The following is a 57,671-nucleotide window of genomic DNA, read 5'->3' as shown; positions in this document are numbered from 1 at the left end:
TTTTTATGCAAAAAACCACCTCAAATTCACATCATGTTCACTTCCTTTTTCTACAATAGTAATAACGATTTTTTGATGAGGTGTTTACATGAAACGAAGACAATTATTTATCGCTGCAGCGACGCTCGGCACATTAATGTTATCTGCATGCGAACCGAAAGATAGTTCTGATCCAATTGCAACTTCAACTGCTGGTACGGTAACAAAAGGAGAATTTGATCAAGCATTAAAAGAACGTTTCGGAAAAGATATGCTCTATGAAATGATGGCACAAGATATTATGATTAAAAAATACAAAGTATCCGATGAAGAAGTTGATAAAGAATTTAACAAAGTGAAAGATCAAGCAGGGGATAATTTCAAAACATTTCTTGAAAGTAATCGGATGAAAGACGAAGAAGACTTAAAAAAACAAATTCGTTCTAGCTTAGCCATCGACAAAGCAGTCAAGCAAACTGTAACAGAAAAAGATATAAAAGCACGGTATAAACCAGACATTAGAGCTAGCCAGATTTTAGTAAATGATGAAGAAACGGCCAATAATATAAAAAGACAACTGAACAGCGGAGCATCATTTGAGGAATTAGCAAAAAAATATTCCGAAGATACGGTTTCAAAAGACAACGGCGGAGATTTAGGTTACTTCGGCCCTGGAAAAATGGTACCCGAATTTGAAGAAGCTGCTTATAAATTAAATGTCGGTGAAATAAGTGAACCTGTAAAATCACCAAAGGGCTATCATATTATTAAATTAACAGATAAAAAGGAATTAAAGCCATACGATGAAGTAAAAGATTCGATTCGTAAAACGATTGAAAATGAACGTATACAAGATAATACGTGGCGCCAAAAAGTATTATCAGACGAATTAAAGAAAGCAAATATTAAAGTAAAAGATAGTGACTTAAAAGATACATTTACACATGCTCTACAATCATAAAAACAGCCGAACAAATTAGATTTGTTCGGCTGTTTCGTCATTATTTCTTAAAATATGTCCAACCTTCTTCTTGATAAACCTTTTCTTCTTTCATCAATTTACCAAGAGCACGTTTGAAAGCTGCTTTGCTCATGTTAAAGCGCTCTTGAATATCTTCTGGATGACTCTTATCCCAAAATGGCATTGCACCGCCGCGACTTTCCATATACTCATAAATAACCGCTGCATCATCTTCCATTCCTTCTTGTTTACGAGGAAGAAGTGAAATGTTGATTGTTCCATCTTCTTTTACATCAACAATACGGCCTGTTACGCGCTCTCCGATACGTACTTGCTCTTTACGCTCAGAATGGTGCAAGAATGCACGAAAATGTTCATCCGTTAATACAAACGATCCTACTTGCAAAGAACGGTACACACGACCGTTTACATTTTTATTGCGCATAGATGGCGTTGCATCAACGATGATTTCTTGCATATCTGAATCCCTTGCCGGAAGAGCAATAAGACGACCACGATTCGTTAATTTTAATGTGCAGTATAATTCATCGCCCTCTTCCGGCCAAACCGGCGTATAAATCGGAAACTCATCAGCTGGAATTAATATATCTTTTGAAACACCAATATCAACAAACACACCTAGACCAGGCTTTACTTCCACAACTTTAACCCAGTTCCAATCATTTGTTGTAATAGCCGGCGTCTTCATTGTTGCAGCAATTCGTTCTTGGTGATCAAGATATAAAAACACATCAATTGTGTCGCCTTCTTCAATCTCTCCAGCTACTTCATTTTTATGTAAAAACACTTCATCTTCTTCGTAACCGACCATATACCCAATCTCTGTTTCGCGTAAAACTGTTACTTGTTCAATCGCTCCTGGTTGTAGCTTCATATTTTTAATTCCCTTCTCTATATAAAATTTATCTTATTCTAACGGGTGGTATCCTTATTGTTTCTTAATGTAAAAACAGCTCATAAAACTAAATTAACATAACTGACTATCAATGGGGATACCCCCACTGATGGAAGTTTCACTTTATTTTTTTATCATTCCAAACAAAGTTTCATTATACACGTTTTTTCCTTTATTTGTCCAACTCGCCAAAATTAACTATAATAAGAGTTGGAATTTAATTTGGAGGTGCTTACTATGGCAAAAGATAGTTCTTTTGATATCGTTTCAAAAGTAGAATTTCCAGAAGTAACAAACGCTATTAACATCGCGTTAAAAGAAATTCAAAATCGTTATGACTTTAAAGGAAGCAAAAGTGATATTAAATTAGAAAAAGAGGAAATCGTTTTAACTTCTGATGATGAGTATAAACTTGATCAAGTAAAAGACGTTCTTATTTCAAAATTAATTAAGCGTGAAGTTCCTATTAAAAACTTAGATTACGGAAAAGTCGAAAGTGCTTCTGGCGGTACAGTTCGTCAACGTGCAAAGTTACAACAAGGCATTGACAAAGAAAACGCTAAAAAAATCAATAACATTATTAAAGACTTAAAATTAAAAGTAAAAACGCAAGTACAAGACGATCAAGTTCGCGTAACAGGTAAAAGTCGAGATGACTTACAAGCAGTTATCACAGCTGTGCGCGGTGCTGATTTATCAATCGATGTACAATTTATAAACTATCGTTAATTGTACATGAAAAAAATCCTCTAATTAAGAGGATTTTTTTCGTTTCTTCACTAATACAATAAAAATCATGAACAACAAATAAACGCAAACTAGTGCCAAAATAAACGACCAGTTCCACCCCGTTTTTTCTGCAAGCGCATATACGTTAGCCGTTTCTCTTTTCATCACAAGATAATATTCCCCGTTTTCTTCTCGTACCATATCATCTTCTAATAACCCGCGCAGCTCACGATTTTCTCCAACTTCACTTGCGGCAAGCGTCACCTTTTGCGTTTCTGTTGTATTATTAATAGCAATAAACGTTGTTTCGTCTTTATACATGCGTTTTATAATGCTCATGCCATCTTTATCATACAATAGTTCAAACGTTCCGTACCGAAGAGATGGTAATGTTTTTCGAAGTTCTCCTAATCTCTCTATATACTGCACAAACTTCTCATCCGTTTTAAAATCCATTAAACGACGATTATCCGGTGTCTTCCCTCCATCTAGCGCAATTTCAGTACCGTAGTATATAAACGGAACACCCGGTGATGTATATAAATAGGCAAGTGCTAATTTCAAACGGGCCGGTGGATAATATTTATTTTCTTTTGCGATTCTAACAAAACGCTCCGTTTGACTATTATCTACAAACGTCCCTTCCATACGATCGCCGTCCATTTTCGTCACATCATACAATGGCTTTACAGAAATATTCGGCTTTGCAAATACCTCCGTAATACGCTGCTGATAAGCCTGATTAAATCCTCCTTCACTTTGCATATCCTCTATTACAAAGAAATTTTGTTTCACACTCTGCACAGCTGCAATCACTTCATTCAAAAATGACCTCGTGACATTCTCATTATGTATCAAATGGTAACCGTCTATATCTGTTTCCTTAATCCATTGTTTAGCACCTTCAATAGTGCCCGTTTCATCTTCATTATCCACTACAAATTCAAGCATAACTTTCATCTCTCGCTTGTGTGCTTCTTGGACAAGTTGCTGCATGTCCTTCATCGTTCCAAAATGTTCATTCATTTTTGTTAAATCAGTAGGATGATAACCGTCATAACTACTACTTTCAGTAGGCGGTGACAACAAAATAGAAGTAAAGCCCATCCCTTTTATATAATCAAGTCGTTTTATAATCCCTTGTATATCTCCCCCTTGATATGCTTCTAAATTATTCGTATCAATCCCTTTATCATTTTTAGAATCACCATTATTAAAACGATCGATCATAATAGAATACACAATTTCATCTTGCCACTGACTCGTTTCCTTCGCTGACACATGAATCGGTAATTGAAATAAAAATAATAGACACATGAAACATAGAAAATACTTCCCAAAATCCCTCTTCACATTGCTTCCCCCAAATTATTTTTCTAATTATAGGAAAAGTATAACAATTTATCCTTATCTCGTATACTCATGCATTTCGATTACACAAAAGCAATATTTTTCCTTACCTAAAGTGAAACTTCCATCAGTGGGGATCTTACTGCCCGTTAATGTGGAATAAAAATTTATCATGTTACATTTCCTTACATAACAAATTAAATTTTCTGAAAAATCTGTTGATTTATTTTCAATTATTGAATATGATACTAAATATAACTTTCAATGTTAATTTTTATAACATTATAGGAGGGGAAAAGATGAATATGGAGGATACAGTATTTCTTTTTTTATCTACCGTGATGGTGATGATTATGACACCTGGGCTTGCCTTGTTTTACGGAGGAATGGTTCGCAGTAAAAACGTACTTAGTACAACGATGCACAGTTATAGTGCAATGGCCATCGTGTCCATTCAATGGATTTTTATCGGTTACTCTTTAGCATTCGGACCGGATTGGAATGGACTTATTGGTAGTTTCGATTGGTTCGGCCTACAAAATGTTACTTTCACACCAAATGAAGCCTACAGTGCTACAATTCCACACAACTTATTCATGATGTTTCAACTCATGTTTGCAATTTTAACTCCCGCTTTAATTTCTGGTGCATTCGCAGAAAGAATGCGATTTTCCGCTTTTCTCATTTTCATCTTACTTTGGACGACACTTGTATACGATCCCGTTGCTCATTGGGTTTGGGGGCTAGGCGGATGGCTTCGAGAACTCGGAGCACTCGATTTTGCAGGGGGAAACGTTGTTCACATTACATCCGGCGTGGCAGGTCTTGTATTAGCCATTTTCCTCGGAAAACGTAAAGATGCCCACGACTCTTCACCCCATCACTTACCATTCACAATCTTAGGAGCAGGATTATTATGGTTTGGTTGGTTCGGCTTTAACGTCGGTAGCACATTAACATTAAATGACGTTGCACTCACAGCTTTTATTAATACAAATACAGCTGCTGCAGCTGCTGCACTTACATGGATGCTTACGGAATGGTTCTTCCAAACAAAACCAACTGTACTAGGTGCTGCTTGCGGAGCCATTTCTGGTCTCGTCGCGATCACACCAGCTTGTGGTTTTGTGACACCATTATCTGCCCTTATTATAGGTTCAATCGGCGGTGCACTTTGCTTCATGGCAGTCTATTTCTTAAAACATAAACTCGGTTACGACGATGCACTTGATGCCTTCGGTTGCCACGGTATTGGCGGAACTTGGGGCGGCATTGCAACAGGACTATTCGCTACAAAATCCGTTAACAGTGCAGGGGCAGACGGATTATTTTACGGAAATGCAGCACTTCTATGGAAACAGCTGCTCGCAGTCGGAGCAACCTATGCCTTCACAGCCATAGCCACGTATGCAATTATTAAAGGAATTAGTTTATTCCTACCAGTTCGCGCCCATGAACATGAAGAGAAAATGGGGCTCGATCTTTCCCTTCACGGAGAAAGGGCGTATGAACAAGTCGAAACTCCTCTTATTGGAGATATTTTAGACGGAAAGTTAAATCACCAAAGTGTTTACAACTCTCCCAAATAGGTCGTGTTTAAACGAAATGACGAAAAGAGGATTTCATAACGAAATCCTCTTTCTTCTATTATTAAAGTTAGATGAAAAAAATGTACTGATATCAACAAGAATAAAACTACTTAATAAGTAATCTACCTAATTTGATCAAAGATACGCTCTTTCCCTAGATATAGGGCATAACATGTAAAAAGAATCCAACTACTATAAAGGAGCGCTATGAATTATTATGATAAATCCATTCTTTAACAATACAAGACAAGTAGGCGTGGGCGCAGGTGTGGGTGCAGGTGCTGTCACATTTAGTTCTGCCCAACAAACACTTCATGCAATTCATCAAACGATGGCAACAGATCCTCTTTTTACACATGTCGTATATCATTATGCTACGCCCCATTATATTGTACATCACCCTGTTATCTCCCATCATGTTATGTATCCAGCTGCTCTCTCGACAATTCCCTTTGGCTCAATATATTATCTCTAAGGAAAGCTTTCGGCTTTCCTTTTTTCTTTACACAAATGAAGTGAAACTTCCATAAATGGTCTCCCAATGTTGGAAAGCTCTCACCAATCGGGCGCATGCCAGCAGTTATCCCCCACCTATCTTCTTCGCTTCTCTCTCAATCTGGAGGTGGAGGTCTTACCGCCCCAAAATAGCGGGATAAAACTACTTAATAGGGCATCTACCTAATTTGATTAAAGGTACGCTCTTTCCCTAGATATGGAACATAACATGTATAGAGAATCCACCTACTACAAAGGAGCGCTATAAATTATTATGATAACTCCAGTCTTTAACAATGCAAGGCAAGCGGGCGTGGGTGCCGGCACATATGCTGCTGCACAAGAGACACTTCATGCAATTCATCAAGTGATGGCAACAGATCCTCTTTTTACACATGTCGTATATCATCATGTTATACCCCATCACATGGCATATCATCATGTTATACATCATGTCATGTATCCAACCGATCTCTCGACAATTCCGTTTGGTTCAATGTACTATCTCTAAGGAAGGCTTTCGGCTTTCCTTTTTTCTTTATACAAATGAACTGGATATCCTATACATCTCATTATCAAAATCAATATGTCTAATACACTATCAAAACTGACACAAAAGATATTTCATTTATCCATTAGTCGGTTCGCCCTACTTGTCTCATCAGATAGGCTGTTTCCTACAATACGAAAATTATTCCTTACAATTAGTACAATATTTTCATATGACAGCGTCAGTATATAGTATGTACTTGTGACTATATACTTGCTATAATCTAAATCGAAACAATTTCGTTTTATACAAGCAGAGTATTTTTTCATTTAAATCTGTTCGTAATGTACTTAAGAATCAAATTACAGGTGCCACTGTAATTGCACTAAATAAAGTAGACTTAGTAAATGAAAAGCAATATATCACAATAGAATTAAAACTATTACAATCCAGGATATTCCTCCAATATCTAGGGGACAATTTAAAAAATGGTTAACATCTTTACTAGCAGGTATAGTGAAAGGAAAAGGATATATGGCATTAAAAGATGGAGATATTACTCACATTCAAAATGCCTATATGTCCCAGTTTTCTTTACAATAAGTGAATTTTCGGATTGATAAAAGATGAAAAAAGGAGCCCCCATCTATCTTCTTCGATTCTCTCTCAGACTTGAGGTGGGAGTCTTACTGTCCCAAAATTGCGGGAGTGGTAGTATTCTTTTTGTAAATCGTAATTACTATTATTTATATTAAGTTTCATATTTGTAATAAGGAGAATGAGTACATCATGAAAAAATGGAAATATGGTGCATTAGTAACTGCTTTGGCCCTTTCAACTGCTATTGCGGGCTGTTCTAAACAAGATGAGTCAAAAAGCAATACAAAACAAGACAAGTCTCTTAAGGTCGTAACAACATTTTACCCTATGTACGACTTTACTAAAAATGTGGTTGGATCCAATGGAAATGTAGATGTGTTAATTCCTGCTGGGACAGAACCACACGATTTTGAACCCACTCCAAAAGATATTGCTAAAATTGAAAATGCCGATGTGTTTGTATACAACAGTGACTCTATGGAAACATGGGTACCTAAAGTACTAAAAAGCCTTGATAATAAAAATATAAAAGTGGTAGATGCAAGTAAGGGTATTTCACTTATAGAAGGAACAGCTGAGGTTGAAAAAGATAAGCATACTAATAAGGAACAAGGACATCCAATGGATCCTCATGTATGGTTAGATCCAGTGTTAGCCCAAAAAGAAGTAGAAAATATTAAGCAAGCAGTTATAGAAGCAGATCCAACCCATAAACAAGATTATGAAAAAAACACAGATCAATTTACTGCAAAGCTAAAAGATTTGGATAACCAATTTAGAACAACTCTCGGTAATGCAAAACATAAAGAATTCGTGACGCAACATGCGGCATTTGGGTACTTAGCAAAAGAATATGGTCTTACCCAAATTCCAATTGCTGGTCTTTCTCCTGATCAGGAACCAAGTCCAGCCAAATTAGCGGAACTTCAAAAGTATGTAAAGGACAACAATATTAAAGTCATTTATTTTGAGGAAGTAACTTCTCCAAAAATAGCAAAAACCCTTGCGGATGAAACGGGAGCAAAAACAGTTGTATTAAGTCCAATTGAAGGAATTACAAAAGAAGAACAAGCCAAGGGAAGCGACTATATTAGCTATATGAAAAAGAACTTGGATGCACTAAAACAATCTATTATGTAATAGCAATAGTAGTGCGTTTTACAATCATGTAAAACGCACTTTTCTACTTACACCTAAAGAAAGGAAAAGGCGGATTTCATGAAAATCATATCTATGAATCAGGTTCAATTTAAGTATGGAAACGAAACCATTTTAGAAGATATTTCTCTCGATATAAATAGTGGTGAGTTTGTTACACTGACTGGGCCGAACGGAGCGGCAAAATCTACTCTGTTACGAATTATGTTAGGCTTATTAAAACCCTGGAGAGGAACCGTAAACATCAGTAAAAAAAATGATCAAGGACAGAAACTTATCATTGGTTACGTCCCTCAACAAGTTTCTTCCTTTAATGTAGGATTTCCAAGTACCGTGTTAGAGCTTGTACAATCTGGTCGTTTTCCTCGTGGAAAATGGTTTCGTTCACTTTCTAAAGAAGATCATGAGCATGTTAAGCAAGCGCTACTTGGAGTCGATATGTGGAAATTTCGTAATAGCAAGATTGGAGAGTTATCAGGAGGACAAAAGCAACGCATTTGTATCGCTCGTGTCCTAGCTTCCGAACCAGACATTCTAGTTTTAGACGAACCCACTACCGGCATGGATTTTGAAAGTCGCAATCATTTTTATCAATTGATGAGACATCATGTCACAGAACATGGACGAACGGTCATCATGGTTACACATGACTTGGATGATGTAAAACCGTATGCAGATCGAAACATTTATTTAGAAAGAAAGGAGAACACACAATGGAGATGCTTCACTTTGGGTTCATGCAGCGAGCATTTTGGGCAGGTGGATTAATTGCCCTCATAGCTCCTATATTAGGAATGTTTTTGATTTTAAGACGCCAGTCTTTAATGGCGGATACCCTTTCTCATATTTCGTTAGCTGGGGTAGCACTTGGTCTAACTCTTCATTCCAATGTTAATTTAGTTACGATTATCGTTATTATTATTGGTGCATTAGGAATTGAATATATGAGAAATACCTATCGTACGTATTCAGAAGTATCCGTAGCTATCCTTATGGCAGCGGGATTATCCTTTGCTCTCGTCCTAATGAGTTTAAATCAGGGCGGTGTTTCAACTAGTGTAGAACAATATCTGTTTGGATCTATTATCACAATTAGCAAAGAACAGCTTCGTTTCTTAGTAGTAGTTTGTATCTTGGTGGGAATCTATTATCTAGTGTTTCAACGCCCTCTGTACGTATTGACGTTTGATGAAGATACAGCCTTTACAAGCGGACTACCTACAAAATGGCTATCCTTGTCCTTTAGCGTATTAACAGGTCTAACCATTTCCGTTATGATGCCTATTATAGGTGCATTGCTTGTATCAGCGCTTATGATATTACCAGCTGCAATTGCGATGCGTATGGTAAAAGGATTCAAAGTAGCTATTTTATTTAGTATGGCAATAGGCGTCATTAGTATGTTTTTAGGACTCACTTCTTCATATAAATTAGGGACACCGCCTGGGGCAACTATTACACTTGTTCTTGTATTATTTTTAATTTGCGGCCTGTGCATCCAATGGGTTTGGAAATCTATTCGCTCTAATCGCGCATAAAGTGAAAGATATTACAATCTGTCACGTATTGTCTTAACAACAAAAGAAGCAGAGCAGCTTTCAAAATACGCTTATTAAAACTGAGGGTCATAGCTTACACGCTATGACCCTCAGTTTTATTCTTTAATATTTATATTGTACTCCTTAAACCAGACATGAATTTGCCCTAAATGAGCTAACAGCTGCGGCCCCGTCATCAATTGCCCGAACCACGGTGTTTGAAATGCACTGCCCCCTGATTCAATTAACCCATGCAGCTGCTCTTTATCAAATAATTCATGAAGAACGGATTGTTTATCCGTTAATAACTCTTGTAGCCATGAAGTAACTGCCTTCGTATAATACGGATTATGCGTTTTCGGATATGGGCTTTTCTTTCTATACAATACATCATCTGGCAATACACCTTCTAGTGCCTTGCGTAATAGACCTTTTTCGCGGTTTTTATACATTTTCATTTCCCAAGGAATATTCCACGCATATTCGACAAGACGATGATCAGCAAATGGCACACGTACTTCTAAGCTAGCGCCCATACTCATCCGATCTTTTCGATCAAGAAGGGTCGTCATAAACCAAATCATATTTAAATAAAATAATTGTCTTCTTTTTGCATCAAGTACGCTCTCCCCTTCTAAAGCGGGTGTTTCGCGCACTGATTCTTCATAACGATACTGTACATACTCTTGCAATTTGAGTTTTTTACGCCATTCTTTTTTTAACAATTGTTCACGCGCTTCTGTTGATCGCATCCATGGAAACGCACTTGATTGTAAGTCATCTTCGCGGTAAAACCACGGATAACCACCAAAAATTTCATCGGCACATTCACCTGACAAGCTTACGACAAAATCTTGTTTAATTTCTCGGCAAAACCACAACAGTGAGGAATCAATATCCGCCATTCCTGGCAAGTCACGAACAAGAACAGCTTCTGTTAAATGTTCCGCTAAACTTTCGTTAGAAATAACGCAGCGATGATGAATCGTATTAAATGTATTTGTCATTAATGTAATAAACGGAGCGTCTGAATTCGGCTGAAATGCATTCGATTTAAAATATTTTTCATTATCCTCATAATCAATTGAATACGTATGAAGCTTCCCTTTTTCTTCCCGTTCATACGCCATCGCCGCAAATGCAGTAATCGCACTAGAATCGACGCCTCCTGATAAAAATGTACATAACGGAACATCCGATACTAGCTGTCTTGTAATCGCATCTTGCAATAGAAAACGAACTTGTTCCACCGTTTCTTCAAAGCTATGTGTGTGCTCTTCACTCGCGACATTCCAATAACGCCAAACTTTTAGACCGTCTTTTGAAAACGTAAGTGCATGACCTGGACGTAATTCTTCAATTCCAGCAAATATACCATGCCCAGGAGTTCGGGAAGGCCCCAATCCAAGTACTTCCGCTAACCCTTCCGTCGTAACCTCCGTCTTGATATCTCGATGAGCTAAAATAGCTTTTAATTCTGAGCCAAACAACAACCTTCCTGCATCACATTTGTAAAATAATGGTTTAACCCCTAATCGATCGCGCGCAATAAAAATCTTTTCTTCTTCCTCATCCCATACAGCAAATGCATAAATGCCATTCAAATGCTCAACGCATTGCTCTTTCCACTCTATATAGGCTGTTAATAAGACTTCTGTATCGGAATGTCCTTGAAACGTGTATCCTCTATTCCGTAATTCTTTTCGAATATCTTCTGTATTATATAACTCTCCATTATAGGAAATTGTATAACGTTCTTCTTTTTTCATCCGCGTCATCGGTTGTTTTCCGCCTTCTGGATCAACAACAATTAACCGCTTATGCCCAAATGCAACATGATTCCTAAGCCAAACATTCGTATCATCCGGTCCCCTCTTCGCGAGCGTTTCTGCCATCTTCGTTATTGTTTCTTTTTCTTCCAATAACACTTTTGTATAATCAACCCACCCTGTAATGCCACACATTGCTATCACCCTTTCTCATCTCATATCCGCAGTCTGTTTTTATTTTATGCCCAATTTCAATTCTATGTGCCTTGGTTATAAAGAAAGACCGAACTGTCTATAACAAGAATAGAAACTTCTATAAAAAAGGAGGGCACAGGAATGAAACAGCGTAAACATATTTTGTATAGCCAACCGCGTGCTCATACAATCGGAAATGTTGAATATATAAACGAGGAATGGATATTTTTCGATGAAGAAAGCGATGAAGCTTCTTTATTAGAAGATATGATTGAAGATGGATTTGAAGTTTTATATAACAATAATTGGTTACCTGCTCGTTTTTATGAACATAATACTTTGCAAGTAGCAGATGAGCATCATCCGTTGCAAAACGGCGAAACAATTCGGATTCGAAAAAAGTTAATGACAAGCTATCATGAGTGGATAGAAGAACTTCCAGATTCCTCATTTTCACTCGTAACCGAAACATTACAATCGTTAGGCTACTCTTTATACGACTGTATATATTCTCATAATTCTCTATCCTTCCAACCAAAAGACCAGCCATGCGAAGGAGTTAATTTTCTTTTATTTGATAATGAAGAAATGATTTGTTCCCTTCATCACCATTATGTACGCTATTCTACACAAAATAAGGATATATTTAAAATTACAAAAGCAGATGGCGATGAATTGCATATTAACAATTAAAAATAAAGTGAAACTTCCTTCAGTGAGGGGTTTCCACTGAAGGTTAGTTGAACCAATCGGGCTTCTTCGCTTTTCTCTCAATCTTAAGGTGGAGGTCTTACTGCCCGTTAATGCGGGATAAAAACGAGGATGTCTCAAAAGTAATTAAATACTTACTTTTGAAAACATCCTCATTTTTGTATTAAGCAAATGGTGAAAACCCTAGTGGTAATCGTAAACCAAGATATAACACAACTAACAACACAATAACAAATTGAATCCAAAACGCTCTTGTTAATTTCTGTTTGCTTGCTTTCACAAGAATCATTTCCATCGCAGCAATTACCCAAATACCACCGAGCATTTTGATTCCATATAACATAGGCATCCAGTGGACGTCTTTGTAAATTAATAATCCTGATACAATGATCAAAATATACAGCAAACGAACCACCATGTGCATTGCTTTTGCTTGCTTTCCACTCTTATACATCGAATATGTTACAAAAAACAAAATAATCCCGAGCGACCATGCAGTAATATGCATATGTATCATATAAATCTCTCCTCCTCTTTTGCACATTTTTTCACTTTATATGATACCACGTCTATTTCTTTTCAGGAAACATTTAGCTTTTTTCACGTTTAAATGATATAATATTTAGAGTATTTACAAACTTCTTGTAAAAACAAAAGGGGGAACTAGCATGATTCAAACAAAAGACATTATCGAATTAACAGAAACTTACGGAGCAAATAACTATCATCCACTACCGATTGTAATTGCGAAAGCAGAGGGTGTTTGGGTAGAAGACCCAGAAGGCAACCGTTATATGGACATGCTTAGTGCATATTCTGCTGTAAACCAAGGTCATCGCCATCCAAAAATTATTCAAGCGCTTATCGACCAAGCACAACGTGTAACATTAACATCACGTGCATTCCACAGCGATCAATTAGGTCCTTGGTATGAAAAAGTCGCGAAATTAACTAATAAAGAAATGATTTTACCAATGAATACAGGTGCAGAAGCTGTTGAAACCGCTATCAAAGCAGCAAGACGCTGGGCATACGATGTGAAAAAAGTAGAAGAAAACAAAGCAGAGATCATTGTATGTGTTGATAACTTCCATGGCCGTACAATGGGCGCAGTATCCATGTCATCCAACGAAGAATATAAACGCGGATTCGGACCAATGCTTCCAGGTATTGTTGTCATTCCTTACGGCGACATCGAAGCATTAAAAGAAGCGATTACACCAAATACAGCTGCATTTATTTTAGAGCCAATCCAAGGCGAAGCTGGTATTAACATTCCACCGGCAGGTTTCTTAAAAGAAGCACACAATGTATGTAAAGAAGAAAATGTATTATTTATCGCAGATGAAATTCAAACAGGCTTAGGCCGTACTGGAAAATTATTTGCATGCGATTGGGACAATGTTATTCCTGATATGTACATCCTTGGAAAAGCGCTAGGCGGCGGTGTATTCCCAATTTCTTGCGTTGCTGCAAACCGCGAAATTTTAGGAGTATTTGAGCCAGGCTCTCACGGTTCTACGTTCGGTGGTAATCCGCTAGCTTGTGCAGTTTCACTTGCTTCTCTAGATGTACTATTAGAAGAGAATTTAACAGAACGCTCTTTACAATTAGGAGAAAAGCTGTTAAATCAATTACGTGAAATTGACAATCCAATGATCACAGAAGTACGCGGAAGAGGATTGTTTATCGGAATCGAGTTAAATGAATCAGCACGTCCTTACTGTGAACAATTAAAAGCAGCTGGCTTACTATGTAAAGAAACACATGAAAATGTAATCCGCATCGCTCCGCCTCTTGTTATCTCTGAAGACGATTTACAATGGGCGTTCGAAAAAATTAAAGCGGTATTGTCTTAATAAAAAAGAAGGTTGTCTCTTAGGAGACAACCTTCTTTTATTATGCAATGATCCTAACTATATACAACAGACCAGCTATAACAGGAAACATTAGTAATATACCGATGATACATGATATCCACACATGCTTCCATTTCCACCAACCAATTATCTTTCCTCTCCAAAACAAAAACAATGAAAAAGGAATTATTAAAAAGAAAGCTGTACCAAGCCCAGGCACATATCCTCTCTTCAAGATTGCCCCCACAAGATGAATAATCCCATTCATAAAAATCATTGACTGCGTGAACAGTACAGCATATAACGTCATCTGCGTCAAAAACATATTGTGTATAAACACAATCAAACATACAAAAACAGTTAATATAAGTAATGCTATTAAAAAATGCTTCTGTTGTAATGCATTCTCTTCCATCTGAATAGGCTGTAAATACTTTATTTCTGGAAAAAAATAATACTCTTCTGCATTATGCAAAGCGAAAAAAATAGGAATGATCCAGAAATAAGAAGAGCGCGGTATATTATTTGACATTATTACGGAGCGTTCCAACATGTTCAACCGTTATAACAACTTCATCACCAGCATGTAAAAAACGAGGTGGTTTAAATCCCTTTCCAACTCCCGCTGGTGTTCCAGTCGCAATAATATCTCCTGGCTCTAACGTCATTCCTTTACTTACAATTGATATAATTTCTTCAATTGAAAACATCATGTTTGCCGTTGTAGAAGATTGACGTACTTCTCCGTTCACCTTCGTTTCAATATGAAGCGCATTCGGATTAGCAATCATTGAGTGATGCACAATAGCTGGTCCCATTGGACAAAACGTGTCAAAGCTTTTTCCAAGAAAAAATTGCTTATGCTTCTTTTGGATATCCCGAGCTGTAACATCATTTATAACCGTATAACCAAACACATGATTAAGAGCTTTTTCTTTCGAGATTTCCTTTCCACGCTTTCCAATCACAATGGCGAGCTCGCCTTCATAATCAAGTTCACTCGTAGCATGCGGATGACTATAAATTTTATCACCATCACCAATTACAGTTGTTGGTGCCTTTGTAAAAATAATGATATTTTCTGGAACTGCTTCCGCTCCGTCCATTTCGATTGCATGCTCACGATAATTTTTTCCAACACAAAGAATATTTTTTCTTGGCCTTGGAATAGGAGCCAATAACTTAACTTCCGATAATGGATAATAAGCATCTTTGCAATTTTCTTTCGCCCATTCGACAATCTCAATTATTTTTGTAATAAAGGGTTCTCCCTGGTCGATACACTCTAGCATTGTAATGGGAATCGTAACTTTTTCTCCTTTTTTCCTCTGTGCTTCTCTTACATGCAACACTGTTTGTGATGTCTCATCTACAACACCAACAAACACTTTTTCATCTGCTTTTACTGTCACAAACCGCATATTTCCACACCCCATCTTCAAAATCATACTGTAATTGTATTCGTACCTACTAATGAAAATCCTCCTAAAAATATTTTTAATTTACAATATTCTTTCTATTTTTTATGCAATTAAAATGCTTTTTTGCCAAAATATGTAGAATACCTTCTTCTTTTAGCGAATGTGTTTCTTTTTTATGGAAAGTTTGTATAATATGTACTAAAGATACTCTTAAAATCTATAAGGAGACGGAGCCGATTCTATGTTTGAGCAAGCAATTGAAAAAAAACGAGAAAAAATGAAATACTTAGCCAAACGTTATGGAATGACATCTCAAAAAACGGTTAGTTGTAGTCAAGAGCTGGACAGGCTCTTAAATGTTATATTACTCATACAAATAGATGATGTGTCAACTCAAAATATAGACGTGCACTCCCACTGAGTGTACGTCTTTTATTTTTAAAATAACAGACACATATTTACACAAACGCCCATACAATAATAAAGTAAAACTCCTATCATAGAAACTCGTATTAAAAAGGGACAGATACAAAAATTCTTAACATGAAAGGTGTTTTCTATGCCTGCAATGGTTGGACATATTAATATTGTTAATATCGGATCGAGCGGTGTATTTCATATTGGAGATGTATTTGCCATTCGTCCCATTAGCTATTCTCGTGCATTTGCAGGAGCGGGTTCTTTTAATGTTGGAGAAAGTGTATCAATATACAATTACGAAAACACAACAAATGTAAATGATAATGATGTAATCGATCAGCCAGTCACTGCTACTTATTAAAGGGGGGAATAAAAATTGAAACTGTATGTACATCAAAGTATTATTATTAACAATGTACGAATAAATAACCTTACAACTTCAGCCGTCTTTCAAATTGGAAGTGCAGGGAGTATTAAAACATTGTCAAAGTTTTCTAATACAGGCGGATTTACACAACCAACTCCGCCACTAACAGCTCCGGGACAAATTATTTCAATTTCCCCTCCTCCTAGTTCTTCTTAACGTACCAATATCATAGACATATACCAATACACCCTCCAGATTGAAAAGGAGGCTTCTAGCAGTGAGTCAAGATCTATATACTTATTTACAGCAACTACAACAATTCATTCAAAAACAACAGGAAAAAATAAATGCTTTAGAAACACAACTAGCGCAGCTAACAGAGCAAATAGAAGAACTGAAACAGCGACCATCCTCTTCAATTGGGAAAGTCGAATACAAGTTCGATCAGCTAAAAGTCGAAAATTTGAATGGTACATTAAATATCGGTTTAAATCCATTTACGAGCAAAGGAGAAATAATTGAAGACTTTAATGTTGAAACTGAAACATTAAAAGTAAACCCTGAAACCCAAGTAAATCCTGATTTTTATCAAGACATCATTCAAGAAATGCACCGCTATTTAGACGAAGAAGCGTATAGCCGCATTCTTCATTTCGAACAGGAAGAACGGACACCTCTCGATGATATGTACCGTCAAATGATGATCGATGATATAAAACAACAAATGGAACACCGTCTTCCATACTATTTATCTCAAGTACAGCCACATCCAGAAATTACATCTAATCCACAATATATGAAAGATGTCATTATTCGAGCAATGAAACAAGATATTGATAAGGCATTTCTTTCCTTTATTCAGCATATACCGCGTAACTTCGGAAAGGAGTAAATGCATATGAATTTTACTGTTATTAATCACGAAATCAAAGTAGGAACCGTTAACTCCCTTGGGGTATCTTCGTCTGCTTTATTCTTAGTCGGCGATGCAAACCTCATTATTTCATCTTCTATTTTAGATACACCATTTGAATCTGTTACAGGTGGTCCGTTTGTACCACTCGTAACTGCTGGACCTACCACTCCTAGATAAGGAGGACTGATTATGTTTCGACATATTTCCGTTGTCCATCAGCCCTCTGTTATCACGCTAGGACTTGCTTCTATTATTCAAGTTGGCGATACGAACCATATAGAATTAAAAAATAGAACACTTGTTGTTCAGCGCGAAATCCCTTACTTTTTGGCCCAAGAAGGAAGATGGGAAGAATATTCAATATTTACTGATGACGAAATCACAATTCCAACTCGTATAAACGAGGTAAAAATGAATGTCATTAACAAGAACCCTTTTATCGAAGTAAACTGCGTTAACATTCTAAGTATGCTAAACTCTGCTTGTTTTCACATTGGATCTGTTGATTACGTATTTGTAAACTCACGCATTTTACAAATTCGCCACTTTGTTACAGAAGAACCTTTTAGCAAATAAATCATATAGTATCGTAAAAGCAAAATGAAGTAGGTGAAAATATGCCGTCCGTTGTTGGGAACTTAGTCGTTCAAAATAGTAACGGCTCTTTCAACTTAGGAGATTTCTATAATGTGTCTCCAAAAGAAAATACGAAAGCTTATAATGGATCCGGTTCATCAAATGTTGCTTTTGTCCTTAATACATTTAACGGTGTAAGTGGTACAAATACATTTGATTCAGATGTAGCTGATCAAGATCAAATCGGAACAGCATAATGTGAAACTTCCTTTAGTAGGGGGTTTCCACTGAAGGTTAGTTGAACCAATCGGGCTTTTACGGGCAGTTATCCCCCACCTCCCCTCTTGGCTTTTCTCTCAATCTTGAGGTGGGGGGCTTACTGTCCGCGAATAGCGGGATAAAATGAAACCTCCATCAGTGGAGGTTTTCTTCATCCCCACTGATGGAAAGTCCGCCCAATCGGGCACATGCCAGCAGTTATCCCCCACCTCTTCGCTTCTCTCTGAATCTTGAGGTGGGGGCCTACTGCCCGCGAATAGCGAGACTGTTGATTGACAATAAAGTCGTTTTTGATATATATATCCTTAACTGTTTACAATACCCAAAAATAAAATATTATTATCATTTTATAAAATGATAATAGCTAGGGAGAACAATACAATGACAAAAAAAGCTGATTTACTTCTTCATCCTATTCGAATGCGGATTATACAACAATTGCTACTAGGTAAACCACTAACGATTGCACAACTTTTAGATGCGCTTGGCGATGTTCCTCAAGCTACTTTATATCGTCATATGAATCTTTTAATTGCGGCAAATTTTATTGAGATCATTAATACGAAAAAAGTTAAAGGAACGGAAGAACGAGTATTTGCGGTCAAAAAGGAGAACTTACAAGTTCCCGAAAAAGAAATCGAAACGACTCCACAGGAAGACCATATTCGCCATTTTTCAGTATTCCACGGTAATTTACTTCAGTTAGTGACATCGTATCTGACAGAGACTCCCCCAAAACAGTATAAAGAAGATGGATTCGCTTATTGGTATGCACCTATTCATTTGACGGATGGCGAATTCCAGGAACTCGTCCAGTCTATTAATACGTCTATTGAAAAAGTGATAAATAACAAGTCGACGCCTGAAAGAACCACTCGAATTTTTGCAGGCATGTTTATTCCGCAAAAATCACAAGAAAAATAAGGAGGAATCGCAAATGCATTATGGTTATGAAATTGGGATAGAGGAACTTGGGGATTGGTTGCCACTGCTTCTTCCCCTCCTAATTTTACAATTCATTTTAATTTCTGTAGCATTATGGGATTTGTTAAAAAGAGATTTTAGCAATGAATACAAATGGCTTTGGGTCGCGATTATTGTTTTTGTTAGTATTTTCGGTCCGATTTTATATTTTATCCTAGGAAGGAGAGAACGATAATATGGGCATAATCCAGGTGAACCATCTTCAAAAAAATTATGGGAATCATGAAGTCATTAAAGACATTGATTTTCAGATCGATTACGGTGAATGTGTCGCTCTCCTTGGTCCAAATGGAGCTGGTAAAACTACGATTATCAAAATGCTTTTAGATATAACAAAACCTACAAGTGGTCAAATTCTATTCCAAGGGGAGCGTCATGACCAAATGCGTCAGTTTATTGGATACTTGCCGCAACATCCCACTTTCTATCCGTGGATGACAGGAAAGGAATTGCTCGAATTCATGGGTGGACTTTCAGGTATAGATAAGAAAAGTTTAAAACAACGAATGCACGAATTACTAGACTTAGTGGGGCTGAGTAAGGAGAAAGATAAGCAGCTCGGAACCTATTCGGGAGGAATGAAGCAAAGGTTGGGCATCGCCCAGGCACTCATCCATCAACCTAAGTTACTAATTATGGATGAACCAGTTTCCGCGCTGGATCCACTAGGGCGAAGAGATATGTTGGAATTGCTTAAAGTGATCAAACAGAAATCGACCATTCTTTTTTCCACTCATATCCTGCACGATGCAGAAGAGCTTTGCGATAAGATACTTATCTTAAACCAAGGTAAATTGCTTTTCAACAGCTCTATTAATCAAATAATCAAGCAAAATCAACAACCTGTTTTTATTATTCAAGCACCTCGAGTTAACGAGTGGGCTCCACAACTTGAGAACGAAGATATCGTTGAATCCATTGTACAAACAGGTAGTTCCGCAAAAGTGCGTGTTAAAAGCATTGAACAGGGCAGAATCTGGCTATTAGACAATATTAATCGTTTACAACTGCCAGTTCAAAAGTTCGAACTAGTACAGGAAAGTCTAGAAGAAATCTTTTTAAGGATGGTGAAGTAAACATGAACCACTTATCTGTCCTATTAAACAAAGAATGGCTTGAAGCTAGAAGAAGTTATAAGTTACTGTGGTTTCCTATCGTATTTATGCTTTTAGGAATCATTCAGCCTCTTTCATCCTATTATTTACCTCAAATTTTGCAAATTGCTGGTGGATTGCCTGAAGGTATGAATATTACATTACCCAAGTTTACTGCGGAAGATGTGTTGGCTTCAACCTTAACCAATCAATTTGACCAATTGGGCTTAATGGTTCTCGTAATTGGTATGATGAGTATCGTTGTATCGGATAAAAATAGCGGAATGCTGACGTTTATTTTGACACGCAACACAACACTAGGCGAGTATTTGCTGAGCAAGTGGATTGGGCAGGCTGCTATTGTCGCAGGGGCAGTTACAACTGGAATGATTATGGCAACATTTTACACATTCTATTTGTATAACTCTGTACCATTAGCTAGAATCGCAGCAGGGCTTGGCGTTTATTACATTTGGTGCCTGTTTATGTTAACACTAGCATTAATGATGGGTGTTTTACTATCTAGATCCTCGGCAGTTGCTGTGTTATCAATCTTTGTTCTGATTCTTTTGAAAGCCATAACCGCACTTGGATCTGGCTTTCAAATTTTAAATCCCGCGCATTTGACGAATCATGCAGTCAACATCATGATGACCGGTAATGCTTTACCTCACCTTTTACCAACATTAGCTGTAACGTTATTACTCATAGTATTTTTCCTGTTTTTATCAAAATTCTATTTATCTCGAAAAGAGTTGCCTTCTATGTAACTAAATATATATAACAGTAACCTTGATGGAGCGTACGTACGAAGAGAGATTAAAAGATAATAAAGTGAAACTTCCATCAGTGGGGGTTTTCCTTCATCCGCCACCTATCTTCTTCGCTTCTCTCTCAATCTTGAGGTGGGGGTCTTACTGCCCGCGAATAGTGGGATAAATGAATCATGACATTGTAAAGAGGAGTAGATAAAAGATGAGTGTTCAAATTGTATTAGATGATAGTGATTTAATATTGAATATTTCAGGATGGACAGCGGTTACTACTTTGAGAAAGATGATAAAAATTCCTTACACTTCGGTCGAAGAAGTACAAGTGGGAAATTTCAAGTTTCCCTGGACAGCTATAAAAAGAACAGGCATTACTACATTTGGTTATAAAGCTGGGCTTTTCGTTATTGATGAAAAGAAATATTTCTTATCCTATCATGACGCCAATAAAGTAATCATTCTTAGTTTGAAAGGAAATGAGTTTGACAAAATAGTAATTGAAAGCGAAGCTCCAGAACAACTAGCAAACACTATTTTGATGCGTTGCTCCTCACATAAATAATACTCTTAGAGGGCTTCATGATTCAGATGTTTGGTCTATCACGAGCAATCCCGCTGATTATTCGCAGGATTGCATAGGTTGTAACAGTCATTGATAATCCATTGGTGAATAACTTTATTGTCATTTTACAGGGATAACAAAAAAAAACGGAGGAAATCCCCTCCGTTTTTTCGTTCTTTGTCCAATCAAACTTTAATCAAGTCCATGCTTATCTACTTGCGACACACTTATTGAATTTCACCTTATTTTACTTGTAATACGTGACTGCCATCAAAGAAGTATAAATATGTTTCTTTTACTGGTTGATGCAAACTTTTCTCAAGTGCTTTACGATAAAGTTCCAGCTGTATTTTGTAGCGTTCTTCTAATGTTGATTTCGCTTGTTCAAATCCACCTGGGAACCTGCCTTCAATTGTATCTGTTTTAAAATCAATTAAAACGATGCCATCCTCTTCTTCAATCATACAATCAATAACACCTTGAACAAGGATCGATTCATCTTGCTCATCTTTCCAATCTTGGTATGCTTCCTCTGCTGATAACATCATCGTAAACGGCACTTCGCGCTCTACATGTTTTGCAGCTAGCATCCGTTTCCCTAATTCTGCTTCAAAAAATGCAACAATCTTTTCTGGTGCTATTTCTTCTGCTTGTTCAAATGTTAAGAGCTCTTTATTTACCATTTCAGCAATTTGTTCTTGAATAGCTTCAATTGTTATTGCTTTTGCTAAGTTTACATGCTGCATAACAGTATGAACAGCCGTCCCGCGCTCTGCATACGTCAGCCCTTTTTTCTCCATGAAACGCGGACGTGTTTCAATCGGTGCACGAACTCGTTTTATAAACGTTGTATCACTGCCTTCTTCCACTTGATAGTTTCGTTTAATTTCCGTAACAGATTGCTTTGCTCGGTGCGTTGCTGCATCTTGGAATCCATACTGCCATGTTAATCTTTCATACACTTCGTCTTTTTGTTCACTGCACACAGAAACCGACTTTTGTTCTCGAAGCGCTTCTAATAGCTCTTGCTTTTCTTCTTTTACTGGCTCCGGTGCTTGCAATCCCGCTCCGTCAATTGCTTCTACTTTCCAGTTCGCATCATACTCATATATATCAGTTGAAATATTTCCTTGTCCCATCTCAAAAAGCATATCACTATCTTTATGTCTGCATAATGACGGTGCAATCCAATCTAAATAACAAGTTGCTCCGGCACGTACATAATCCGGCAATAACCAGTTTGTATGATCACGTGAATCCAACCATTTTTGTATTTCTTTACCTTTTACTGTACCAATTAAAATGAGCTTTTCTTTCGCACGTGTTAAAGCTACATATAAGACGCGCATTTCCTCCGCAATAAGCTCCATTTTCAACTTCCGCTTAATCGCTAACTGTGATAATGTCGTATATTTAATACGCTTCTTCGGATCAATAAACTGCGAGCCAAATCCGAAATCTTTATGCAGCAAGAAACGCTTCATTAAATCTTGTGTGTTAAAACGTCGTCCAAGCCCTGCGACAAATACAACCGGAAATTCCAGCCCCTTACTTTTATGAATTGTCATGATACGAACAACATCCTCTTGTTCTCCGAGAGCACGCGCTGTCCCCATATCATCACCGCGTTCTAAAATACGTTCAATAAAACGCAAGAAGCGGAATAAACCGCGAAATGAAGTCGCTTCATATTGGCGAGCACGATCATATAACACGCGAAGGTTTGCTTGACGCTGTTTACCAGCAGGAAGACCGCCCACAAAGTCATAATAGCCTGTTTCCCGGTACACTTTCCAAATTAAATCAGAGAGCGACTGCTGACGCGCAAATTCACGCCACTCTTGTAAATGCTCGTAAAACCATGATAGTTTCTCATGCAATTCTTTCTCTTCCTCTAACGGTGCCCCTTGCAAGAATGAGCGCATTACTTCATAAAAGGAGCCCTTTTTCCCGTGAGTACGCAGCATCGCCAAATCTTCGTCTGTTAATCCAACAATTGGCGAACGAAGCACAGCTGCTAACGGAATATCTTGCGCTGGATTATCAATGACGCGAAATAGGTTCATCATAATATTCACTTCTGTCGCTTCAAAATAGCCAGTAGAAAGCTCTGCATAAACCGGAATTCCTTGTTGTTTTAATTCTTCCATAATTTGCGGCGCCCATGGCATAGAGCGCAGTAAAATAACAAAATCACGGTAAGTAACTGGGCGCATACCATTTGTTTTACGATCATACACTTCATAACCAGAATCGACCATTGCCTTTATTCTTTGCGCAATGAGGCGTGCTTCTAATTGTGCTTTTTCTAATCCCACGCCTTCCTCTTCATCCACTGCTGCGCTACTATCAGACTGATGAATAAATAACAGCTCTGCTGATGTATCTGCTCCGTCTGGATAACTTGCTCCAAGTTTCAACTCAGCGTCTTCATCATAATCAATTTCCCCGACAGCTTCGCCCATAATTTGTTTAAAAATAAAATTTGTCCCTGCTAGTACTTCATGACGGCTGCGGAAGTTTTTTGCTAAATCAATTTTCATACCGCCATCTATACCTTCAGATGTAAAGCGTCTATACTTCCCTAAAAACAGTCCTGGTTCTGCTAAACGAAAACGATATATGGACTGTTTTACATCGCCCACCATAAATAAATTTCCGTCTTGCTCAGAGTCTTTTGTTACTAGTTTAATAATGGATTCTTGTACAAAGTTTGTATCTTGATATTCATCGACAAGCACTTCTGTAAATTTATTACGATATTGCCACGCAACTGGTGATGGGCGAATGTCTCCTTCGCTCGAACATTCACTTAAAATTTGCAAGCAAAAATGCTCTAAATCTGTAAAATCAACCATTCCTTTATCACGCTTAATTACTTGAAACTGTTCGGTAAATATTTTCACGAGATCAACAAGCTTTTGCAGTACGGGATGCATATCTTGAAAATCACGTAAAAAGCTCTCTGGACTGCGACTAAATAATTCTTCGTGCAATTTCTTTACTACATCCTTCGCTTTATTACGTAAAGAATCAACTTGTTCCACAATCACTTCATTATAATCACTCTTTTTAATGCGCTTTAACGTTTGCCAAGAAGCCGTTTGCATCGCTTCGTATGTGCTTGGCCAAGATTTATTCGCTGCCCCGGACAAGTTCTGAAGTAACAGGAGATCAGCTTGCAGCGTTTCAACGCGCGGTGCTGGTCCATCTGGTAACATCGCAAGTTCGATTGCTTTTTCTACATATTGTTTTGCCGTTTGAAGCTGAACCTTTACATCTTCCAATAAATACGAGGCATATATAAGATCTTCAATTGTTTTTCCTTCCACGTCATATGCTTCAACCAATTTATCAAGCCAACCGTTTGGATCTGGATGTGCTCTTGATTCTGTATGGAGTGCTAAAATCATGCGCTGCAGGTCATCATCACTACGGTCGCTCGTATAGCGATCAACTAGTTCAAAAAACACCTGATTCTCCTGCATACCGTACTCTGCTTCTAATATGTCATCCAGTACTTCTTCTTTTAATAGTTCATTTTCGGTCGCATTCGCAATGCGAAAACGCGGATCAATATCGAGCATATAATAATACGTACGAATCACTTGTAAACAGAAAGAATGGATTGTCGAAATGGATGCCCGGTTAAGCAGACTTAACTGTTTTCGAATATGCGGCGAGGCCGGATCATCAATTAATACTTTTTCTAAGGCCTCACCAATTCGGTTTTTCATCTCTTGTGCCGCTGCATTTGTAAATGTCACAACAAGTAAACGATCGACATCAACTGGATTGTCCTCCCGAATCATTTTACGAATAATTCGTTCAACAAGTACCGCTGTTTTCCCCGACCCAGCTGCAGCTGCTACTAAAATATCACGTCCATCAGCAACGATCGCTTTCCACTGATCATCGGTCCACTGACTTCCTTCTGGTTTTGCTGGCCAAGTTTGTATCGTCATGACTTGTTCTCCTCTCTCATTTTCTCTAACGCTTCACTATCTTTCATCTCTTGTAACGCTCTATATTTGTTATCTTCTAGAGACTCATCAAATTGACAAACAGAGCGGAAATTACAAAACGTACATGCCGTTTTATTTCCCATTTTATACGGTGCAATATCAATTACACCTTCTGTAATATCTGTCCCAATGTTTTCAAATGTACGATGTACATATTGCTGCAGCACATTAAACTCTTGTTCACTCGCAATATCAGAACGTGCGCTAAAGCTGCCATCTTTTTTGAGGCCCGCTGAAATAATATTAGAGCTTCCTGTCGTTAACGTGTTATCCATTAACCGAACAACATCAGCATCTCCAAGGACAAGCCCTTTCATTTTAAATTTCTTTAAAATCTCTTGTTCAATTTCAATCTCTGATACGTCACCTTTCATTTCAACAATTGGGTTATGAATATGGAAATAAAGGACTCCCGCAGGATTTGCAGTTCCGCCTTGTTTCATCCATTTGCTTGCGTTTGTTGTAACAACATCTAAATACGTAAGCATCTGCAGAGCTAAGCCGTAATATACTTCCGTTAAATCTAATTTTTTAGCGCTTGATTTATAATCAATAATACGTAAAAACGTTCCCGTTTCATCTTCTGCTTTATCAACGCGGTCAATTCGGCCGACTACTTCCATTTTCACACCATTTGATAGTTCAAAATTCATAGCTGGCAATGAATTTGTTCCGCCCATACCGAATCCTACTTCTAAATCAACAGGTACAAATCCGCTCGACTTCGCATGCTCTCTTAAGACAAGTGAAGTACGGAAAATGATTTGCTGCAATTTATGTTTTAAATAATGATGACGGTTCGAACTTAATAAAATTTGACGCTGCAAAAGCGGTGCTAATTCTTCAATGACTGTGACTGAAAGATATTCACACTCTTTTACTGATAAATCAGCCCAAGTACGCTTTTCTTTCAACAACTTATCAGCAATCTTTTTCAAAGCTGCATGGAACAGTTCCCCGATATCTGGTGCATCTAATTTAAAAATATCACGTTCTTTTAAAGATAATCCATGCTGCGCAAAATGTGCATACGCACAGCGATTAAAGAGTTCCATGCGTGATACGCTGCCTCTAATTTTGTCACCGTATAACTCTTGGCTTACAGCATTACTTAATTTACGCGCCCGGTTTCGATAAAATAAACTTGATAACACACGGCTGCTCTTCTGCTTCCATTCTGGCGACGTGACATAAAAGTTATATACATCCCACCAAAAGGAGAGATTCCCTTCAAAACCGTATCGTTTCCAGTTTTGCAGTTGCTGCGTTAAATACGAAAGTGTTACTTCTGGCGTTGCAACATATGAAATTTGCTCGCGAGATGACAGATCATTTACATCATTCGTTAAAAATATTTCGGCTGCAGAAGGAAACATTCTTTTAATCTTCTTTATGAAGCTAGATGCTAATAACGTTTTCCCTTCTTCATCTGCTAGTGGACAAGAAATATATAACTTCTCTGATGCTCTAGTAACCGCTTGATAAATGACAAATTGCTCATCTAATAACTTTTGCCGCGCTGTTGGTGCAAGTTCTATTCCCGCTGAAACAAGTACTTCTCGTTCTTCATCAGATAACACACCATCATCTGATGGCGCCGCTGGAATGACCCCTTCATTTGCTCCAATCACAAATGCTGCCCGAATGTTAGAAAGACGAGAACGATCAATATTTGCAATTAAAACTTGATCTAAAGACGGCGGAATATTAGCAAACTGCAGTGATTCTAATCCTGTCGTCATAACATTTACAAACATAGAAAGAGACATTTTCTCTTCTCCAAGCATTTCAACGCACGTATCCAACAGCGTAATCACTTGTTCCCATACTTGATCATGATCATTCGCAAATAAGAAGTTCCCTTCTTCTTCTGCTCGCAAACGTAAATCTTCTAATTTTTTCGGAACGTCTAGCTCTTCTAAAAATAAATAGACCGCTTCACACATGCTCATCGTTGTTGCTGCTCGTTTTAATCGCTTTTGCAAGCGAATAATAGGTGTGCGAACAATCTCACGAAGGCGGTTAATCTTTTCTTCCATTTCTCGTTCGCTATCTGTTTGGCCGCCATGTACACCATCTAATGAGCGGTAACGACGATATGTCCACGGTTCTTCCGACGTCCACCGTTTCCCTTGTACCCCATACGCTAAACAGTAATTTTCAAATTCATCCATTTCATCACGTATTCTCGCTTTATTCACATCTAACGGGTACAACAGTTCGGTTTTCGCGCAGCGAAATACCGCATCGTAACGCCAATTCCCACTAATGACTTCTAAGGCTGAGCGAATTAACTCAATTAATGGATGATGAAGCATCGGACGTTTTTCATCAATAAAGAATGGTATATTATAATCAACGAACAACGTCTTGATCATATCGTAATAGCTTTCACCATTGCGAAGAAGAACAGCTATATCGCGATAACGACAGTCTTCTTCTGCTACTAACCTACGAATTTCGCGCGCAACACCTTCCACCTCTGCCCGCAAATTAGCCGCAGAATATAGTGTAATCTGTGATTCTCCTTGAAATTCTGCATACGGACGAGAATCATAATGCGCCTCTAAATGCGCAAGTGCTCTTGAAATAAAGCGCGGTTGTTCTCTCATTATAATTGTATCTTCAATAATGATTTTCTCTTCCCTTGCTACTTGCTTTACTTTTTCATATGTTATAAGCGTCTGGTAAAACAAATCTAGCTCATTCGCCTTGCTTGATAGCGTTTGTTCAGCGAGCGTTAATGCAATTGTTATTTTTGCCCCGCATCTTAATAGTTGTCTTACAATTTCTAACTCTTGTGGTGAAAATGTATGAAATCCATCAATATAAATAATGCTATCTTTCACATACTCTGAATGTGGAAGTTTTTCAAATAAAAGCTGCATGTAATCTTCAGAGTCTAAGTATTTTCCAATTAACGCTCGTTCAAAATCATCATATAGAAGCTGCAAATCATACATTTTATTCGCTAACAATTTCTGTTCATTTCCACTGCTATGAGCATCTAACTCTTGCCACATCGCATACACATTTGACGGCGTTAAATTGTAGCGTTTAAATTCAGCAATCATACTGCCAAGTTGTTCAAAAAATCCGTTTTGCTCCGCTGCTTTTTGGAAGACATATAATTCTTCTTTACGCGCCTCCACAATTTTACGAAGCAACATGTGCACGCCAGATTCATCAATATGAAGGCGACTTGCTCCGCCCACTTCCTGCAATACCTTCCACGCTAAACGAGAAAAACTAAATACTTGCGCACGAATCGAACCTCTCACATTTCCATTAATTAATGCTTGCTGCGTTTGGAACGTCATCTGCTCTGGCACAAGATATAAAATCGTTTCACCTTTTGGGCGATGCTGCAATTCTTGTTGTACTTCTTGAAAACACAACGCACTCTTTCCACTTCCAGCTCGTCCTATAATAAATCGAAGTGACATGTAAACCCGCCTTTCTGTAAGTGAACATCTATAAAGTGAAACTTCCATCAGTGGGGAAGTTCTTCATCCCCCACTGATGGTTAGTTGAACCAATCGGGCTTTTACGGGCAGTTATCCCCACCTATCTTCCTCGCTTCTCTCTCAATCTTGAGGTGGGGGTCTTACTGCCCGTTAATGCGGGGTCAATCAGGATATATCAGAAAAAGAAGGTAATTCGAAATTTCGAATTACCCTTTAGAGAAATTTGTTTGTACTTCATTGATTGGCCAATAGCGCAAATCAACTTTTCCAACAACTTGTTCTATTTTTACAAATCCGAAATGACGACTATCCCAGCTTCCTAATCGATTATCTCCAATTACAAAGATAAACCCTTGCGGAACAACCTTTTCGTCCGTTAACTCTTCTAGAGTAAAATCGCCTGTTAGCTGTCGTCCATGAATTTGTTTTTTATATACATCTAAATACGGTTCTTCAATAAATTTTCCGTTAATATATAGTTTATCATGTTTATATGAAATTTGGTCCCCTGGCAGACCAATAATTCGCTTCACATAATCTTCCTCTTTATTTGCATGAAAGACAACAACATCAAAGCGGTTTAACTCACCAAACTGATAACCAACTTTGTTCACAACCAGCATGTTACCATCTTGAAGTGTAGGCATCATCGATTTTCCTTCCACAACATACGTTGTAAAGAAAAAAGTGCGAAAAAATACAGCTAATAAAACACCTATAAAAACGGTTCTCATCCACTCTACGCTTTCTTTTTTCCACTTTTGCTTCATCACGCCACATCCCTTTCTCTTTTCTATAACAGGGGTGCGCTCACTTACGAAGTCTAATCTCTGCTCAGTTCAAGCTTTACTTCAATTTTCTTTCCGACATACCATAAAATAAAAATAACGCCGATTACAATAACTGCTTTTACTGGGTTATGTACAAAAGAAGCAAGGTCATGCCCAACGTAACTTAGCACGAAAACCATCACAAGCTTCCCGAGAGAGAGGGCTAAAACAAATTGCCGTTTACTAATACGCGACAATCCTGCTACAACATTAATAAGTGCTGATGGTGTAAACGGAAAACAAAATAAAAGAAAGATTGGCGCAAATCCTTTTCGCTCAATCCACGTCATCGCACTGCGTACTCGCGGATGCTCATTTACAAAAGCGAAAAAACGACTTCTGCCAAAACGACGAATGATAAAAAACACGAGCAATGCCCCTATACATGAACCGAGCCATGAATAGAAAAAGCCAAGCCATAACCCAAAGACAACTGCATTTGCCATAACAAATAAAAAAAGCGGCAAAGCTGGAATAAACGCTTCAATCATCGGAAGACCCATTCCAATTAACGGACCAAATGCCTGGTAGCTTTCTAATACATGTTTCAAATTTTCTATTGTGAAATATTCTTTGATTGTTTGAAAATCCATTCTACTCTGTACCCCTTTACCTTGCTCTAACGGGCAGTATCATTTCTTCTGAATGAGGAGGATATTTCGTGTAAGAGCCCGATTGGTGCAAACTTTCCATCAATGAGAAAAACATTTCTCAATAGAAGTTTCATTTTTATCTTTTCCTGTTATTACTTTACCATTATTGGACAATAAGGGGAAATAACATATATGACAACTAGATATATATTTATTAGTGTTCCATACTTTTAAGAGAAAATCCTGTTTCAAATAACAAAAAAAGGATGGCATTTGCCATCCTTTTTCACACTATGATCTATAAGATTATAGTTTTACAACGTTTTTAGCTTGAGGTCCACGGTTACCGTCTTCTACTTCAAAGCTAACTTTTTCGCCTTCTTCTAAAGATTTGAAACCTTCAGTTGTGATAGCAGAGAAATGTACGAATACATCGTTTTCGCCTGGAACTTCGATGAAACCGAAACCTTTTTCATTGTTAAACCATTTTACTTGTCCTGTTTTCATAATAACTTCCTCCTAGGAAATAAATATATTTTGTAGTTTTCACAACATAAAAAAAGAATCCACACATTATCAAATGCGAAACAGAACACATACATAATTTTCTCGCTGGTTTCACGGCATTTGATAATATATGGATTGCTTGATTTAAGTATTAAACTGTAAATTAACTATATCATACTTAAAAAGAATGTACAACATAATTTGTGAGAAGAAGAAAATATAGAAAAAAATAGATAGAACCTGCACTTAATTCTTTCTATGCAAAAAGTCCCCAACAAGACATATTGGGGACTTTGACTATATGCGCACATAATAAGATGTGGGAACTCCTCTACATGAAAATCATCTCACATACTCGGTTCTCAAAACAGCTAAAAAAAATTCTGTTAATAAATGAAGTATTGCATCACTACTAGTAAATACAAGTTGAAAACCAACCTAAAAACCCCTTTCTTTTTAGATGGGCGAGAGCATCTTGCCATGCATAGAAGCGGTCAGGGCCTTTTCCTGCCACATGCAAGGGTGAAAACAAAGGAAGAAAGCGAGTGTAGTTCATGTTTTGTTCTGTATAGCAGCGACTTATATGTGAAAAAATTAAAATGAATTTATATAGTAATTTTCTTAGTAGTGATTTTGTTAAAATACTATATTATTAGATTAAATTTCCTATGTATGAATAAGAAAAAGGATCTACCTCCCTTTTTCTTATTCCATCTCTTCAATCTTCTTTTTTCATAAGATACATCTTCTCATATGCTGGCTTTAGTTCTAAAATCTCATTTTGATTAACAATTAAAAATTTGGGCGCTGTTTGTTTTCTTTTTCGATCTTCAAATTCTGCACGCAGCTGTGCAGTTCGATTTCTTTGATTTTCAAAGCTGTTTTTAGATACTTCTAGTTTAATTGTCTGACCATTTATGAATTCAATGAGAATATTTCCATGCGGAAGTTTTGTCACACTTTCAATATGAAAATGAGATAACCAGGCACATTCTTTGCGAGAGTAAGAAAACGTGGGGAAAAAATAAATATGATCTGTAGGACTGATTGCAATCGGTGCTTTATGCGTAAAACCTGTGTATTCTTTCGTTCCGTCTTTCCGCCCACCAAAACTAGCTCCATATTGACGACAACTTTGCTCCACAATCTCAAGTGGTTTTTGATACACAAAAAACTCATCACTTTCTTCAATTACACGCGTCACAATTCGTTTATCTTTCAAAACAATTGGAAGTAGTGCAATCGTTTTTGAATTAATAATGTACTGTGATGTGTATTTTTCAGCTTCACTACTCATCTTTTTCTCTCCTTTTTCATTTTTAGATAATTTTTATGTAATTATCTACATGGATAATTGTACCATTTCAATTTGGGAATACTCGTCATTTTCATTTTTTTTACAATTTCTTATTATTAAATTAAAATTTCCTTTTATATATCTTTATAAATACTAAATTTAAATCGCATAATCTTCCTGTATAAAATAACATTTCCTTATACGAAACTTTACATTCTAACATTTCGAAATATTTGTAACGATAAAAAAAGCCAGCTCGAAAGCTGACTCTTTCTTATCACGCTATTCGCGGGCAGTAAGCCCCCACTGATGGAAGTTTCACTTTATCCCGCATTAACGGGCAGTAAGACCCCCACCTCAAGATTGAGAAAAAAACGAAGAAGATAGGTGAGAGATAACTGCCCGTAAAAGCCCGATTGGTTCAACTAACCTTCAGTGGAACCCCCTCACTGAAGGAAGTTTCACTTTATATTATCGCGTAAACTGCTCTTCCTCTGTAGAGCCTTTCAATGCGGTTGTTGACGAAGTTCCGCCCGTGATCACTTGTGCTACTTCATCAAAGTACCCTGTACCAACTTCGCGTTGATGACGCGTTGCAGAGTAACCGTGCTGCTCTGCTGCAAATTCAGCTTGCTGCAGTTCTGAGTAGGCAGCCATACCACGCTCTTTGTAACCGCGCGCTAGTTCAAACATGCCGTAGTTTAAGGAATGGAAACCAGCAAGTGTTACAAATTGGAATTTATATCCATAAGATGCGATTTCTTTTTGGAAGTTTGCAATTGTTTTATCATCTAATTTTTTCTTCCAGTTAAAGGACGGTGAACAGTTGTAAGCTAATAGTTTACCAGGAAATTTTTCATGAATTGCTTCTGCAAAGCGCTTTGCATCTTCTAAATTTGGCTCGGATGTTTCACACCATACAAGATCTGCATACGGTGCATATGCTAAGCCGCGCGCAATCGCTTGGTCAAGTCCAGCTTTCGTACGGAAGAATCCTTCCGGTGTTCTTTCCCCTGTAATAAACGACTTATCAACAGGATCAATATCACTTGTAATTAGATCAGCTGCATCTGCATCCGTTCTTGCGATAATGAGCGTTGGTACTCCCATTACATCAGCCGCAAGACGTGCTGATACTAAATTGCGCACCGCTGTTTGCGTTGGTAGTAATACTTTTCCGCCTAAATGACCACATTTCTTTTCAGAAGAAAGCTGATCTTCAAAGTGAACACCAGACGCTCCTGCTTCAATCATCCCTTTCATGAGTTCAAATACATTAAGCTGTCCGCCAAAGCCAGCTTCTGCATCGGCAACAATTGGTACAAAGTAATCAATATCACCGCTGCCTTCCATATGCTGAATTTGATCAGCACGCTGCAGTGTTTGATTAATACGCTTTACAACTGCCGGCACACTATTTGCTGGATACAAGCTTTGGTCTGGATACATTTGTCCTGCTAAATTTGCATCTGCTGCTACTTGCCAGCCGCTTAAATAAATTGCTTGCAAACCTGCCTTTACTTGCTGCATTGCTTGATTCCCAGTTAATGCTCCTAATGCATGAATGTAATCTTCACTATGAAGAGAATTCCAAAGCTTTTCCGCGCCGCGGCGTGCTAACGTATATTCAATATCAATCGATCCGCGCAAACGAATCACATCTTCTGCAGAATATGGACGTGTAACCCCGTTCCAGCGTTTATCAATCTCCCAACTCTCTTGTAACTGTTGTACTCTTTCATTTACCATTTCTTCCATCCCCTTTTCTTCATTTATCCCGCTATTTGCGGGCAGTAAGACTCCACTGATGGAGACTTCACTTTATAAAATTTCATACCCCGGTAACGTTAAAAACGGCACAAATTCATCATTCATAACAAGAGTAGTAAATAGTTTCGTAGCTTCTATAAATCGTTCTTTTTCAAAACGATCGCTGCCAATCTCTTGCTCTATTTTTACTAACTCTTCTGCTTTGAACTGTTCTACTAGTGCAAACGTAATCTTTCGTCCATCTTCTAATTTTCCTTCCTCATGACGAATCCATTGCCACACTTGCGCACGTGAAATTTCTGCAGTTGCTGCATCTTCCATTAAGTTATAAATTGGTGCTGCTCCTCTGCCACTTAGCCATGATGAAATATATTGAATCCCCACGCTAATATTTGTACGAAGGCCAGCTTCTGTAATCGTTCCCATTGGAACTTCTAATAAGTCTTGTTCGTTTATACTAATTTCTTCTCGCTTTCGATATATTTGATTTGGTGTTTTCATAATGCGATCAAATACTTCCATCGCTACAGGTACAAGTCCCGGATGGGCAACCCAAGTCCCATCATGTCCATCACACGCCTCACGCTCTTTATCAGCGCGCACTTTCTCAAATGCTGCTTCATTCGCTGCCGAATCGTTCTTAATTGGAATTTGTGCCGCCATCCCACCAATTGCCGGTGCATTGCGACGATGGCACGTTTGAATAACGCGCAAGCAATAAGCGCGCATAAAAGGAACACTCATTGTTACCTGCGCCCGGTCCGGAAGTAGAAACTGTTTATGATTGCGGAAAGTTTTTAAGAAGCTAAAAATATAATCCCAACGTCCGCAATTTAACCCTGCTGAATGATCACGAAGCTCATATAAAATTTCATCCATCTCAAATGAAGCATGAATCGTTTCTAAAAGTGCGGTTGCTTTAATCGTTCCATTTGGAATACCAATGTATTTTTGTGCAAATACGAACACATCATTCCATAGTCTTGCTTCTAAATAACTCTCCATTTTCGGTAAGTAAAAGTATGGACCGCTTCCTTCTTTGATTAACTCTTTTGCATTATGAAAAAAGAACAATCCAAAATCTAATAAGCTGCCTGATATTTCTTCACCGTCTACTAACACATGCTTTTCTTGTAAATGCCAACCACGCGGACGCACCATTAATACAGCTGTTTGTTTATTAAGACGATACTCTTTTCCGTTTGGATTGTTATATGAAATCGTTCCCTTAACTGCATCTCGTAAATTTATTTGTCCTTCAATCGAATTCTGCCATGTCGGTGCATTAGAGTCTTCAAAATCTGCCATAAATACATGTGCTCCTGAATTCAAAGCATTTATAACCATCTTGCGATCAACCGGCCCTGTAATTTCTACGCGGCGGTCTTGTAAATCATCCGGAAGCGGCGCAATGGTCCAATCATCCGCTCGAACATGTGCAGTTTCCTCTAAAAAATGCAGCAACTCCCCTGTATCAATTCTCTTTTGTTTTTCTATTCGTTTCTGTAGTAATGCTTTACGACGTCCGTTGAACTTCTCATGCAACTCTTTTATAAACGTGAGTGCTTCTGGTGTCAAAATCTCCAAATACGCTGGTAATACTTCTCCAACGAGGGTAACCCGTGAAGTTTGCGTCGACATATTAGCATCCCCTTTTTAAACTGTTTTATAACAGATTTAATTTTTATGTTTATATTATATAACAAAAAATTAGAAAGGGAAGGAGTTTTTTGAATATTTTAACAACATTTAAAAATTGGTTTATCCTTACTTAGCGTATTACTTTATAAAAAAATATAAGAATATCATTATTTCCCTCGCTACTTTTGGGCAGTAAAACCTCCACTGATGGGAGCTTCACTTTATAAAAGAGAAAATCATTTTAAGATACATAAAAAGCATAGAGTGTACGACACCCTATGCTTTTTAAATATTCTATGGATTTTTCTTTTCTTTCCCCTGATGTTGCGTAGCAGGAACATTTTTGTCCTCATTTTTATGCCCGTTGTCTTCTTTTTCATGTCCTTTATTTTCTTGCTTATACTCTTTATTTTCTTGTTTATATTCTTGTTTATATTCTTTATTTTCTTGTTTATACTCTTTACCGTTGTTTTCTTGCTGATGCCCATTATTTCTTTTTGGTTGTTGGGGCTGCTGTTCCTGGGATTGCTTTTGTTCGTTTTGCCCTTGCTCCTTGTATTTTTCTTCCTTTACAGAAGACGAATTCGATGATGCATCCGGTGGTGACTCTGGTTGCGATTGTACCTCTGGAGGCTGTTGCTCCTGATTAGACGGCGGCGGCGGAGCAACCGATTTCTTCTTCTCATTCTCTTGCTTTATATAAACACCTGTGCCGACTCCTGCTTTCTGGGCATTCTCGCGCACTTGCATAGTACTGTCTTGATATACGACTGCAACATGTTTTGTCTCATACTCTTTCTTTAACCCTTGCATAGCCTGTTGCAACTGCGGTTCTAGCGACTTTTCATTTGTAACAGATGTTAACATAACTTGCTTGTCATTCGTTAAGTATCCATCCTCTTGACTTTGCTTTACAATAGTATGTACTACGTCCTGTAAAGGTTGATTTTTCCATCGTTTCATTTCTTTTAAAATGCGCTTTCCATCATCATTACAAGCTCGCAATTCTATAACACGAAGATCCTTTGTTACACTCGCCTCTAAACTTGGATTAATATCAACAGAGACATAAGCAAGTGCTTTTTCTTCCGGTTGGTTGTAGAAAAACAGAAACACACATAGAAAACAAGCAACAAGCAGCGATGCAGGCCTTAAGAAAGAAGGGATTGAAAAACGCGGTACTCTTTGTTCTTGTTCGTTAAACGAGACTTCCTCTCCAATCATATAAGAGTGCGATTTTCTTTTAAACGTGATAAACTCTCCGTCTGGCGTTAAAACAACTACGCGATGTTTTTTAATATCCATCACAATCCCTTTATTCATCATTCTTCCCTCCCTCTTATATAATCAAGAATATATGTATAATTGTTTGCAAAGATAATACACATTGCAATAATGTATTTCCTATGCCGCTCCAACGTTTTCCGACTTGCCCTAACACGCGGTTCAATTTGTTTAAGCGGTAACTTTTTCTTTCGAAACAACTCTTCTATCATTTTCTCTTCTTTTATAATAATCTTTGCAATTTCTATTAAGTGCTCTCGCGTATCACGATGCTTTGGAGATTCCTTAGCAAGCTCTACAAATGTGATTTTAAATTCGTCTAGTACACTTTGAAAATGAAGAATTTCCTCCTTACGGTTACTGTTTTCCATCTCTTTCATATACTCCGTAAGCGATGCCTGCATCTCTACCATTTCCTCTTGCTGGTCTTCTTTTAAAAAGACGAGATTATGCCTAGACTCCTTGCGTATATAGTCAATTACATCTCTTTTTATAAGAAGCTCAGCAAACGCAAGAAAAGATTTTCCTTTTTTATATGAATATTGTTCAATTGCTTGATTAAACGCAAACAGCCCAATACTATATTCATCATCCTGCTCCGTAATATATCGGCGGCAGACAGACGAGATTGATTTTCGAATAAAAGGCCGATACTGTGCGATAAAAGCCCCCTTATCTCCTACGTTGTTTTGTATGTCAAATACTATATCTTCTATGGCCGGTTTTTTTATGATTTTCATCATTAAACTCAACACTAGTAATCCCCCTCCCCCCTTTTGCTTCAAATAGCAAAATGGTCACTAAAGAAGTGACCATTATACCACAATTTCTTACTGCTTATCTTCTTGCTTGTCGTGACCAACTTTTTTACCGTTGTCTTGATGATCATCGTTTCCTTGATGATTATTGTTTCCTTGATGATCATTGTTTTCTGTTTGACCCTTTTGGTTTGATTGCTCATGCTTCTCATGGGAAACAGCCGGTTGTGCTGGGTGCGCTGGTTGTGCCGGTTGTGCTGGTTTTGCTGGGTGCGCTGGCTGTGCTGCGTGCGCTGGCTGTGCCGGTTGCGCTGGCTGTGCCGGTTGTGCTGGCTGTGCCGGTTGTGCCGGTTGTGCCGGTTGTGCCGGTTGTGCCGGTTGTGTTGCTTGTTCTGGTTGCGTTACTTGTTCTGGTTGTACTGGCTGTGCCGGTTGTTCTGGAGTTACTTCTGTATTTTGATCTGCTTTCTTGCTTTCTTTTGCAAGAGCATTAGCTTGTTTTTCTTGTTCTTTCTCTATTTTAGCTGCAATCTTTGAAAAACTCTTCTCTATATTTTTGGCAATTGCAGCTTTTGCTTTCGGATTTTTCACTTTATCAAGCACTTTTGCTAATGCTTCGATGTTGTTTCCGATATGTACTTTTACTTTCGCTGCTTCTTTTTCTTCTTTGCTAACAGGCTTTTCTGTCTTTGTTTTCTCTTCACCAGCAGGCTNNTCTGTTTCTGCTTTCTCTTCACCTGAAAGCTTATCTGCTTTTTCTAAGTCCTCTGCCGCTTTTTCTAATGTATCTTGTGTAAGATCATCTTTTCCTTTTTCGTTTAGTACACTCGCCTCAGAAATTCGTTCCGCAGCTTGCTCAGACAATAGCTTCGCCTTCTCTAAATCGTTTGACGCAAGAGCCATTTTAATATCTTCCACCATCGTTTTCACGAAATAAAAGAAGTCGCCTTGTACTAAAGATGGTTTTTCTGTTTCCGTTGTTTTTACCGCGTCTGTGTTTTCGCTAGCATACGCTGCTGTTCCCATTAGAAACGGACTGCATGCCATCATAGTTACCATAGTACCTTTTAATAGTGCCTTTTTCATATAATTATTCCTCCATTTGCTTTCTTCACTATACATATTCGGAGGGAATGAAAGTTTTATAGGGGTCAAAAAAATATTTTTTTATAAAAATAAAAAGCTGACATTTCGTCAACTTCTTCATAGATTCATATTTAAAGGGTAATTTTTTCATATCATCCGTAAACTTCTAGCTATATAAAATATGATTGTACTAAATAATATAATGAGAAATATAACAAAAGAAATAGTAGGAAATCCAACTTCCCTTTGCATTGCAATTTGTGCATTTTCCCAAGTACTATATACACCAAATGTTATAATCTCAAGTTGTAACCACCCTAATAATGTACGCGAGTGAATATACAATCGTTGTTTTTGTTCTTCTGTAACATCGGAAGGATAGTTAAATAACTGAGGAAAACGACTTAAAACATGAAATAATACATATAATCCTAAGCCAACAATTGGATGAATAAAAATATTCCCCTTTCCACCAAATCTGTCCGCTTCTCCATTTAACCCAAAATGAGTTGGAATCCTATGCGGTAAAGACGGCCAAATGAATCCAATATATATAAGCATCACAACTATTCCAATAAGTGACAAACCATCTAACCATCTTTCAAGATTTGTTTTCTGAGCAATCTTTTTCATTTCTATCCCCCCTTGCTGCATATTTTTATTTTACTATATTTTCCACAAACAAAAAAAAGAATGTCCTATTATTATACTTATTTTTATGAACAAACTTTTTTTCAAAATAAACAGCATACAATAAAGTGAAACTTCCCTCAGTGGTTTTTTATCCCCCACTGATGGAAAACCCGTCCAATCAGGATAAAAATAAAAAAGAGGTGGAGAGCATGCCTGCAATTGTTGACAGCATTATCATTTCAAAATGTAATGGGAATGTAAATTTAGGTGACAAATACAATGTAAATCCTCAATTCCGAATTAAAGAACACCTTGGTTCTGGATCATCAAATGCAGCAAAAACACTAAAAATTTTTAATGGGGTTAGTACCGCAAATGTATTTGACTCTGATCTAAGTGATCAAGATATAACATTCACACTGTAAATTAGTGATTTAAACTGTAACAAGAAAAGAACAAGTAGATTCTAGTCTTTATAATAGACATCTACTTGTTCTTTTCGAATTTTGGTCTTAATAAAGTGAAACTTCCCTCAGTGGGGTCTTACTACCCGCGAATAGCGGGATAAACAATTGCTGTTTTTAACGATTATTTCCTCTTATACTCCTCAAACGTATGAATTCTCTCAAAAATTGGAGGATGCGTATACAAGAAAAATTTCACCAAAGCCGGCGGATTCACCTGACTTAAACTCGTCTTTGATAAATATTGAAATGTTTTGACCCCCGACTGATTATCCTTCGTCATGTCTAATGCATATTGATCGGCCGCTCTCTCTTCAATGCGCGATACGTAATTTGTTGCAGGACTTACCGCAAAGGAAAGCATAGAAGATATAAGAAAAAATAGTGGTAAAACTGAGAAACTAGCTATCTTAGAAATATGCAGTGTATCTCCCCACTTACGAATACACGCTTGAATAATGCGGTTAATAAGGTACATGCCAACGAAAGTTAAGGCAATATAACTTCCAACGCCCCAATATATATGCTTCATCACGTAATGACCCATTTCATGTGCCATAATAAATAATATCTCTTTATCTTTTAACTGCTCAAGTGTTGTATCCCATAAAACAATGCGAGAATTCGAGCCAATTCCCGTTACATATGCATTTAACGCATTTGTTTTCTCTGACATATTCACTTCATACACATGCTCCGCTGGAATATTTGCTTTATCTGCTAATGTTAAAATCTTTTTCTCGAGCTCCTTATTATGCAACGTGGAAAAATGATTATATAGCGGATCAATAACTACCGGCTGAATGAACGTTAAAAAGATGGTGAATGGAACCGAGAGCGCCCAGCCATATAGCCACCAACGTTTTGGATATTTTTTAATGAGCCATAATAGCACAGACACCGTGAGAAACATAAGGAAAAAGTTGATCCAAAAATCAAGCACATGTTCCTTTATCCAATTTGCCGTTGATTGCGTAGAAATGCCGTAATCAACAGACACTTGATGACCAATCCATTGCAGCGGCAATGATAGCGCTGTTGTCACAAGTGATAAATAAAACAAATAAATCGCAATTTGCAGTACCCGTACTTTTGTTGTATCTTTCGCCCATTTTTCAAACCGCTTTGATACACCGAAAATGAGTACAAATAATAAAACAATCCATTGCAGCGGCGTCGCTAAGAAAAATAATAAATTTTTCACCCGAGAGTAATCTTGACTAAGTGTCAGCTCCCTTGCATTCATAAATGTTGCTGGATCTGCACTCGTTCCTTTGTACATTTCTGGTATCATCTCATGATTCCATCCAAATAAATACCAATATATAAACAAAGCAAATAACACGTACAAAAAAAGTGCCCAGCTCATCACTTTTCGCATGTTTTCTCCTCCTCATCGCTGCCTGTCTATTATTATTGTAGTTCGTTCCTCGAAAAATAGAACAAGCTAATACGATGAATTGTCATGTAATATTCACTCATGCCTCCTCATTTTTCAGACTTTTCTTATAAAATAAAATTGGGGGGATTGGAATGAAAAAACTGTATATTACCTTTACGTTAGGACTTATTATCGCAATCGGGATTGGAATTTTTTATTTTACAAGTTACCGAAAAGTATCAGCGGAAATACCAAAGGGGATTGTTATGGAAGATGTAAACGGCGCATCTGTATCATTTGATCAATTACCGAAAAAATTAAAATTAGTAGAATTTATGTATACAAAATGCCCAGATATTTGTCCTGTTACAACATATAAAATGAAATATTTACGAGATGAGCTTGTGAAAGAGAAAGTTTTCGGAACAAAAATCGAATTTATTACAATTACCATTGATCCGAAATACGATACGAAAGAAGTGCTAGAACATTACTCCAAAACGTTTGACATGAAACAAACGAAAGGTTGGCACCTGCTGCGCGGCGATGAAGAAGAAACGAAACAATTAGCCGAATCTTTTAACTTCCGCTATCGCGATCCTGGAAGCGGCCTTTACATTCATACTTCAAACTCTTATCTACTAGATGAAAACAATCGTTTAATCGAAGTATTTGGTATGGGAGAACGCGGGTTTGATAGTAAACAAGTGTTAGAGAAAATTAAAGAGGAAATGTAAAAATACAAATTGAAAAACCGACAAAACCTTTTTTTAGGTGGGTAAGAGCATCTGGCCATGCCTAGAAGCGGTCAGGGCCTTTTCCTGCCACTGGCGAAGTTAAAACAAAGAGAGAAAGCAAGTGCAGGTCATTTTTTGTGCTGCATTGCAGCGATTTTTATGTTGAAAAATATCGCAACCTACCATATATATTGCTTCTATTGCAACAGACAAATAATACGATATCAGCGCTTTTCTGTATATATCGGCGCTTCGGCAATATTCAACATACGTACACAGTAAGAAACTGCTCCCCAGAGGCAAGTAAGTGTCTTTGGGGAGCAGTCTCTTTTTACTTTTTCTTTTGCACCGGTAACCAAATCTCTAGTTGTGCAAGCTCGTGCTTATCTGCATGGCACCGCTCATCATATAATTCAAACTCTACAACGCCAGAATGTTCGTAGCCAGAATGCGGGAACCACTCTGTAAAGATGGCATTCCACGTTTGCTGAATCGATGCTACCATTTCTTCGTGCGGAACTTTTGGCGTTGTAAATACAGCGTACGTTGCTTCCGGGAATGTACGGCACGTCATCTCGCTTGATACACCATCAAAGCTTGTTGCTTCCATTCCGATAATATACGTAATTTCCCCTGTTTCTAAATTAAAATCTGTACACATTCCTAATTCTACACATTCGTTCGTATGCTTACGGTTTGGAATATTTTCCGACAAATTATTTTGCAAATACTTTTCCCACATCGCTGGGATATCTTTTAGATTTTGTCCTTCTTTACTTGTTGTCTTCATTTCATACCCAATCACTTGAAAAGCTGGCTTTGTTTCTATACGAAATTCCATTTGGATTCCTCCTAAATACGGATTAAATTTCCGCTGCATCACATTCACTTTGGAATATAACGGCGTTCGAATCTCTTGCTTTCGATATGCACTCGGCGTCATATGAAACAGCTTTTTAAAGGCCCGCGTGAACGTTTCATGAGATTGAAAGCCATGCTCTAGTGCAACATCGAGAATTTTCTCCTCTGTATGAGAAAGCTGATAAGCTGCCCGGGCCAGCCTTCTCTTTCGTACATACTCCATTACAGAGTCTCCAACTAACGCTTGAAACACGCGGTGGAAATGAAACTCTGAAAATCCTGCAATACGAGCCAGATTCTTTAATGTTTGCTTTTCCATTACATCTTCTTCAATATAATCTATTACCTTTTGAATTTGTATTTCATAACTTTCCATCTCTGTTCACCTGCCTTATATGTATTATCATAAAGGGAACTGGAATTTTCTTCTTGATGTTTTTTGCTTTTATTATATAAAACTTTTAACTTCTTAATAAAAAGAAAGCTACCGATTAGCAGCTTTCTTCCCACTCTATTATAATTTCTCTAATTCACTGCCAAGAAACTTCGCAATCTCTAACATACCGTACTTCCCAACAACTGCTTCAGCGTCAGCATTATAGTTTGTGTTCGTATTAATATCATAAGTAAAAATTTCACCATCAGCATTTCGAATGAACTCAATGCCAGCGATTGCTATATTGTTAGCGGCCAAAACAGCCTCATATTTTTGAATAATTGGGTCGTTAAATCCTTCTACAATTTGAAACTTCGGTTTTTCCGGAGCTTTCTCGCCAACTGGACAGAACAAATCTCCAATTTGACAAGCATCAGCAGGGCATAATTCGAAACCTTTCGATGTATCGACTTGAACTGCATACACAAACTTTCCGCCTACAAACTCACAACGCGTAATATAAGGTTCAGGAGCTTGTATATATTCTTGAATCAACGTAATACCATCTACTGGCTCTTCAAACGCTGCGCTTTCTACATAATCTTTTAAAGAAGCAACAGACTGGAACAATTGAACTCCTAATCCTTTTCCAGCGCGGTTATGTTTCGTTATGAATGGACGTCCTTCAAATTGAGCTGCCGCTTCTATAATATGATCCTTACCAACAGCTGCGATTGTCTTTGGTGTACGAATTCCTTGAGCGTTTAGTGCCATATATTGTGCAACTTTACTTACTTCAAGTTGCAATGCTCTGCTTCCATTGAACACCTTTCGGTTATGTTGTTCTAACCAAGCAAGTACAGCAGCCGTAAGCTCCGGTGCAAAGCGGTGATTTCTCGTATGAGAAGAAGCGCTCATTCGGTTATAAAATACGCCTTCTGGCGGAACAGAAGAAAGATCAACAATACCTTCGTCTAAATGCCATTCTTCATATGGAAGTCCAAGTTCTTCCAACCTTTTTATAAGATGAGTTGTCCACTCTTTATTTTCATGAATAATGTGAATTTTCCCCATAGAAATACCCTCTTTCTAGATGTAATAGTTTCATTATACTATTTTTTCTGTACGGAAAAAGAAAAAGCTGTCTGTATGACAGCTTTTCATTCTACACTTGCAACGCCTTCTCTTTTAATGCCCTTCTCAAAATCTTTCCTGTCGTATTTTTCGGAAGTTCTTCTAAAAATTCAATACTACTCGGTACTTTATATTTCGCAAGATGTAATGAACAGTACGCCATAAGCTCTTCCACTGTAACAGCATTCGTTTTCAGTACAACATACGCTTTCACTGCTTCACCTAAACTTTCATCTGGAACACCGATGACAACAACTTCAGCAATAGCTTCATGCATATATAACACTTCTTCTACTTCGCGCGGGTACACATTATAACCGCCAACAAGAACGATATCTTTTTTCCGGTCTACAATGTAAAAGTAACCTTCTTCATCCATTTTTGCTAAATCACCTGTATACAGCCAGCCATCACGAATTGTTGCTGCTGTATCTTCCGGCGCTTTGTAATAGCCCTTCATTACATTCGGGCCGCGAACGATTAATTCTCCAACTTCGCCAACTGGTACTTCCTCACCCATTTCATTTACAACTTTGTTTTCCACATTCTGAACATTCGTTCCGATTGAACCAGGCTTACGCGAACGATCAAGCGGATTGAAACAAGTGACGGGCGATGCTTCTGATAATCCATACCCTTCCGAAACAATAACATCAAACCTTTTTTCAAAGTTTGTAAGAAGGGCAACAGGCATAGACGCACCGCCAGAAATACAAAGACGTAGCGTATGAACATCTTCTGCACTGGCATCCTCATATAAATATAAATAATTGTACATAGTCGGTACACCCGCAAATATCGTAGCTTCGTATGTACGACAAATACGAAATACCTCTTTCGGGCTAAACTTTGGCAACATTAAAATTGTTGCACCGTTTACAATTGGCGCATTGACTGCCACCGTTAAACAAAATACGTGGAACATCGGAAGTGCTGCAATCACACGGTCATGCTCTGAATACTGTAAATACGAAGCAACATCGCTTGCATTACTGTATAAATTTTTGTGTGTTAACATTGCTCCTTTTGGCTTTCCTGTCGTTCCAGATGTATATAAAATAACGGCAACATCTTCTTCTTGTATATCTGGACCTTGAAAAGCGAGATCTCCGCTGACTACTAAATTCGTAAACGTTTTCATTTTTTCAGTTTCTTCATGAGTTGAATTTGCTGAGGTTTCACAAATGATGATGTTCTTGATGGAAGGAAGTCTTGATGTAAGTGATTGCATAACTGGTAGAAGGATGTCGAGTGTGATGATTGCTTTAACGTCTCCATTTTGTAAAATGTAATATAGTTCATCTGGTGTATAAATAGGATTGACTGGAATAACGGTGGCTCCTGCACGCATTGCTCCGTATAAACCAATTAAAAAGTGCGGTGAATTCCCAACAATTAATGCGACATTATCCCCTTTGCCAATACCCATTTTTGCTAAACTACTAGAAAACTTAATGACTAATTCGTTAAATTGGTCATAAGAGACCGATTGATCCTGAAATATATAAGCCGGCTTGTTCCCTTTCATTTTCACCGTTTCGGCTAATGATTGAACGAGATTCACAAAACCCCCACCTTTTATAAAATTTAAAAAATTCTAAATACATTATATTAAAAGAAAATTAAGGGTGCAAGTTACATTTCATCAAACAAATATAAAAAACAACCATACGTAAGATATGGCTGTTTTTTTATCTACTTAAAAGAATAAAGATAAGAAATCTTCTTTTGTTATATTACCAAAATAACGTGGCACTTCTACATCTGCTAGCGCCTCAGCAAATGCTCCCTTATCAAATACCTTACCACTTAAACGCTCTTCGATGTCATGCACATCTTCAACACCGAAAAAGTCCCCGTAAATCTTACATTCTGAGACTACACCTTTTTGTACTTCTAACCGAACATCTACTTGTCCAACTGGGAAACGGTGTGAATGCTTCAAGTTAAATTTTGGAGACTTCCCGTAGTTCCATTCCCAATTCCGATAACGTTCTTCTGAGATTTTATGGATTTCTTTCCAGTCATCTTCCGTTAATTCGTATGTCGGGATTTCATTTTCCCCTTCAAAAATATTTTCTAAAAGGAGCTGTTTAAATTCTTCAATTGTAATTTTCTCATTTAAAAACTCCGCAATATTTGCAACACGGCTGCGAATTGATTTAATTCCTTTTGATTGAATTTTATCCATTTTTACATTTAATGCAGATACAACATGGTCAATTTCTGAATCAAATAATAACGTACCATGACTAAACATACGGCCTTTTGTCGCAAACTGAGCGTTACCAGAAATTTTTCTTCCTTCCGCTAAAATATCATTACGGCCGCTTAATTCTGCGTTAATACCTAATTTCCCAAGCGCTGCTGTAACAGGTTCTGTAAACTTTTTGAAATTGTTAAAGCTATCTCCATCATCTTTCGTAATAAAGCTGAAGTTTAAATTTCCTAAATCATGATACACAGCGCCGCCTCCAGAAAGACGTCTTACAACATGAATTCCCTTTTCACGTACATAATCAGCATTAATTTCTTCTACTGTGTTTTGATTCTTGCCAATAATGATAGATGGCTCATTGATGTAAAACAGTAAATACGTTTCGTTAATATTTAAGTTTTTCACACAATATTCTTCAATCGCTAAGTTAATCGTTGGATCTGTAATTCCTTTATTATCAATAAATAACATCATTTCACCTCAAGATTCCCAAACGTAACCGCTATGAGCAAGCACCGTGCGGCCGTTAAAAATTTGTTTTGCTTCCGCTACTAAATCAGATAAATTGCCTGTATGCGGCAAATGAGTTAAAAGCAGCTCTCCTACATTTGCTTGTTTTGCAATTTCTCCTGCTTCTGTACTATTCATATGCCCAGCTTTTGATCCATCTTGATGCGCATACATGTTACATTCACAAATAAATACGTCCGCATTTTGTGCAAATGAAACAAACTTTGGCATGTAACTAGAATCTGCTGTATACACAACAGTTTTCTCACCAGCTGTAATACGCATCGCAAAACATATAGCAGGATGCACCGTTTGTAAGAAGGAAATGGAAAATGGACCAATTTGTAATGTGTCCGCTGGGTTGTAAGGAACCCCTTTTGTATACGGTGTATGTGTTAACGATGCAAATCCTTTTGCATCAAAAGTATGGCCATAAATCGGCAGTTCTGGTAATACACCATTTGTCATACTTGTGATTAAGCGAGCATATTGAAGTACCCCAATATCAGCAACATGATCGTGATGATAATGTGATAACAGAACAGCATCTATATCAGAAGGCGTTATGTATTTTTGAAGCTGTGCTAGTACACCGCTGCCACAGTCGACGAGTAAACGAAAGCCATCGTGTTCAAATAAATATCCAGACGTTGCTTCTCCCGCTTCTGGAAAACCGCCCCAAAAGCCAACAACTGTCATTTTCATATGTGTTCATCCTTTCTAATCCATTAATCATTGTTTTACATGCTCTGTTTAACTTCCTATTCTCCATTCTTAACTATAATGGATTTTCTACACATTTTCATTATTTTCAAATTTGTTATAAAACAGTTGTTGACTTTAATCATTTGTACTAATACAATAATAGTAACAAATGGAAATGGAGGGATTTACCATGATAGATCAACCAATGGAGTTCTTCAGAAATTTACCGGCAAAAACTTGTTCCCAATGCGGAAGAGAGATTGATGAGCAACACGAAGCGTATCATAACAAATGCGACGATTGTACGCACGAAGAATAATAGATTGTAAACATAAGAAAAACCTAGCAGATATCATCTACTAGGCTGGCATCATTGTACCTTTCACCGTTGACCCTTTCACCAAGAGCTCCAGTTCAAACTCGTACACTTCTTTATTTCGATAATTTTTCGTATGAATTTTATCCATCATCAGTTCCACAACTTTACGCGCCATGTCATCAATTGGCTGATCGATTGTTGTAATACCTGAGTCTGTAATTTGTGATAAGAACTGATTATCAAAACCAACTACAGCTAAATCGTCAGGAATGCTCCAGTCGTGTTTGTTTGCTTCTGTGATAATTCCTGCTGCGACTTCATCTCCCCCTGCCAAAATAGCGGTAGGATTTTTTTTGTCTTGTAACAGCTCATAAAACATGTTTTTTCCATCCTCAACAGAGTAAGCGCTTTCAATGAAATCAATCGACTCAACTTGTTTGCTTTTCTCTGTTACAGCACGTAAAAAACCCATTTTTCTCTGCTGATTTATCACCTTTGTCTCTTTCCCCCGACAGAAGACAAGATGACGATATCCTTGATCTAACACATGCTTCGCTGCTATGTAAGCTCCTTGTGCATGATCAAAGTTTACAGTTGGAATGTTTGCTTCTTCAATATATTCATTGCATAAAACAATTGGTCCATGTTGTAAATAAGGCTCAACATCCTCCCACTGATTTTCAAGTGAACATAAAATAATTCCATCTACTTGTTTCGTAGATAACAATTGTAAATACTCCATCTCTTTTTCTGGTAAATATCTTGTTTGACAAATAATCAGTTTATATTTATGATCTGAAGCTACAATTTCAATTGCCTCAATAAATTTACTGAAAAAAGGATCTGTCACGCGCGGAACCAAAACTGCAATCGTTTCCGTCTTTTGCTTACGAAGTCTTCTCGCAGCAGAATTAGGAACAAATCCAAGGTGTTTCATCGCTAATTGTACTCTCTTTTTTTTCTCTTCCGATACATACGGATGGTTATTAATTACCCGAGAAACCGTTGTTCTTGATAACCCCGCTAATTTCGCTACGTCCTCGATAGTCGACACGAAATTCTCCCCCTTTGAATGAAAACGTTTTCTTATTTAGAATTATATAGTATATAATTGGAAACCGCAAGACACCTTAGAGGAAAATTACTATATTGATATTGTAAAACTTAAAAACTAGTCAATTAACTTTATAACTGCATGAAAAAACACTCTATAGTTCGAATATATTTTGATGTTGTAACTAGAGCTTATAAATCAAAAAAGGATGGTATAGATGAATCGAACAGATCGTTTACTTTCCATTATTATGGAATTGCAACGAACAAAAATTGTAACAGCAGATGCTTTAGCAAAAAAATATGAAACTTGTAAGCGGACAATTTATCGAGATATGCAAGCACTATGTGAATCTGGTGTCCCCATTCTCTCTGTTCCAGGGCAAGGTTACTCTTTAATGGAAGGATATTTCCTACCGCCAATCCACTTAAAACCAGAAGAAGCTGTTACCCTTTTGCTAGGCAGTGATTATGTTGAACAAAATCTGCATAGCCATTTCCGTATACACGCTCAATCTGCCAAGGAAAAACTTGAAGCAATTCTCCCTGCTGAACAACAAAAAAAAGTAAAAGTATTACGAGGCACATTTCGTTTCCTTTCTACTTCTTTTTCTCATAATACCTTTGAAATTAAACAGGAACAGAAGATTTCTACTTTACAAGAATCCATCCAAAAACAGATAAGTATCTCTTTTTATTACCGGAAACCAAATCAAGCCGAAGCACAAAAAGAAAAAAGAGTCGTTCATCCTTATGGCCTCGTAAACATTTCTGGATTGTGGTATCTTGTTGCTTATTGTTTACTTCGGAAACAAATACGACATTTTCGCTTAGATCGAATGAACGATCTAATGCAAGAAAAGGAAACCTTTACAAAACCGAAAAATTTTTATTTACCAGAATACACACCAGAAAATAATCGTACTGTAACTATTCACCTTGTGTTTCAACATTCTGTTTTCCATAAAGTAATAGAAACCCGTTATTTTTATATAGATACATATGACCTAAAAGAAGATGGTCTCCATGTTTTTCTAAAAGTAAGACAGCTAGATGAAATTTTCCAGTGGGTATTTAGCTGGGGAAGCAAAGTAAAAGTATTAGAACCACCCATGCTTGCAGAAAGAATAAAAGAGGAAGCAAAAAATATATTAAATATGTAATTTTTCATTTTTACTACTGACATAATGGTGTCAGCAATACTTCTTTATAATTAAGAGAAGAACTTAATGATAAGAAGAAAGGGAGTATGTAACATGAAAACAAGTATAGTTTTGGAGAAGTTTGAAGAGTTAGCAACATACTATATAAAAGAGCTGGAGAAGTACCCATTAGAACTATTTATACAAAAACCTTCCGATGAAGAATGGTCACTTGGACAAATGTACAATCATCTAATTTTATCAGCCTTCCATATGCAAATAGCAGCTATTGAAAAATGTGCAAATCAAACAGCTGCTATTGGCGGGGATAAAACAGACGCTGGAGAAAAAATTTACGCAATGGGAGCATTTCCTCCCATCCAAATTAAAGTACCTGATCGCCCTGGATATACACCAGACAATCCAACGAATAAAGAAGACATGAAACAAAGTCTATTACAACTTATCGAAAAAATGAAAGAAATTGGACCAAAATTATCAACTATTCCAGGTGATTTTAAAGTAGAGCATCCACGCTTAGGTTATTTAAACGCAACGGAATGGTTTCAACTTATTTATATGCATTTTCAGCATCATCTTCGTCAAAAAGAAAGACTCGATTCATTACACGTTAACGGGTAAAAATTTCTCTTTTACTACAACATATCGTTATCCAAAATACAAAAAAGCTAGCACTTTGCTAGCTTTTTTTGTGAAGAGACTAGGAACCCTTACTGAAAGGAAAGGGCTTTCAAAATTTATTTTCTCTAATAGAGAATACTTATCGTATTCATCATGAAACATTATCTCTCGAAATTTCTATTTTCTTGTACTGATCATGTTTTACCACTTGGCGAGCTTCGATATCTTGATGCTCTTCATTCTTTAACATTTCTGAAACATCTACAACAACTGTATTTATTAAAATGTTTACTACGTATCCAGTTAATTTTAAGGATGGGTTATCACGATAAGGAAACTGAACATAATCCCCAATATTTACTTTGTTCATTTTTTCCATATTAAAACCTCCTATATGTACTTTATGTTTTTTCTTTATAGTTGTTTCGGCTTTTTCGCCCATTCTTCCTTCATAACAATACACTTTATTACTAATTATGCAAAAAATACCTGAAAATGCAAATAAATATGCAGATATACATGAAAACCACTCTCTATCATATAAAAAATCCTAAAGGCTACAAGCCTTTAGGATTTTTTATTTATTCTGCTTCCGCAAATTTTCCGAATTGACGCTTATGCATCCAAGTTAATGTTCCAATTGTTCCAAGTGATAACAGAACGATAAAGATCATTAAAATACCTGCATTGTGCCACATAAAGCTGAAATCTCCACTTGAAATAACTGCTTTAAATCCTGATACAGAATATGTCATTGGGAACCATGCGTTAAATATTTGCAATGGTTTTGGAATTAACTCAAGCGGGAATGTACCAGCACTTGTTGTTAACTGTATAATCAATGTCAAGATCGCCACAAAACGTCCTGCATCGCTGAAAGTCGTTACTAAGAATTGAACTAACGCAATAAATGATAAGCTTGTAATAATACTAAACAATATGAAGTATGGAACACTTTGTACTTCAACACCTAACCCAAGCAGTAAAATCGCATCTGCAATAAGTGCTTGAATTACACCAACAGCTAAAAGTACACCAAACTTACTAATAAACCAGCTAAATCCTGATTTCGGTATACCAACTGTTTCGCGTAATGGGAACACGATAGATAATAACAGTGCCCCAACGAATAAACCAAGAGATAAGAAGTACGGTGTAAAGCCTGTTCCGTAGTTTGGAACTTCTGCTTCCTTCTCAGTTTTCACTTTCACCGGAGCAGAGAACATGTCATATTTCTTCTCGTCACCTTTTACTTCGCTCGTTTCTTTAGCGCCTTCGCCAAGTTTTGTTGAAAGTTCTTTTGAACCGTCATTTGCTTCGCCTAATCCATTCGTTACTTGACCTGAACCTTCTTGTAATTGAGTTAAACCACTTTGGAAATCTCCTTTTGGATCTACGAATTGGCCTAAACCACCTGAGATTTGTTGTGATCCATTCAATAACTTACCTAAATTTGTTTGTAGTTCTCCTTTTGGATCTACAAATTGATTTAAACCACCTGTGACTTTTTGGGAACCATCAAGCAAAGCACTTACTCCGCTTGTTAGTTGACCAGATTGACTTGCTAATTCATTTAGTCCACCTGTGACTTTTCCTGACCCATCCGCCAATTGACTTATTCCATCATTTAACTGGCCAGCTCCACTTGCAAGTTGTGTTGCTCCGGCTTCAATTTTTCCAGCCCCTTTTTCTCCAGCTAGCCCTTGCACGCCTTGAGCAACTCCTGCTGTACCTTTAGAAACTTGTTGACTGCCTTCCATTATTCCTTGAACAGCAGGCTGTAATTGTTTTCTATATTCTTCTGGTAAATTTTTAATTTGTTCATTTAAATCAGCTAAGCCTTTTGAAACTTGTTGAGCTCCTCCGGCTGTCTGCTGCGCAACACCACTTAGTGTATCTGCTTGTTTCTTCCATTCAGATACCCCTTGTGAAAGTCCAGAAGCTCCTGCGCTTATATCTTGCGCACCTTTTTGGGTTGCTTTTAATCCATTTGTAATTTTTTGCGAACCACCCAATAATTGATTCACTCCATCTGGCATACTACTTACTTTACTATTTAACTCACTTAATCCATTTGTGATTTGATTAGAACCACTTGCTAATTGACTTAGACCACTTTGGAATTTTCCTTTTGAATCTACTAACTGACCTAGTCCTCCTGTCAACTGACCCGATCCATCAGATAATTGGTTCAATCCATCATTTGCCTTCTTAGATAACTCACCTAACCCATTTGTGATTTGCTGTGAGCCGTCTTTCAATTGACTCGTACCATCATGAAGCTTACCCGCTCCCTCGCTCGCATCAGCAAAACCTTTAGAAACATCTTTTAATGAATCAAACATTGTCTCAGCATACGTCTTCGTTACTGAATTTGCTACTTCACTTTTGATACTTTGAATGGCTGATCCACCAATTTGTGAAGATAAGAAGTTTAAGCTTTCATTTGGAATGTACTCTAGTTTTGATTTTTTAGGGTTTTCATCCAACAATGTTGTTGTATTTTTAGAGAAATCTTTTGGAATGCGGATCGTCATATAGTATTTACGATCATCCATCCCTTGTTTTGCTTTTTTGTCGCTGACAAACTCCCATTTGAAGCTTTTATTTTCTTTCAAATTATCAACAAGTTCCTTACCGGCTTCAATCGGTTTTCCATTATATACTGCACCTTCATCAAGGTTTACAACTGCAACTGGTAAATCATCTAATTGGCTATATGGATCCCAAAACGCCCATAAGAACATACCAGCGTACAATACTGGAATAAATAATACTGCAATAATTGGAATTAAGATTTTTTTGCTTTTAATAATCGTCGCAAACTCTTTTCCAAGCAGTTTAAATCCTCTCATTGTTTCACTCTCCTCTTAAACTATTGACCATTTTGTTCATTTAGTCATTTTTTGCAAAAAAAAGAAGAAAATAACGACCAATTCATCTTCTCGTATGTGTTGCTATCTTCTTACAATTCCATCCTCACCAACTTATGACTAAACCATTCATTTGGTCATATTTTATAATAATAAGAGGATTATCTCATTTTGACAATCCCTTTAATAAATATAATTCAAAAAGTTCAGCGATATGCTCTTTTTCTAACGGTTCGTGATACTTTTCCCAGTCAGAAATAAGCGATACATACAGGCGATACATGATAAATGCGGTAATTTCTGGATCACATGCCATAATTTCACCTTTTGCAATTGCAACTTCAAGATAAGACTTAATAAATGTAATAATTTCAGAATCCAATTGCCGCATAACATCTTGCACTTCTTTTGTGCCCATATCTCGCTCTTCCTGAATGAGCTTAATCGTAAGCTGATGTTCTTTACGAAATTCTAAAATGCTATATAAGGCACGATGTACATTTTCAAAAAATGATACATTCGAATCAATTGCCGTTTCTGCGACTTGCTTCATTTCGGTAATTAAATTTGAAATGATTTCACCAAACAGCTCTTCCTTATTTTTAAAAAACGTATAAATCGTCCCTTTTCCAACATTTGCAAGTTTTGCAACTTGATCCATTGTTGTTGCTTTATAACCAAAAGCAGAAAAAGATTTTGTTGCAGCTTCAATAATTGCTCGTTTTCGATCAATTGCCATGTTGTCACCTCCAATAATGACTAAATGAACATTTCGGTCAATCAGTACGAATATGATATTACCATAGCTTACCAATGTTTTCAAGTTTTATTTTTAACGGAAATTCAACATTACTCCTTAAAAAATAAAATTCATTATCCCTCATTGTATCAAAAAATAACAAAAGTAAACAAACACACTCGTCTGTACGACAGACGAGTGTGTTTTATCCCGCATGAACGGGCAGTAAGACCCCCACTGATGGAAGTTTCGCTTTATCTTTCACTTATGAAGCTTTCTTTAACTCAATTTGTGCAAGTACCGGATCATGATCACTCATGCGTCCATCCTCTTCCATGACATTTGCATTTAAATGAACTGGATCAACAATTGTATGCGGTGCAATGTTATTCGTAACGAAAATATGATCTAACACTTGTGCATTTCCATCATGAATATACGTATAACGATTTTCTTGCGGAACTGTTTCAAGCATTTCTTTCATAATGTCGCCTTTTAATGCTTGCATTGGTTTTGAAAATTCAAAGTCATTCATATCACCGACTACAACAACTGGTGCATTTGCATGTCGCCCCTGAATACCTTTTACGAAACCATTGACTTCCTCAGCAAGTTGCAAACGTTTTGCTTCACTTTTTAGTACAAGCGGCTGGATTTTTCCAAACGGCGGTGCATCTCCTAATTTAGAGTTTAAATGATTGGAAATAACAACGATGTTTTGGCCTTGGAACGTAAACTCAGCAGCTAACGGTTTACGTGTATCGTCAAATAATGGATTGTTTTCTCCAATTCGTACAACATTTTTCTCAAGTAAAACCGGCTTTTGTGCTAATTTCACACGAGATGGATTATAGAAGAAACCAACACGAATATTTGCTCCTGGTGCACCGCCATCTTTATTGTTTTCTGGTGCAATCTCTACATACTCATACTTTGGTCCGTGAATTTCCTGAATCGCATCAATTAAACGTTTTGCACTAAGTGATGCATCTGTTGTACCGTCATTGATTGTTCCATTGTTATCTTGCATTTCTTGAACACCAATAATATCTGGCATCTTTAAATTGTATTTAATTGCGTAAGCAAGACGTCTTACTTTTTCATCAGATGTTTCTTTTATATTTGCTGAGAAGTTCTCAATGTTATATGTCGCAATTGTGAGTTTATCAAGGCGCGGTTGAATATTTGCACCAAGTTGTTTAAATCCACCATCTTGCAGCGCTGGAAGCTCTCCTATTGGAGCAATACGATAATTTCCGTAGTCGTAACCAACTATACCTGTTACATCTCCAAGAAGTTGATCTCCTGCTTTTGCTACATAATTACGTGCGACCTTAACGGAAAGGCGCTCTGGATTTAAATTGTCAGCTTGCAGCAGCGGCGTCCCGAATTTTGTCGTTACTTTCTGACTGCCATTAGCAATCGTTACATATAAATTACCGTTTTTTTGCGGTGCAATCACTTTTGGTTGTGGCAGTGTTACAACCATTCCTTCTAAACTTTCATAAAAATCAATTGCATCTTCTGCTGAATCAAACATACCGAATCCGTCATTATCAATAACTGTGTCTGGTATTTTTACACCGTTTTCTCCCAATACAACTGCTTCTGGCAATTTTTGATTACTCGCTTTAATTGTAACTTGCTTTGCTTTAATTTCTGTAATCGATAAATCTGTCTCAAAACGTTCTGCATATCCTGGTCCGATAAATTCCTCTACTTGTCCATCTACAGAAACGAGATCGCCTACTTTCACGCCCCCATCTTTTTTATAAACATAAATTCCTTCTGAAGTAGCTGGATCTTCATCAGGCTGCGGATCTTGCATATAAAATCCATATTTATCTACTTGTGTAACAATACCTGTAACGACTTTTACATCTTTTCCATCATAAGCAGAAACGTGCGATTTCCCTTGAATATCATGAATGCGAATAGGGTCATTTTTCACAATCGTAAACGAGAATGTTGCAATGCGAGAATCTTCAAATCCCTCTTTCACTGCAATCGCTTTAATGACACTATTTTCATTAAGTACAATTTGTTCATTATAAAGAATACTCTGAGCTGTTGGATTCGATCCATCTAATGTGTAATAGATAGCAGCACCTTCTGTTGCTGTTGTTAATGTTACAGCTGTTCCTTTTTCTACTTCGCCCCCATTTGGGTTAGCGATTACATCGCTCACCTTATGATTCTCATTATCTTGAAACGCATAAGCTGTAACAGATTTTAACCCTGGACTACTAAAATAACTATCTAACGTACCTGTTAAGCGCACTTTTTTCCCTATATTTTCTGGGTGATCTTTTACATTCACTGCTTTACGAACTTCACCTATTGGAAGCTGAACTGGCATAATTTTATCCGCGTTTATTTCATCCGGAGAAGCAGCAATTGCAACATTTGTATCTCCAAATTTCGCTGGGTCTTTCGTATATTTACCTGGATTTTGCGTGTACCCAACAATATACCCTTCTACAACCGCTTGTTTCTTTCCTTGCTGCTGAAACAATTGAATTGCTTCATCAACAGTTAATACTTGTTCCTGTTCAGCCTTCGCTACAATATCTGTTACTAACACAACGAACACGAGTGAAAAAAAGATGATTGCTAGCTTTTTCAAAGAAATCCTCCCCCTAAATGTTTGTCCTATACCCTAGCATGTTCTATCATAGCAGGGATTCTTTATAAAGAATATTATATTTGTGAGAATTTACAAAAAATTAATTTCGTACACAAATAAGAAAGGAGCCAACTTTTGAGTCAGCTCCTTCTACTTTTCGATATGATCCAGTTCCAGTGGACTACCCGCATGTTGAACATTGTCGAAAGGTCTTTATCCCGCATTAACGGGCAGTAAAACCCCCACCTTAAGATTCAGAGAAAAGCGAAGAA

The 57,671-nt window shown here is 37.3% G+C and carries 55 protein-coding genes and 1 pseudogene; 27 read left to right on the top strand and 29 right to left on the bottom strand.

The annotated features are described in order from the left end of the window. Positions 1-88: 88 nt before the first annotated feature. Positions 89-940, top strand: coding sequence for a peptidylprolyl isomerase PrsA (gene prsA / locus CN326_RS03210; protein ID WP_098306146.1), 852 nt, complete (start codon positions 89-91; stop codon positions 938-940). A gap of 40 nt (positions 941-980) precedes the next feature. Here the strand turns inward: prsA and CN326_RS03205 are convergent, their stop codons facing one another. Then, the gene (locus CN326_RS03205; RefSeq protein WP_098306144.1) at positions 981-1,835 is read right to left on the bottom strand and encodes a CvfB family protein; all 855 of its coding nucleotides are present in this window, start codon (positions 1,833-1,835) and stop codon (positions 981-983) included. Positions 1,836-2,093: 258 nt separating this feature from the next. Here CN326_RS03205 and CN326_RS03200 point away from each other — a divergent pair, with 258 nt between their 5' ends. After that, positions 2,094-2,585, top strand: a complete 492-nt coding sequence (locus CN326_RS03200; protein ID WP_098306142.1) for a YajQ family cyclic di-GMP-binding protein — start codon at positions 2,094-2,096, stop codon at positions 2,583-2,585. A gap of 24 nt (positions 2,586-2,609) precedes the next feature. Here the strand turns inward: CN326_RS03200 and CN326_RS03195 are convergent, their stop codons facing one another. After that, the gene (locus tag CN326_RS03195; protein WP_255258083.1) at positions 2,610-3,902 is read right to left on the bottom strand and encodes an alpha-amylase family glycosyl hydrolase; all 1,293 of its coding nucleotides are present in this window, start codon (positions 3,900-3,902) and stop codon (positions 2,610-2,612) included. Positions 3,903-4,234: 332 nt separating this feature from the next. On the opposite strand from CN326_RS03195, the gene CN326_RS03190 reads away from it, so the two are divergent. The 6 genes from CN326_RS03190 (at position 4,235) to CN326_RS03165 (ending at position 9,805) form a co-directional block, all read left to right on the top strand. Next, positions 4,235-5,524 carry an ammonium transporter gene (locus CN326_RS03190; RefSeq protein ID WP_098306138.1) on the top strand — a complete coding sequence of 430 codons (1,290 nt, stop codon included), beginning with the start codon at positions 4,235-4,237 and terminating at the stop codon, positions 5,522-5,524. Between the two features lie 217 nt (positions 5,525-5,741). Next, positions 5,742-5,999, top strand: a complete 258-nt coding sequence (locus tag CN326_RS03185; RefSeq protein WP_098306136.1) for a DUF3947 family protein — start codon at positions 5,742-5,744, stop codon at positions 5,997-5,999. Positions 6,000-6,293: 294 nt separating this feature from the next. After that, a complete protein-coding gene (locus CN326_RS03180; RefSeq protein WP_098306134.1) occupies positions 6,294-6,530 on the top strand; it encodes a hypothetical protein in 237 nt (78 codons plus the stop codon). Between the two features lie 768 nt (positions 6,531-7,298). Further along, positions 7,299-8,249 carry a metal ABC transporter substrate-binding protein gene (locus CN326_RS03175; protein WP_098306132.1) on the top strand — a complete coding sequence of 317 codons (951 nt, stop codon included), beginning with the start codon at positions 7,299-7,301 and terminating at the stop codon, positions 8,247-8,249. Positions 8,250-8,327: 78 nt separating this feature from the next. Continuing rightward, on the top strand, positions 8,328-9,035 hold the full coding sequence (locus CN326_RS03170) for a metal ABC transporter ATP-binding protein (protein WP_098306130.1): 708 nt from the start codon (positions 8,328-8,330) through the stop codon (positions 9,033-9,035). After that, a complete protein-coding gene (locus CN326_RS03165; RefSeq protein ID WP_098306128.1) occupies positions 8,981-9,805 on the top strand; it encodes a metal ABC transporter permease in 825 nt (274 codons plus the stop codon). Before CN326_RS03170 ends, CN326_RS03165 begins: the two co-directional genes overlap by 55 nt. A gap of 116 nt (positions 9,806-9,921) precedes the next feature. Here the strand turns inward: CN326_RS03165 and asnB are convergent, their stop codons facing one another. Continuing rightward, entirely contained in the window at positions 9,922-11,769 is a 1,848-nt protein-coding gene (gene asnB, locus CN326_RS03160; RefSeq protein ID WP_098306126.1) for an asparagine synthase (glutamine-hydrolyzing), read from the bottom strand. 141 nt (positions 11,770-11,910) lie between these two features. Between asnB and CN326_RS03155 the strand changes: the two genes are divergently transcribed. Continuing rightward, positions 11,911-12,462 (top strand): DUF2777 domain-containing protein, encoded by a 552-nt coding sequence (locus CN326_RS03155; protein ID WP_098306124.1) that lies wholly within the window; start codon positions 11,911-11,913, stop codon positions 12,460-12,462. A 181-nt stretch (positions 12,463-12,643) separates the two neighbouring features. On the opposite strand, the gene CN326_RS03150 is transcribed toward CN326_RS03155, so the two are convergent. Further along, complete coding sequence (locus tag CN326_RS03150; RefSeq protein ID WP_098306122.1) at positions 12,644-12,997, bottom strand: YisL family protein; 354 nt, start codon at positions 12,995-12,997, stop codon at positions 12,644-12,646. A gap of 151 nt (positions 12,998-13,148) precedes the next feature. Between CN326_RS03150 and CN326_RS03145 the strand changes: the two genes are divergently transcribed. Continuing rightward, entirely contained in the window at positions 13,149-14,339 is a 1,191-nt protein-coding gene (locus CN326_RS03145) for an ornithine--oxo-acid transaminase (RefSeq protein WP_098306120.1), read from the top strand. A gap of 40 nt (positions 14,340-14,379) precedes the next feature. Here the strand turns inward: CN326_RS03145 and CN326_RS03140 are convergent, their stop codons facing one another. Together CN326_RS03140 and CN326_RS03135 are read right to left on the bottom strand one after the other, a co-directional pair. After that, positions 14,380-14,871: an HXXEE domain-containing protein gene (locus CN326_RS03140; protein ID WP_255258082.1), complete on the bottom strand. Its 492-nt coding sequence runs from the start codon at positions 14,869-14,871 to the stop codon at positions 14,380-14,382. Further along, the gene (locus CN326_RS03135) at positions 14,861-15,760 is read right to left on the bottom strand and encodes a fumarylacetoacetate hydrolase family protein (protein ID WP_098306273.1); all 900 of its coding nucleotides are present in this window, start codon (positions 15,758-15,760) and stop codon (positions 14,861-14,863) included. The genes CN326_RS03140 and CN326_RS03135 overlap by 11 nt, the downstream gene beginning before the upstream one ends. Before the next feature lie 241 nt (positions 15,761-16,001). Between CN326_RS03135 and CN326_RS03130 the strand changes: the two genes are divergently transcribed. From CN326_RS03130 to CN326_RS03075, 12 genes are all read left to right on the top strand, one after another. Beyond that, positions 16,002-16,181, top strand: coding sequence for an aspartyl-phosphate phosphatase Spo0E family protein (locus tag CN326_RS03130; RefSeq protein ID WP_098306118.1), 180 nt, complete (start codon positions 16,002-16,004; stop codon positions 16,179-16,181). A 138-nt stretch (positions 16,182-16,319) separates the two neighbouring features. Then, complete coding sequence (locus CN326_RS03125; RefSeq protein ID WP_098306116.1) at positions 16,320-16,541, top strand: spore germination protein; 222 nt, start codon at positions 16,320-16,322, stop codon at positions 16,539-16,541. Positions 16,542-16,556: 15 nt separating this feature from the next. Next, positions 16,557-16,763 carry a spore germination protein GerPB gene (locus CN326_RS03120; protein WP_098306114.1) on the top strand — a complete coding sequence of 69 codons (207 nt, stop codon included), beginning with the start codon at positions 16,557-16,559 and terminating at the stop codon, positions 16,761-16,763. Positions 16,764-16,824: 61 nt separating this feature from the next. Then, positions 16,825-17,439, top strand: coding sequence for a spore germination protein GerPC (gerPC, locus tag CN326_RS03115; protein WP_098306112.1), 615 nt, complete (start codon positions 16,825-16,827; stop codon positions 17,437-17,439). A 6-nt stretch (positions 17,440-17,445) separates the two neighbouring features. After that, positions 17,446-17,640, top strand: a complete 195-nt coding sequence (locus tag CN326_RS03110) for a spore gernimation protein GerPD (protein ID WP_098306110.1) — start codon at positions 17,446-17,448, stop codon at positions 17,638-17,640. Between the two features lie 12 nt (positions 17,641-17,652). Further along, positions 17,653-18,039, top strand: coding sequence for a spore germination protein GerPE (locus CN326_RS03105; RefSeq protein WP_098306108.1), 387 nt, complete (start codon positions 17,653-17,655; stop codon positions 18,037-18,039). A 41-nt stretch (positions 18,040-18,080) separates the two neighbouring features. Next, a complete protein-coding gene (gerPF, locus tag CN326_RS03100; protein WP_090915729.1) occupies positions 18,081-18,296 on the top strand; it encodes a spore germination protein GerPF in 216 nt (71 codons plus the stop codon). Between the two features lie 403 nt (positions 18,297-18,699). Beyond that, positions 18,700-19,242, top strand: coding sequence for a helix-turn-helix domain-containing protein (locus CN326_RS03095; protein WP_176524519.1), 543 nt, complete (start codon positions 18,700-18,702; stop codon positions 19,240-19,242). A 13-nt stretch (positions 19,243-19,255) separates the two neighbouring features. After that, the gene (locus CN326_RS03090) at positions 19,256-19,477 is read left to right on the top strand and encodes a PLD nuclease N-terminal domain-containing protein (protein WP_098306104.1); all 222 of its coding nucleotides are present in this window, start codon (positions 19,256-19,258) and stop codon (positions 19,475-19,477) included. Position 19,478: 1 nt separating this feature from the next. Next, positions 19,479-20,378 carry an ABC transporter ATP-binding protein gene (locus CN326_RS03085; RefSeq protein ID WP_098306102.1) on the top strand — a complete coding sequence of 300 codons (900 nt, stop codon included), beginning with the start codon at positions 19,479-19,481 and terminating at the stop codon, positions 20,376-20,378. Between the two features lie 2 nt (positions 20,379-20,380). Then, a complete protein-coding gene (locus CN326_RS03080; RefSeq protein WP_098306100.1) occupies positions 20,381-21,166 on the top strand; it encodes an ABC transporter permease in 786 nt (261 codons plus the stop codon). Positions 21,167-21,371: 205 nt separating this feature from the next. Beyond that, positions 21,372-21,728 (top strand): PH domain-containing protein, encoded by a 357-nt coding sequence (locus CN326_RS03075; protein WP_098306098.1) that lies wholly within the window; start codon positions 21,372-21,374, stop codon positions 21,726-21,728. Between the two features lie 242 nt (positions 21,729-21,970). Here CN326_RS03075 and addA read toward each other — a convergent pair whose 3' ends face one another. From addA to CN326_RS03005, 12 genes are all read right to left on the bottom strand, one after another. Next, the gene (gene addA / locus CN326_RS03070) at positions 21,971-25,693 is read right to left on the bottom strand and encodes a helicase-exonuclease AddAB subunit AddA (RefSeq protein WP_098306096.1); all 3,723 of its coding nucleotides are present in this window, start codon (positions 25,691-25,693) and stop codon (positions 21,971-21,973) included. After that, positions 25,690-29,199: a helicase-exonuclease AddAB subunit AddB gene (gene addB, locus CN326_RS03065; RefSeq protein ID WP_098306094.1), complete on the bottom strand. Its 3,510-nt coding sequence runs from the start codon at positions 29,197-29,199 to the stop codon at positions 25,690-25,692. Before addB ends, addA begins: the two co-directional genes overlap by 4 nt. A 227-nt stretch (positions 29,200-29,426) precedes the next feature. Then, on the bottom strand, positions 29,427-29,990 hold the full coding sequence (lepB, locus tag CN326_RS03060; RefSeq protein WP_098306092.1) for a signal peptidase I: 564 nt from the start codon (positions 29,988-29,990) through the stop codon (positions 29,427-29,429). A gap of 53 nt (positions 29,991-30,043) precedes the next feature. Then, entirely contained in the window at positions 30,044-30,643 is a 600-nt protein-coding gene (locus CN326_RS03055) for a TVP38/TMEM64 family protein (protein ID WP_098306090.1), read from the bottom strand. Positions 30,644-30,949: 306 nt separating this feature from the next. Further along, the gene (locus tag CN326_RS03050) at positions 30,950-31,150 is read right to left on the bottom strand and encodes a cold-shock protein (protein ID WP_020059863.1); all 201 of its coding nucleotides are present in this window, start codon (positions 31,148-31,150) and stop codon (positions 30,950-30,952) included. A gap of 718 nt (positions 31,151-31,868) precedes the next feature. Then, complete coding sequence (locus tag CN326_RS03040; RefSeq protein ID WP_098306084.1) at positions 31,869-32,447, bottom strand: competence protein ComK; 579 nt, start codon at positions 32,445-32,447, stop codon at positions 31,869-31,871. A 471-nt stretch (positions 32,448-32,918) separates the two neighbouring features. Then, the gene (gene aceA / locus CN326_RS03035) at positions 32,919-34,196 is read right to left on the bottom strand and encodes an isocitrate lyase (protein ID WP_098306082.1); all 1,278 of its coding nucleotides are present in this window, start codon (positions 34,194-34,196) and stop codon (positions 32,919-32,921) included. Positions 34,197-34,268: 72 nt separating this feature from the next. Next, positions 34,269-35,858, bottom strand: a complete 1,590-nt coding sequence (gene aceB, locus CN326_RS03030; RefSeq protein ID WP_098306080.1) for a malate synthase A — start codon at positions 35,856-35,858, stop codon at positions 34,269-34,271. A gap of 294 nt (positions 35,859-36,152) precedes the next feature. After that, positions 36,153-37,181, bottom strand: a complete 1,029-nt coding sequence (locus CN326_RS03025) for an anti-sigma factor domain-containing protein (protein WP_098306078.1) — start codon at positions 37,179-37,181, stop codon at positions 36,153-36,155. Then, a complete protein-coding gene (gene sigI, locus CN326_RS03020) occupies positions 37,181-37,897 on the bottom strand; it encodes an RNA polymerase sigma factor SigI (RefSeq protein ID WP_098306076.1) in 717 nt (238 codons plus the stop codon). Before sigI ends, CN326_RS03025 begins: the two co-directional genes overlap by 1 nt. A gap of 75 nt (positions 37,898-37,972) precedes the next feature. Further along, complete coding sequence (locus CN326_RS24915) at positions 37,973-38,803, bottom strand: DUF5667 domain-containing protein (RefSeq protein ID WP_483295625.1); 831 nt, start codon at positions 38,801-38,803, stop codon at positions 37,973-37,975. Positions 38,804-39,133: 330 nt separating this feature from the next. Further along, positions 39,134-39,619 (bottom strand): DUF1648 domain-containing protein, encoded by a 486-nt coding sequence (locus CN326_RS03005; RefSeq protein WP_098306074.1) that lies wholly within the window; start codon positions 39,617-39,619, stop codon positions 39,134-39,136. 209 nt (positions 39,620-39,828) lie between these two features. Here CN326_RS03005 and CN326_RS03000 point away from each other — a divergent pair, with 209 nt between their 5' ends. Continuing rightward, a complete protein-coding gene (locus CN326_RS03000) occupies positions 39,829-40,044 on the top strand; it encodes a spore germination protein (protein WP_098306072.1) in 216 nt (71 codons plus the stop codon). Between the two features lie 163 nt (positions 40,045-40,207). On the opposite strand, the gene CN326_RS02995 is transcribed toward CN326_RS03000, so the two are convergent. Beyond that, positions 40,208-41,464 (bottom strand): M48 family metallopeptidase, encoded by a 1,257-nt coding sequence (locus tag CN326_RS02995; RefSeq protein WP_098306070.1) that lies wholly within the window; start codon positions 41,462-41,464, stop codon positions 40,208-40,210. 152 nt (positions 41,465-41,616) lie between these two features. Between CN326_RS02995 and CN326_RS02990 the strand changes: the two genes are divergently transcribed. Further along, positions 41,617-42,201: an SCO family protein gene (locus CN326_RS02990; RefSeq protein ID WP_098306068.1), complete on the top strand. Its 585-nt coding sequence runs from the start codon at positions 41,617-41,619 to the stop codon at positions 42,199-42,201. A 331-nt stretch (positions 42,202-42,532) separates the two neighbouring features. Here CN326_RS02990 and CN326_RS02985 read toward each other — a convergent pair whose 3' ends face one another. The 5 genes from CN326_RS02985 to CN326_RS02965 all read right to left on the bottom strand — a co-directional run bounded on the left by CN326_RS02985 (position 42,533) and on the right by CN326_RS02965 (position 48,005). Next, complete coding sequence (locus tag CN326_RS02985) at positions 42,533-43,438, bottom strand: AraC family transcriptional regulator (protein WP_098306066.1); 906 nt, start codon at positions 43,436-43,438, stop codon at positions 42,533-42,535. Positions 43,439-43,576: 138 nt separating this feature from the next. Next, a complete protein-coding gene (locus CN326_RS02980) occupies positions 43,577-44,512 on the bottom strand; it encodes an ATP-grasp domain-containing protein (protein ID WP_098306064.1) in 936 nt (311 codons plus the stop codon). A 91-nt stretch (positions 44,513-44,603) separates the two neighbouring features. Beyond that, complete coding sequence (locus tag CN326_RS02975; RefSeq protein WP_098306062.1) at positions 44,604-46,136, bottom strand: fatty acid--CoA ligase family protein; 1,533 nt, start codon at positions 46,134-46,136, stop codon at positions 44,604-44,606. 135 nt (positions 46,137-46,271) lie between these two features. Then, a complete protein-coding gene (gene lplA / locus CN326_RS02970; RefSeq protein ID WP_098306060.1) occupies positions 46,272-47,261 on the bottom strand; it encodes a lipoate--protein ligase in 990 nt (329 codons plus the stop codon). Between the two features lie 9 nt (positions 47,262-47,270). Further along, the gene (locus tag CN326_RS02965; RefSeq protein ID WP_098306057.1) at positions 47,271-48,005 is read right to left on the bottom strand and encodes an MBL fold metallo-hydrolase; all 735 of its coding nucleotides are present in this window, start codon (positions 48,003-48,005) and stop codon (positions 47,271-47,273) included. Between the two features lie 190 nt (positions 48,006-48,195). Here CN326_RS02965 and yhfH point away from each other — a divergent pair, with 190 nt between their 5' ends. Further along, positions 48,196-48,324 (top strand): protein YhfH, encoded by a 129-nt coding sequence (yhfH, locus tag CN326_RS02960; protein ID WP_098306055.1) that lies wholly within the window; start codon positions 48,196-48,198, stop codon positions 48,322-48,324. A 40-nt stretch (positions 48,325-48,364) separates the two neighbouring features. On the opposite strand, the gene CN326_RS02955 is transcribed toward yhfH, so the two are convergent. Beyond that, complete coding sequence (locus CN326_RS02955) at positions 48,365-49,378, bottom strand: LacI family DNA-binding transcriptional regulator (protein ID WP_098306053.1); 1,014 nt, start codon at positions 49,376-49,378, stop codon at positions 48,365-48,367. 217 nt (positions 49,379-49,595) lie between these two features. Between CN326_RS02955 and CN326_RS02950 the strand changes: the two genes are divergently transcribed. Then, positions 49,596-50,540 (top strand): helix-turn-helix transcriptional regulator, encoded by a 945-nt coding sequence (locus CN326_RS02950; protein WP_098306051.1) that lies wholly within the window; start codon positions 49,596-49,598, stop codon positions 50,538-50,540. 93 nt (positions 50,541-50,633) lie between these two features. Beyond that, positions 50,634-51,161: a DinB family protein gene (locus CN326_RS02945; protein ID WP_098306049.1), complete on the top strand. Its 528-nt coding sequence runs from the start codon at positions 50,634-50,636 to the stop codon at positions 51,159-51,161. A gap of 151 nt (positions 51,162-51,312) precedes the next feature. On the opposite strand, the gene CN326_RS02940 is transcribed toward CN326_RS02945, so the two are convergent. From CN326_RS02940 to CN326_RS02925, 4 genes and pseudogenes are all read right to left on the bottom strand, one after another. Next, positions 51,313-51,540, bottom strand: coding sequence for a DUF2187 family protein (locus CN326_RS02940; protein ID WP_098306047.1), 228 nt, complete (start codon positions 51,538-51,540; stop codon positions 51,313-51,315). Positions 51,541-51,742: 202 nt separating this feature from the next. Then, positions 51,743-54,016: a YhgE/Pip domain-containing protein gene (locus CN326_RS02935; RefSeq protein WP_098306045.1), complete on the bottom strand. Its 2,274-nt coding sequence runs from the start codon at positions 54,014-54,016 to the stop codon at positions 51,743-51,745. 184 nt (positions 54,017-54,200) lie between these two features. Further along, a complete protein-coding gene (locus CN326_RS02930) occupies positions 54,201-54,773 on the bottom strand; it encodes a TetR/AcrR family transcriptional regulator (RefSeq protein WP_098306043.1) in 573 nt (190 codons plus the stop codon). A gap of 265 nt (positions 54,774-55,038) precedes the next feature. Beyond that, positions 55,039-57,306, bottom strand: a pseudogene (locus CN326_RS02925) (DUF6359 domain-containing protein); the annotation flags it as partial. Positions 57,307-57,671 lie beyond the last annotated feature (365 nt).

This window comes from Bacillus sp. AFS018417, from assembly GCF_002560985.1.
GTDB classification, from domain to species: Bacteria; Bacillota; Bacilli; order Bacillales; family Bacillaceae_G; genus Bacillus_A; species Bacillus_A rhizoplanae.
Note: the sequence above shows the minus strand (reverse complement) of the source record. Positions and strands in the feature narration are given on the sequence as shown.

Bases quoted from the DNA above. Each gene is read 5' to 3' on its own strand.
- prsA (WP_098306146.1), top strand. From the start codon at position 89: ATGAAACGAAGACAATTATTTATCGCTGCAGCGACGCTCGGCACATTA.
- CN326_RS03205 (WP_098306144.1), bottom strand. From the start codon at position 1,835: ATGAAGCTACAACCAGGAGCGATTGAACAAGTAACAGTTTTACGCGAA.
- CN326_RS03200 (WP_098306142.1), top strand. From the start codon at position 2,094: ATGGCAAAAGATAGTTCTTTTGATATCGTTTCAAAAGTAGAATTTCCA.
- CN326_RS03195 (WP_255258083.1), bottom strand. From the start codon at position 3,902: ATGTGTCTATTATTTTTATTTCAATTACCGATTCATGTGTCAGCGAAG.
- CN326_RS03190 (WP_098306138.1), top strand. From the start codon at position 4,235: ATGAATATGGAGGATACAGTATTTCTTTTTTTATCTACCGTGATGGTG.
- CN326_RS03185 (WP_098306136.1), top strand. From the start codon at position 5,742: ATGATAAATCCATTCTTTAACAATACAAGACAAGTAGGCGTGGGCGCA.
- CN326_RS03180 (WP_098306134.1), top strand. From the start codon at position 6,294: ATGATAACTCCAGTCTTTAACAATGCAAGGCAAGCGGGCGTGGGTGCC.
- CN326_RS03175 (WP_098306132.1), top strand. From the start codon at position 7,299: ATGAAAAAATGGAAATATGGTGCATTAGTAACTGCTTTGGCCCTTTCA.
- CN326_RS03170 (WP_098306130.1), top strand. From the start codon at position 8,328: ATGAAAATCATATCTATGAATCAGGTTCAATTTAAGTATGGAAACGAA.
- CN326_RS03165 (WP_098306128.1), top strand. From the start codon at position 8,981: ATGGAGATGCTTCACTTTGGGTTCATGCAGCGAGCATTTTGGGCAGGT.
- asnB (WP_098306126.1), bottom strand. From the start codon at position 11,769: ATGTGTGGCATTACAGGGTGGGTTGATTATACAAAAGTGTTATTGGAA.
- CN326_RS03155 (WP_098306124.1), top strand. From the start codon at position 11,911: ATGAAACAGCGTAAACATATTTTGTATAGCCAACCGCGTGCTCATACA.
- CN326_RS03150 (WP_098306122.1), bottom strand. From the start codon at position 12,997: ATGATACATATGCATATTACTGCATGGTCGCTCGGGATTATTTTGTTT.
- CN326_RS03145 (WP_098306120.1), top strand. From the start codon at position 13,149: ATGATTCAAACAAAAGACATTATCGAATTAACAGAAACTTACGGAGCA.
- CN326_RS03140 (WP_255258082.1), bottom strand. From the start codon at position 14,871: ATGTCAAATAATATACCGCGCTCTTCTTATTTCTGGATCATTCCTATT.
- CN326_RS03135 (WP_098306273.1), bottom strand. From the start codon at position 15,760: ATGCGGTTTGTGACAGTAAAAGCAGATGAAAAAGTGTTTGTTGGTGTT.
- CN326_RS03130 (WP_098306118.1), top strand. From the start codon at position 16,002: ATGTTTGAGCAAGCAATTGAAAAAAAACGAGAAAAAATGAAATACTTA.
- CN326_RS03125 (WP_098306116.1), top strand. From the start codon at position 16,320: ATGCCTGCAATGGTTGGACATATTAATATTGTTAATATCGGATCGAGC.
- CN326_RS03110 (WP_098306110.1), top strand. From the start codon at position 17,446: ATGAATTTTACTGTTATTAATCACGAAATCAAAGTAGGAACCGTTAAC.
- CN326_RS03105 (WP_098306108.1), top strand. From the start codon at position 17,653: ATGTTTCGACATATTTCCGTTGTCCATCAGCCCTCTGTTATCACGCTA.
- gerPF (WP_090915729.1), top strand. From the start codon at position 18,081: ATGCCGTCCGTTGTTGGGAACTTAGTCGTTCAAAATAGTAACGGCTCT.
- CN326_RS03095 (WP_176524519.1), top strand. From the start codon at position 18,700: ATGACAAAAAAAGCTGATTTACTTCTTCATCCTATTCGAATGCGGATT.
- CN326_RS03090 (WP_098306104.1), top strand. From the start codon at position 19,256: ATGCATTATGGTTATGAAATTGGGATAGAGGAACTTGGGGATTGGTTG.
- CN326_RS03085 (WP_098306102.1), top strand. From the start codon at position 19,479: ATGGGCATAATCCAGGTGAACCATCTTCAAAAAAATTATGGGAATCAT.
- CN326_RS03080 (WP_098306100.1), top strand. From the start codon at position 20,381: ATGAACCACTTATCTGTCCTATTAAACAAAGAATGGCTTGAAGCTAGA.
- CN326_RS03075 (WP_098306098.1), top strand. From the start codon at position 21,372: ATGAGTGTTCAAATTGTATTAGATGATAGTGATTTAATATTGAATATT.
- addA (WP_098306096.1), bottom strand. From the start codon at position 25,693: ATGACGATACAAACTTGGCCAGCAAAACCAGAAGGAAGTCAGTGGACC.
- addB (WP_098306094.1), bottom strand. From the start codon at position 29,199: ATGTCACTTCGATTTATTATAGGACGAGCTGGAAGTGGAAAGAGTGCG.
- lepB (WP_098306092.1), bottom strand. From the start codon at position 29,990: ATGAAGCAAAAGTGGAAAAAAGAAAGCGTAGAGTGGATGAGAACCGTT.
- CN326_RS03055 (WP_098306090.1), bottom strand. From the start codon at position 30,643: ATGGATTTTCAAACAATCAAAGAATATTTCACAATAGAAAATTTGAAA.
- CN326_RS03050 (WP_020059863.1), bottom strand. From the start codon at position 31,150: ATGAAAACAGGACAAGTAAAATGGTTTAACAATGAAAAAGGTTTCGGT.
- CN326_RS03040 (WP_098306084.1), bottom strand. From the start codon at position 32,447: ATGAGTAGTGAAGCTGAAAAATACACATCACAGTACATTATTAATTCA.
- aceA (WP_098306082.1), bottom strand. From the start codon at position 34,196: ATGGTAAATGAAAGAGTACAACAGTTACAAGAGAGTTGGGAGATTGAT.
- aceB (WP_098306080.1), bottom strand. From the start codon at position 35,858: ATGTCGACGCAAACTTCACGGGTTACCCTCGTTGGAGAAGTATTACCA.
- CN326_RS03025 (WP_098306078.1), bottom strand. From the start codon at position 37,181: ATGAATAAAGGGATTGTGATGGATATTAAAAAACATCGCGTAGTTGTT.
- CN326_RS03005 (WP_098306074.1), bottom strand. From the start codon at position 39,619: ATGAAAAAGATTGCTCAGAAAACAAATCTTGAAAGATGGTTAGATGGT.
- CN326_RS03000 (WP_098306072.1), top strand. From the start codon at position 39,829: ATGCCTGCAATTGTTGACAGCATTATCATTTCAAAATGTAATGGGAAT.
- CN326_RS02995 (WP_098306070.1), bottom strand. From the start codon at position 41,464: ATGCGAAAAGTGATGAGCTGGGCACTTTTTTTGTACGTGTTATTTGCT.
- CN326_RS02990 (WP_098306068.1), top strand. From the start codon at position 41,617: ATGAAAAAACTGTATATTACCTTTACGTTAGGACTTATTATCGCAATC.
- CN326_RS02985 (WP_098306066.1), bottom strand. From the start codon at position 43,438: ATGGAAAGTTATGAAATACAAATTCAAAAGGTAATAGATTATATTGAA.
- CN326_RS02980 (WP_098306064.1), bottom strand. From the start codon at position 44,512: ATGGGGAAAATTCACATTATTCATGAAAATAAAGAGTGGACAACTCAT.
- lplA (WP_098306060.1), bottom strand. From the start codon at position 47,261: ATGTTATTTATTGATAATAAAGGAATTACAGATCCAACGATTAACTTA.
- CN326_RS02965 (WP_098306057.1), bottom strand. From the start codon at position 48,005: ATGAAAATGACAGTTGTTGGCTTTTGGGGCGGTTTTCCAGAAGCGGGA.
- yhfH (WP_098306055.1), top strand. From the start codon at position 48,196: ATGATAGATCAACCAATGGAGTTCTTCAGAAATTTACCGGCAAAAACT.
- CN326_RS02950 (WP_098306051.1), top strand. From the start codon at position 49,596: ATGAATCGAACAGATCGTTTACTTTCCATTATTATGGAATTGCAACGA.
- CN326_RS02945 (WP_098306049.1), top strand. From the start codon at position 50,634: ATGAAAACAAGTATAGTTTTGGAGAAGTTTGAAGAGTTAGCAACATAC.
- CN326_RS02940 (WP_098306047.1), bottom strand. From the start codon at position 51,540: ATGGAAAAAATGAACAAAGTAAATATTGGGGATTATGTTCAGTTTCCT.
- CN326_RS02935 (WP_098306045.1), bottom strand. From the start codon at position 54,016: ATGAGAGGATTTAAACTGCTTGGAAAAGAGTTTGCGACGATTATTAAA.
- CN326_RS02930 (WP_098306043.1), bottom strand. From the start codon at position 54,773: ATGGCAATTGATCGAAAACGAGCAATTATTGAAGCTGCAACAAAATCT.